This window comes from Streptomyces sp. NPDC030799, from assembly GCF_055572255.1.
This window is the reverse complement of sequence record NZ_JBVIDS010000005.1, coordinates 1-56,464: the sequence shown is the minus strand read 5'-3', so window position 1 is coordinate 56,464 and position 56,464 is coordinate 1. Positions and strand designations below refer to the sequence as shown.

General features: G+C 72.0%; 51 protein-coding genes and 3 pseudogenes (1 of these 54 cut by a window edge). 30 read left to right on the top strand and 24 right to left on the bottom strand.

What is annotated here, in order from left to right; genetic code table 11:
• Window positions 1-1,127 carry the 5' portion of a glycosyltransferase family 39 protein gene (locus tag ACZ41I_RS13695; RefSeq protein WP_468514127.1) on the bottom strand. Its footprint begins 103 nt before the window's first position, so only the first 1,127 of its 1,230 coding nucleotides appear in the window; it begins with the start codon at window positions 1,125-1,127; its stop codon lies beyond the left edge, outside the window.
• A gap of 166 nt (window positions 1,128-1,293) precedes the next feature.
• Between ACZ41I_RS13695 and ACZ41I_RS13690 the strand changes: the two genes are divergently transcribed.
• The gene (locus ACZ41I_RS13690) at window positions 1,294-2,739 is read left to right on the top strand and encodes a glyceraldehyde-3-phosphate dehydrogenase (protein WP_468514126.1); all 1,446 of its coding nucleotides are present in this window, start codon (window positions 1,294-1,296) and stop codon (window positions 2,737-2,739) included.
• Window positions 2,740-2,814: 75 nt separating this feature from the next.
• On the opposite strand, the gene ACZ41I_RS13685 is transcribed toward ACZ41I_RS13690, so the two are convergent.
• Together ACZ41I_RS13685 and ACZ41I_RS13680 are read right to left on the bottom strand one after the other, a co-directional pair.
• A complete protein-coding gene (locus ACZ41I_RS13685; protein ID WP_468324026.1) occupies window positions 2,815-4,785 on the bottom strand; it encodes a collagenase in 1,971 nt (656 codons plus the stop codon).
• 232 nt (window positions 4,786-5,017) lie between these two features.
• Complete coding sequence (locus ACZ41I_RS13680; RefSeq protein ID WP_468514125.1) at window positions 5,018-6,886, bottom strand: HEAT repeat domain-containing protein; 1,869 nt, start codon at window positions 6,884-6,886, stop codon at window positions 5,018-5,020.
• 181 nt (window positions 6,887-7,067) lie between these two features.
• Here ACZ41I_RS13680 and ACZ41I_RS13675 point away from each other — a divergent pair, with 181 nt between their 5' ends.
• The gene (locus tag ACZ41I_RS13675) at window positions 7,068-7,256 is read left to right on the top strand and encodes a hypothetical protein (RefSeq protein ID WP_468514124.1); all 189 of its coding nucleotides are present in this window, start codon (window positions 7,068-7,070) and stop codon (window positions 7,254-7,256) included.
• On the opposite strand, the gene ACZ41I_RS13670 is transcribed toward ACZ41I_RS13675, so the two are convergent.
• On the bottom strand, window positions 7,243-8,196 hold the full coding sequence (locus ACZ41I_RS13670) for a LysR family transcriptional regulator (RefSeq protein WP_363220208.1): 954 nt from the start codon (window positions 8,194-8,196) through the stop codon (window positions 7,243-7,245). The two genes, ACZ41I_RS13675 and ACZ41I_RS13670, sit on opposite strands and share 14 nt — an antisense overlap.
• A gap of 184 nt (window positions 8,197-8,380) precedes the next feature.
• On the bottom strand, window positions 8,381-9,268 hold the full coding sequence (locus ACZ41I_RS13665) for an NAD(P)-dependent oxidoreductase (RefSeq protein ID WP_468514123.1): 888 nt from the start codon (window positions 9,266-9,268) through the stop codon (window positions 8,381-8,383).
• A gap of 67 nt (window positions 9,269-9,335) precedes the next feature.
• Between ACZ41I_RS13665 and ACZ41I_RS13660 the strand changes: the two genes are divergently transcribed.
• Window positions 9,336-9,686, top strand: a complete 351-nt coding sequence (locus ACZ41I_RS13660; RefSeq protein ID WP_363220206.1) for a winged helix-turn-helix transcriptional regulator — start codon at window positions 9,336-9,338, stop codon at window positions 9,684-9,686.
• A 378-nt stretch (window positions 9,687-10,064) separates the two neighbouring features.
• Here the strand turns inward: ACZ41I_RS13660 and proS are convergent, their stop codons facing one another.
• Window positions 10,065-11,477: a proline--tRNA ligase gene (proS, locus tag ACZ41I_RS13655; protein ID WP_468514122.1), complete on the bottom strand. Its 1,413-nt coding sequence runs from the start codon at window positions 11,475-11,477 to the stop codon at window positions 10,065-10,067.
• Between the two features lie 195 nt (window positions 11,478-11,672).
• Between proS and ACZ41I_RS13650 the strand changes: the two are divergent.
• Window positions 11,673-11,909: pseudogene (locus ACZ41I_RS13650) on the top strand (TetR-like C-terminal domain-containing protein); the annotation flags it as partial.
• Between the two features lie 19 nt (window positions 11,910-11,928).
• A complete protein-coding gene (locus tag ACZ41I_RS13645; protein ID WP_399768396.1) occupies window positions 11,929-13,095 on the top strand; it encodes a GDSL-type esterase/lipase family protein in 1,167 nt (388 codons plus the stop codon).
• 14 nt (window positions 13,096-13,109) lie between these two features.
• Here the strand turns inward: ACZ41I_RS13645 and ACZ41I_RS13640 are convergent, their stop codons facing one another.
• Both ACZ41I_RS13640 and ACZ41I_RS13635 read right to left on the bottom strand, forming a co-directional pair.
• A complete protein-coding gene (locus ACZ41I_RS13640; protein WP_363220203.1) occupies window positions 13,110-13,781 on the bottom strand; it encodes a class F sortase in 672 nt (223 codons plus the stop codon).
• Window positions 13,782-14,158: 377 nt separating this feature from the next.
• A complete protein-coding gene (locus ACZ41I_RS13635) occupies window positions 14,159-14,725 on the bottom strand; it encodes a hypothetical protein (RefSeq protein WP_399767352.1) in 567 nt (188 codons plus the stop codon).
• 292 nt (window positions 14,726-15,017) lie between these two features.
• On the opposite strand from ACZ41I_RS13635, the gene ACZ41I_RS13630 reads away from it, so the two are divergent.
• Window positions 15,018-15,896 carry an SCO6745 family protein gene (locus ACZ41I_RS13630; protein ID WP_468514121.1) on the top strand — a complete coding sequence of 293 codons (879 nt, stop codon included), beginning with the start codon at window positions 15,018-15,020 and terminating at the stop codon, window positions 15,894-15,896.
• Between the two features lie 216 nt (window positions 15,897-16,112).
• Here ACZ41I_RS13630 and ACZ41I_RS13625 read toward each other — a convergent pair whose 3' ends face one another.
• Both ACZ41I_RS13625 and ACZ41I_RS13620 read right to left on the bottom strand, forming a co-directional pair.
• Window positions 16,113-17,324 carry a cytochrome P450 gene (locus tag ACZ41I_RS13625; protein WP_468514120.1) on the bottom strand — a complete coding sequence of 404 codons (1,212 nt, stop codon included), beginning with the start codon at window positions 17,322-17,324 and terminating at the stop codon, window positions 16,113-16,115.
• Window positions 17,321-18,031 (bottom strand): cyclodityrosine synthase, encoded by a 711-nt coding sequence (locus tag ACZ41I_RS13620; protein ID WP_399767345.1) that lies wholly within the window; start codon window positions 18,029-18,031, stop codon window positions 17,321-17,323. The genes ACZ41I_RS13625 and ACZ41I_RS13620 overlap by 4 nt, the downstream gene beginning before the upstream one ends.
• Before the next feature lie 188 nt (window positions 18,032-18,219).
• Between ACZ41I_RS13620 and ACZ41I_RS13615 the strand changes: the two genes are divergently transcribed.
• The 4 genes from ACZ41I_RS13615 (at window position 18,220) to ACZ41I_RS13600 (ending at window position 21,351) form a co-directional block, all read left to right on the top strand.
• Window positions 18,220-19,095: a fructosamine kinase family protein gene (locus tag ACZ41I_RS13615; protein ID WP_399767343.1), complete on the top strand. Its 876-nt coding sequence runs from the start codon at window positions 18,220-18,222 to the stop codon at window positions 19,093-19,095.
• A 140-nt stretch (window positions 19,096-19,235) separates the two neighbouring features.
• Complete coding sequence (tgmA, locus tag ACZ41I_RS13610) at window positions 19,236-19,427, top strand: putative ATP-grasp-modified RiPP (RefSeq protein WP_014670659.1); 192 nt, start codon at window positions 19,236-19,238, stop codon at window positions 19,425-19,427.
• Window positions 19,428-19,444: 17 nt separating this feature from the next.
• Window positions 19,445-20,428 carry an ATP-grasp ribosomal peptide maturase gene (gene tgmB / locus ACZ41I_RS13605; protein WP_399767340.1) on the top strand — a complete coding sequence of 328 codons (984 nt, stop codon included), beginning with the start codon at window positions 19,445-19,447 and terminating at the stop codon, window positions 20,426-20,428.
• Between the two features lie 35 nt (window positions 20,429-20,463).
• Window positions 20,464-21,351 (top strand): Gfo/Idh/MocA family protein, encoded by an 888-nt coding sequence (locus tag ACZ41I_RS13600; protein WP_468514119.1) that lies wholly within the window; start codon window positions 20,464-20,466, stop codon window positions 21,349-21,351.
• A gap of 198 nt (window positions 21,352-21,549) precedes the next feature.
• On the opposite strand, the gene ACZ41I_RS13595 is transcribed toward ACZ41I_RS13600, so the two are convergent.
• Complete coding sequence (locus tag ACZ41I_RS13595; RefSeq protein WP_468514118.1) at window positions 21,550-22,458, bottom strand: GNAT family N-acetyltransferase; 909 nt, start codon at window positions 22,456-22,458, stop codon at window positions 21,550-21,552.
• A 422-nt stretch (window positions 22,459-22,880) separates the two neighbouring features.
• On the opposite strand from ACZ41I_RS13595, the gene ACZ41I_RS13590 reads away from it, so the two are divergent.
• The 4 genes from ACZ41I_RS13590 to ACZ41I_RS13575 all read left to right on the top strand — a co-directional run bounded on the left by ACZ41I_RS13590 (window position 22,881) and on the right by ACZ41I_RS13575 (window position 27,455).
• On the top strand, window positions 22,881-23,987 hold the full coding sequence (locus tag ACZ41I_RS13590) for a PP2C family protein-serine/threonine phosphatase (RefSeq protein WP_468514117.1): 1,107 nt from the start codon (window positions 22,881-22,883) through the stop codon (window positions 23,985-23,987).
• A 204-nt stretch (window positions 23,988-24,191) separates the two neighbouring features.
• Complete coding sequence (locus ACZ41I_RS13585) at window positions 24,192-24,659, top strand: hypothetical protein (protein WP_468514116.1); 468 nt, start codon at window positions 24,192-24,194, stop codon at window positions 24,657-24,659.
• Between the two features lie 199 nt (window positions 24,660-24,858).
• Complete coding sequence (locus tag ACZ41I_RS13580) at window positions 24,859-26,103, top strand: serine hydrolase domain-containing protein (RefSeq protein ID WP_468514115.1); 1,245 nt, start codon at window positions 24,859-24,861, stop codon at window positions 26,101-26,103.
• Between the two features lie 119 nt (window positions 26,104-26,222).
• Window positions 26,223-27,455, top strand: a complete 1,233-nt coding sequence (locus ACZ41I_RS13575) for a cytochrome P450 (protein ID WP_399767324.1) — start codon at window positions 26,223-26,225, stop codon at window positions 27,453-27,455.
• A 120-nt stretch (window positions 27,456-27,575) separates the two neighbouring features.
• Here the strand turns inward: ACZ41I_RS13575 and ACZ41I_RS13570 are convergent, their stop codons facing one another.
• Window positions 27,576-29,117, bottom strand: a complete 1,542-nt coding sequence (locus ACZ41I_RS13570; protein WP_468514114.1) for a helix-turn-helix domain-containing protein — start codon at window positions 29,115-29,117, stop codon at window positions 27,576-27,578.
• A gap of 338 nt (window positions 29,118-29,455) precedes the next feature.
• On the opposite strand from ACZ41I_RS13570, the gene ACZ41I_RS13565 reads away from it, so the two are divergent.
• From ACZ41I_RS13565 to ACZ41I_RS13555, 3 genes are all read left to right on the top strand, one after another.
• The gene (locus ACZ41I_RS13565; RefSeq protein WP_363220015.1) at window positions 29,456-30,076 is read left to right on the top strand and encodes an L-threonylcarbamoyladenylate synthase; all 621 of its coding nucleotides are present in this window, start codon (window positions 29,456-29,458) and stop codon (window positions 30,074-30,076) included.
• Between the two features lie 116 nt (window positions 30,077-30,192).
• Entirely contained in the window at window positions 30,193-30,948 is a 756-nt protein-coding gene (locus tag ACZ41I_RS13560) for a dienelactone hydrolase family protein (protein ID WP_468324069.1), read from the top strand.
• A gap of 185 nt (window positions 30,949-31,133) precedes the next feature.
• The gene (locus ACZ41I_RS13555; RefSeq protein WP_468514113.1) at window positions 31,134-32,333 is read left to right on the top strand and encodes a glycoside hydrolase family 64 protein; all 1,200 of its coding nucleotides are present in this window, start codon (window positions 31,134-31,136) and stop codon (window positions 32,331-32,333) included.
• 54 nt (window positions 32,334-32,387) lie between these two features.
• On the opposite strand, the gene ACZ41I_RS13550 is transcribed toward ACZ41I_RS13555, so the two are convergent.
• The 3 genes from ACZ41I_RS13550 to ACZ41I_RS13540 form a co-directional block, all read right to left on the bottom strand.
• The gene (locus ACZ41I_RS13550) at window positions 32,388-34,823 is read right to left on the bottom strand and encodes a M4 family metallopeptidase (RefSeq protein ID WP_468514112.1); all 2,436 of its coding nucleotides are present in this window, start codon (window positions 34,821-34,823) and stop codon (window positions 32,388-32,390) included.
• A 272-nt stretch (window positions 34,824-35,095) separates the two neighbouring features.
• Window positions 35,096-36,100 (bottom strand): MerR family transcriptional regulator, encoded by a 1,005-nt coding sequence (locus ACZ41I_RS13545; protein WP_399767312.1) that lies wholly within the window; start codon window positions 36,098-36,100, stop codon window positions 35,096-35,098.
• Window positions 36,101-36,103: 3 nt separating this feature from the next.
• The gene (locus tag ACZ41I_RS13540; protein ID WP_468514111.1) at window positions 36,104-36,775 is read right to left on the bottom strand and encodes a HEAT repeat domain-containing protein; all 672 of its coding nucleotides are present in this window, start codon (window positions 36,773-36,775) and stop codon (window positions 36,104-36,106) included.
• A 140-nt stretch (window positions 36,776-36,915) separates the two neighbouring features.
• Between ACZ41I_RS13540 and ACZ41I_RS13535 the strand changes: the two genes are divergently transcribed.
• Window positions 36,916-38,418 (top strand): metallophosphoesterase family protein, encoded by a 1,503-nt coding sequence (locus ACZ41I_RS13535; protein WP_468514110.1) that lies wholly within the window; start codon window positions 36,916-36,918, stop codon window positions 38,416-38,418.
• Between the two features lie 72 nt (window positions 38,419-38,490).
• Complete coding sequence (locus ACZ41I_RS13530; protein WP_399767306.1) at window positions 38,491-39,519, top strand: LLM class flavin-dependent oxidoreductase; 1,029 nt, start codon at window positions 38,491-38,493, stop codon at window positions 39,517-39,519.
• A 64-nt stretch (window positions 39,520-39,583) separates the two neighbouring features.
• On the opposite strand, the gene ACZ41I_RS13525 is transcribed toward ACZ41I_RS13530, so the two are convergent.
• The gene (locus tag ACZ41I_RS13525) at window positions 39,584-40,558 is read right to left on the bottom strand and encodes a TauD/TfdA dioxygenase family protein (RefSeq protein ID WP_468514109.1); all 975 of its coding nucleotides are present in this window, start codon (window positions 40,556-40,558) and stop codon (window positions 39,584-39,586) included.
• A 397-nt stretch (window positions 40,559-40,955) separates the two neighbouring features.
• Between ACZ41I_RS13525 and ACZ41I_RS13520 the strand changes: the two genes are divergently transcribed.
• Together ACZ41I_RS13520 and ACZ41I_RS13515 are read left to right on the top strand one after the other, a co-directional pair.
• Window positions 40,956-41,564, top strand: coding sequence for a DNA polymerase ligase N-terminal domain-containing protein (locus ACZ41I_RS13520; RefSeq protein ID WP_468514108.1), 609 nt, complete (start codon window positions 40,956-40,958; stop codon window positions 41,562-41,564).
• Window positions 41,565-41,649: 85 nt separating this feature from the next.
• A pseudogene (locus ACZ41I_RS13515) lies at window positions 41,650-41,987 on the top strand (non-homologous end-joining DNA ligase); the annotation flags it as partial.
• Window positions 41,988-42,231: 244 nt separating this feature from the next.
• Here the strand turns inward: ACZ41I_RS13515 and ACZ41I_RS13510 are convergent.
• The 3 genes and pseudogenes from ACZ41I_RS13510 to ACZ41I_RS13500 all read right to left on the bottom strand — a co-directional run.
• Window positions 42,232-42,699 (bottom strand): peroxiredoxin, encoded by a 468-nt coding sequence (locus tag ACZ41I_RS13510; RefSeq protein WP_399767291.1) that lies wholly within the window; start codon window positions 42,697-42,699, stop codon window positions 42,232-42,234.
• Window positions 42,696-43,076, bottom strand: a complete 381-nt coding sequence (locus tag ACZ41I_RS13505; RefSeq protein ID WP_399768392.1) for a DoxX family protein — start codon at window positions 43,074-43,076, stop codon at window positions 42,696-42,698. The genes ACZ41I_RS13510 and ACZ41I_RS13505 overlap by 4 nt, the downstream gene beginning before the upstream one ends.
• Before the next feature lie 81 nt (window positions 43,077-43,157).
• Window positions 43,158-43,259 (bottom strand): annotated as a pseudogene (locus ACZ41I_RS13500) (MarR family transcriptional regulator); the annotation flags it as partial.
• 141 nt (window positions 43,260-43,400) lie between these two features.
• On the opposite strand from ACZ41I_RS13500, the gene ACZ41I_RS13495 reads away from it, so the two are divergent.
• Window positions 43,401-43,988: a hypothetical protein gene (locus tag ACZ41I_RS13495; protein ID WP_468514107.1), complete on the top strand. Its 588-nt coding sequence runs from the start codon at window positions 43,401-43,403 to the stop codon at window positions 43,986-43,988.
• A gap of 185 nt (window positions 43,989-44,173) precedes the next feature.
• Window positions 44,174-44,965, top strand: a complete 792-nt coding sequence (locus tag ACZ41I_RS13490; RefSeq protein WP_468514106.1) for an XRE family transcriptional regulator — start codon at window positions 44,174-44,176, stop codon at window positions 44,963-44,965.
• 222 nt (window positions 44,966-45,187) lie between these two features.
• Here the strand turns inward: ACZ41I_RS13490 and ACZ41I_RS13485 are convergent, their stop codons facing one another.
• The gene (locus ACZ41I_RS13485) at window positions 45,188-46,045 is read right to left on the bottom strand and encodes a LysR family transcriptional regulator (RefSeq protein ID WP_468324090.1); all 858 of its coding nucleotides are present in this window, start codon (window positions 46,043-46,045) and stop codon (window positions 45,188-45,190) included.
• A gap of 152 nt (window positions 46,046-46,197) precedes the next feature.
• Between ACZ41I_RS13485 and ACZ41I_RS13480 the strand changes: the two genes are divergently transcribed.
• The 3 genes from ACZ41I_RS13480 to hemC all read left to right on the top strand — a co-directional run bounded on the left by ACZ41I_RS13480 (window position 46,198) and on the right by hemC (window position 49,172).
• Complete coding sequence (locus ACZ41I_RS13480; protein ID WP_468514404.1) at window positions 46,198-47,010, top strand: EamA family transporter; 813 nt, start codon at window positions 46,198-46,200, stop codon at window positions 47,008-47,010.
• 222 nt (window positions 47,011-47,232) lie between these two features.
• Complete coding sequence (locus ACZ41I_RS13475) at window positions 47,233-48,189, top strand: ATP-dependent DNA ligase (RefSeq protein ID WP_468514403.1); 957 nt, start codon at window positions 47,233-47,235, stop codon at window positions 48,187-48,189.
• Window positions 48,190-48,230: 41 nt separating this feature from the next.
• A complete protein-coding gene (gene hemC / locus ACZ41I_RS13470; protein ID WP_399767280.1) occupies window positions 48,231-49,172 on the top strand; it encodes a hydroxymethylbilane synthase in 942 nt (313 codons plus the stop codon).
• 81 nt (window positions 49,173-49,253) lie between these two features.
• On the opposite strand, the gene ACZ41I_RS13465 is transcribed toward hemC, so the two are convergent.
• Window positions 49,254-49,778 (bottom strand): hypothetical protein, encoded by a 525-nt coding sequence (locus ACZ41I_RS13465; protein ID WP_399767277.1) that lies wholly within the window; start codon window positions 49,776-49,778, stop codon window positions 49,254-49,256.
• Window positions 49,779-50,201: 423 nt separating this feature from the next.
• Here ACZ41I_RS13465 and ACZ41I_RS13460 point away from each other — a divergent pair, with 423 nt between their 5' ends.
• Window positions 50,202-50,993, top strand: coding sequence for an RNA polymerase sigma factor SigF (locus ACZ41I_RS13460; RefSeq protein WP_363220107.1), 792 nt, complete (start codon window positions 50,202-50,204; stop codon window positions 50,991-50,993).
• Window positions 50,994-51,051: 58 nt separating this feature from the next.
• On the opposite strand, the gene ACZ41I_RS13455 is transcribed toward ACZ41I_RS13460, so the two are convergent.
• Window positions 51,052-51,366: an ANTAR domain-containing protein gene (locus ACZ41I_RS13455; protein WP_363220108.1), complete on the bottom strand. Its 315-nt coding sequence runs from the start codon at window positions 51,364-51,366 to the stop codon at window positions 51,052-51,054.
• A gap of 129 nt (window positions 51,367-51,495) precedes the next feature.
• Here ACZ41I_RS13455 and ACZ41I_RS13450 point away from each other — a divergent pair, with 129 nt between their 5' ends.
• Window positions 51,496-52,305: a VOC family protein gene (locus ACZ41I_RS13450; RefSeq protein WP_399767271.1), complete on the top strand. Its 810-nt coding sequence runs from the start codon at window positions 51,496-51,498 to the stop codon at window positions 52,303-52,305.
• A 7-nt stretch (window positions 52,306-52,312) separates the two neighbouring features.
• Here the strand turns inward: ACZ41I_RS13450 and glgX are convergent, their stop codons facing one another.
• Window positions 52,313-54,481, bottom strand: coding sequence for a glycogen debranching protein GlgX (glgX, locus tag ACZ41I_RS13445; protein WP_468514105.1), 2,169 nt, complete (start codon window positions 54,479-54,481; stop codon window positions 52,313-52,315).
• Entirely contained in the window at window positions 54,478-54,990 is a 513-nt protein-coding gene (locus ACZ41I_RS13440) for a pep a2 (RefSeq protein WP_363220930.1), read from the bottom strand. The genes glgX and ACZ41I_RS13440 overlap by 4 nt, the downstream gene beginning before the upstream one ends.
• Window positions 54,991-55,317: 327 nt before the next feature.
• Between ACZ41I_RS13440 and ACZ41I_RS13435 the strand changes: the two genes are divergently transcribed.
• The gene (locus ACZ41I_RS13435) at window positions 55,318-55,617 is read left to right on the top strand and encodes a DUF5133 domain-containing protein (RefSeq protein WP_228622012.1); all 300 of its coding nucleotides are present in this window, start codon (window positions 55,318-55,320) and stop codon (window positions 55,615-55,617) included.
• Window positions 55,618-55,725: 108 nt separating this feature from the next.
• Window positions 55,726-56,464 (top strand): maltotransferase domain-containing protein (locus ACZ41I_RS13430; RefSeq protein ID WP_468514104.1); only part of this gene is annotated, 739 nt, incomplete at its 3' end.

Genomic DNA, 56,464 nt, shown 5'->3' with positions numbered 1-56,464 from the left:
CAACTGCGGGCCAGGGCACGGGCCATGGGGATGAGGAGCGGGAAGGCGGGCAGCAGGAACCGCGGCTTGGAGGAGAAGGAGCCGGAGCCGCCGACCACGAGCAGGACCAGGACCCCGGCGAAGACCACGAGGACCAGCGGGGCCCGTTCCAGGCACAGCAGCGCGAACAGCAGCACACCGATCACGACGATCATCAGGGCCGCCGGGTAGACGACACCCCCGCCGTACAGCAGCAGGGCTTTGAGGAAGCGCACCGATCCGGCGCCGAAGTCGAAGCGGGAGTCCCAGGCGCTCTGCACCTTGAAGTAGCCGCCGAGCATGTCTCCTATCCGGCTGCCCACCCACAGCACATAGCCGAGCCAGCCCAGCGGCGCCAGTACGGCACCGGCCCACAGGCTCACCGGTACCCGGCCGCGCTGCCGCAGCGCCTCGTACCCGGCGGCGAGGGCGACGGCCACGGCGATCGCGAAACCGCTCGGCCGCGACAGTCCCGCCAGCGCGGCCAGCGCCCCGGCCCACAGCCAGCGGCCTTTGAGCACGCAGTACAGGGACCAGATGGCGAGCGCGGCGAACAGCGACTCGGTGTAGGCGATGGTGAGTTCGACGGAGTGCGGCAGGGCGGCCCACAGCGCGACCAGTGCGGTGGCCACCCCGCGGCCGTAGAGGTGGTGGCCGATGACGTACACGCCGTACGCCGCCACACCCGCGGCGATCCAGGCGATGAGCAGCGCGGCCTGGCCGGGGGTGAACGGCAGGACCGTGGTCAACGCCCTGATGAGCCACGGATACAGCGGGAAGAACGCCCAGTCGCTCTGGACGTCGCCCTGCGGTGTGATCCAGATCTTGTGGCCGTAGCCCTGGGCCGCGATGTGCAGGTACCAGCGGGAGTCCCAGGAGTGGGCCAGGGTCTTGACGAGCGGGTGGCCCCTGACCGCGTTCATGAGGATCACCGCGAGGACCCCGGCGAACCGGACGGCCACGAACAGGGCTAGAGCCGGCAGCGCTCCCTCGGGGATGCCGCGCCGGGTGATCCGCGGCAGGCCGGGGCGGCGGAGGGGACCGGAAGGGGCGGCCGACTCGGACGGCCGGGGTACGGAAGAGGTGCTCACTCTGTTGACCTTGGGCACGCCGGGTAAGACGTGCAAATCGCGACCCGGGTTTCTTACGCACTTCCACCCCGATTCAGGAATTGGTCAAGAAATGGGTGCACATCCCTTACCTCACCACCCCCGGGAGGAGCACCTGAGAGGTGTGGTTACCATATGAGCGCTGCCTAGCTCGAAAGATGGATCCGTGACTGTCAACGACGACTCGTTCACCAACTGGAAGATCCGCGAGGAGATCGCGGAGGCGATGATCCCGCTCATCGGGAAGCTGCACCGCGAGCGGGACGTGACCGTCCTGCTGCACAGCCGCTCCTTGGTGAACAAGTCGGTGGTCAGCATCCTCAAGACGCACCGTTTCGCCCGGCAGATCGCCGGCGCGGAGCTGTCGGTCACCGAGACCATGCCGTTCCTGCAGGCCCTGACCGCGCTCGACCTCGGGCCCTCGCAGATCGACCTGGGCATGCTGGCCACCACCTACAAGGCCGACGACCGAGGCCTGAGCGTGGCGGAGTTCACGGCCGAAGCCGTCGCCGGCGCCACCGGTGGGAACAAGATCGAGCGCCGTGAGCCGCGCGATGTCGTGCTGTACGGCTTCGGCCGCATCGGCCGGCTCGTGGCCCGCCTGCTGATCGAGAAGTCCGGCTCCGGCAACGGTCTGCGCCTGCGCGCCATCGTGGTCCGCGGCGGCGGCGCCGAGGACATCGTCAAGCGCGCCTCGCTGCTGCGCCGCGACTCCATCCACGGCCAGTTCCAGGGCACCATCACCGTCGACGAGGCCAGCAGCACCATCGTGGCCAACGGCAACGCCATCAAGGTGATCTACGCCGACGACCCGTCGGCCGTGGACTACACCGAGTACGGCATCCGGGACGCCATCCTCATCGACAACACCGGCAAGTGGCGCGACCGCGAGGGCCTGTCCAAGCACCTGCGCCCCGGCATCGAGAAGGTCGTGCTGACCGCGCCGGGCAAGGGCGACGTCCCGAACATCGTGCACGGCGTCAACCACGACACCGTCAAGCCGGACGAGCAGATCCTGTCCTGCGCCTCCTGCACCACCAACGCCATCGTGCCGCCGCTGAAGGCGATGGACGACGAGTACGGCGTGCTCCGCGGCCATGTGGAGACCGTCCACTCGTTCACCAACGACCAGAACCTGCTGGACAATTACCACAAGTCCGAGCGCCGTGGCCGCTCCGCGCCGCTCAACATGGTGATCACCGAGACCGGGGCCGCCTCCGCCGTCGCCAAGGCGCTGCCGGACCTCAGGGCGAAGATCAGCGGCAGCTCGATCCGCGTCCCCGTGCCGGACGTCTCGATCGCGATCCTCAACCTGCAGCTGGCCCGCGAGACGACTCGCGAGGAGGTCCACGACTACCTCCGTGAGGTGTCGCTGACCTCGCCGCTCAAGCGCCAGATCGACTTCATCACGGCGCCCGACGCGGTCTCCAGCGACTTCATCGGCTCGCGCCACGCCTCGATCGTGGACGCCGGCGCCCTCAAGGTCGACGGCGACAACGCCATCCTCTACCTCTGGTACGACAACGAGTTCGGCTACTCCTGCCAGGTCGTCCGCGTCGTCCAGCATGTGTCGGGCGTGGAGTACCCGACGTACCCGGCGACGGCGGTGTGACGCCGAAACCCTGAGCATGTGTGCGGCCGCCGACCGGGGTTCCGGTCGGCGGCCGCCGTGTTCGGGCGGGTGCGGTCAGGCCTTCGTCGGCTTGGCGCACGCGCCCGCGGCGCACGCCGTGAGCCACTGGTCGAAGTCGGCGTCGTAGCGGGTGCCGATGCCGTCGTGGTAGACGGCGTATCCGCCGGCGAAGTCACCGGCCCGGAAGCGGGCGAGCATGCGCTGGAGGTCGTCGGGGTGGTTCTCGGCCATGTAGCGCACGGCGAGGTAACCCCACGGGTAGGTGCGGATCACATCGCTGTTCTCGTAGGTGTTCTCGAACAGCGTGCTCAGCTTGTAGGTGTGCTTGCCGGCCTCCTGGATCGCCTGGTCGTCGGCGAGGCCGCGGTAGCTGTACGAGATGTACTCGGCCACGCCCTCGATCCACCACACGTCCGGCACGGTGGTCTCCTGGGCGAAGTCACCCTTCATGTCGTCGCGGCCGTCGAGGAAGTGCGTGTACTCGTGGTTGAGGTTCCAGATCCGGGCGGTGAAACCGTCGTCGTAGTTCTTCTGGTACATGATCGACGTGACGTGGTTGGCCGGATCGGTCGGGTCGCCGTCCAGGGTCATGCCGCCGTTGTCGGTGCTGATGCCGTAGATCGGCCCGGCGTAGGTCTGGTAGTCGGCGCGGCTGGCGAAGACCACGAGCTGGATGGTGGAGACGTACTGGCCGGGTATCGCTGCGTCGGCCTTCACCACACCACGGAAGTAGGCGCTCTGGTTCAGCACGCTCGCGCAGGCGGCGTCGAGGTCGGCGGCGGTCAGCGACTGGGCGAGGACGGTGACGTTCCCGTCACAGTGGCGGCTGACCGGCAGGACTGCCCGGGTCAGCTTGCCCGCCAGGTCGCAGACGTCGTAGTAGGCGCAGTTGGCGCCGTCGTAGGAGTTGGCCTGTGTGGCGACGGCGACCCAGAGCCCGGCGGTGGGACCGGTGATCGCGGTCCGGTCCAGGACGTCCTTGGTCAAGGGCCGGACAGCGTCCTGAAGTTCGGGGTGCTCGACGTAACGGGCCAGGTTCATCCCGGCATTGGAGTCCAGGAAGGCCAGATCGGTGCCGAGCTGGTCGGTGTTGGCGAGCGCGAAGTCGTACAGGGTGTCGATGACGCGCGGGTCGGACTCGACGGCCTTCACGTACTCCGGGTTCCAGTTGCCGCGCCACAGCGGGGTGTAGACGTCGTTGACGGCCCGGATCATGCTGTCGACCGAGTCGTAGGAGCTGTCGTAGTCGTTCAGCAGCCGCCGGTAGACGTCCAGGTAGCGGCCCTGCTGGTCGGCGCTGTCGGTGAGGATGACGCTCTCGCCGAGGATGTCGCCGTTGGCCGCGCTGACGTCCCGGGAGTGGGAGCGGGCGAAGAAGGCGTCCAGGCCGGCCGTGACGGCGGAGGTGAGGCGGGGCGTGTACGACCCCACGTCGCCGGAGTGGTTGAACTGCACGTAGTAGCCGGCGCGCAGGAAGAGGACCAGTTGCTCGACGCTGCCGGAGTTGTCGCCGCGGTACTGTCCGGCCGCACGCGTGTACGCGTTCGCGACGGTCAGCATCTGGGCCTGGCGGAAGATGTCGTGGGCGTCCCTGCCGGTGACCGAGAACAGTGTGTTCACGCAGTCCGTGGACGAGGCCTTCACGAAGGAGACGAGAGCGGATCCGGTACGGCGGCCGAAGTCGGCCGGGGTGCACGAGGCCGCCTTGGTCACACCGCGCGGTGCGGCTTCCATGCTGCGGGTGAACGCCGGTGCCCGCGGCGGGAGCTGGGCCGGACTGAGCCGCCGGGCCTGGTTTGCGGAATGCTCGGTGACGGCGGTGGTCGCGCCCGCCGGCGACGGCACGGACGTGTGCCGGTGGGGAGCGGCGGTGGCAGCGGAGTGCGGCATCGGTGCCGCCGGTGCCGGCGTGGCCAGCAGACCGGTCACGGTGACGCAGACGGCCGCGGCGCCGGCCAGGCGTCCGCCGGTGCGGGGGTGCCTGCGGCCGGGCATGCGTCTGGGCAGCGCGAAGCGATAGCGCATCTGGATTCCTCCACGAAGGGATGCGCCTCTGTGGGGTGTTGAGGCGTGTGAGGCACTGTCTCAGCGGGCCGCCCGGCTCAACAATGCCGTGTGACATAGCACATGCCACTACCCGCTCATAACATCACGGTGCACCTTTGACACACCATTCCCGCGTCTCCGCCACGATCCGCCGGACAGGCCTGGTACTCCCGTCGGAAGTCGTTGCCCGAGCGGGCCGGCTTTGTTGTCCCTATGACCCGGCGTCCTCATCGTCGGGGCCGTCGGGCGCGGGCGCAGCCGGCCGCGGGGCCAGGGCCTGGACCGCCGCCAGCCGGACGGTGTCATCCGGGTCGTGTTCGGCGCGGTCGCGGAGCACTCCACCGGTGCGGGGATCGTGCCTCCAGCCGGCCCCCAGCGCGGTGACGGCGGCCTCCCGCACGGAGGCGGCCTCGTCGTCCGTGGCGTGCCGGACGAGGGCGGACGCGGTGGCGGGGTCGTCGGGCCAGCCCGCGGCCAGTTCGGCCAGGGCGACGTCGCGGACCATCTCGTTCCAGTGCCCGGCGTTGAGATGGTGGTGCAGGACGGCACGGGTGTCGTCCTCGCCCGGCCATCGGGCGCACAGGGCACGGACCGCTTTGAGCTGCGCGGTCTGACTCTCGTCGGTGAGGGCACGCTCGCGCAGGAACGGCGCGGTGTGCGGATCGTCTTGCCAGCCGGCGGCGAGCGCATCGAGCGCCGCCTCGCGCACGTCCAGGCTGTCATCGGATGTGGCGCGGTCACGCAGGAGCGCGGCGATCGCGGGGTCGCCGGGCCATTGGGCCCCGAGAGCCCGCATCGCGCCCTCTCGTATCCAGCTGTCCCGGCACCTCACCGCCTGGTCGCGGAGCCATTCGACCGTTTCCGGGTGGTCCCGCCAGCCCGCGGCGAGCGCCTCGACGGCCGTCATCCGCACGTCGGGGACCGGATCCTTGCGGGAGCGCCTGCGCAGCAGGCGTTGAGCCTTGGAACTCCCGGCCGCGATCACCGCCAGGGCGGTGATCGCCGCAGCCCGGACATCGTAGAAGGGGTCCTTGACGGCGATCGTGCGGATCAGGCGCTCGGTTCGGGGATCGTCGCGCCACCAGGTGACCAGCGCGTCGAGCGCCGCTTCCCGCATGGTCCGCCAGTCATCGGCGCACAGCGACGCCAGCGATTCGAAGGAGACGTCACCCGCTCCCCCGGCATGTTCGGCGCCCCTGCTGTCCCCGGCGAACAGCGCGAGCCGGGTTTGCAGCGCCACGACGCGCACACGGGCGTCGAGGGCCGGACGGATGATGAGCGAGGACAGCTCCCGACGGAGCGCCTCCCCTTCCAGGCGGACATCTGCCGCGTCAAGGGTGCGGAGATAGTGCAGGGCCTGATGTATCGCCACCTCCCTTCCAGCCTCGCCGCACCTGAGCTCCGCCAGCACCAGTGCCACCCGTTCGGCGCCGTCGAAGTCGTCGTACTGGCCCTCCATCAACGCCCAGAAGGCGTGGCTGCGCACGTCCGGGTCGGTGTCGTTGGCGGCGCGGTCACGCAGCAGTGCGCCGGTGTCCGGATCACCGGCCCAGCCCAGGCCCAGTGAAACGACGGCCGTGAGGCGCAGGTCGTAGGGCTTGGCCTCGGTGGCCAGTCGCCGCAGAAACCCCCCGATCTCCGGGTCTCCCCGCCAGGCGTCCAGCGCGGCGATGGCGGCCTTCCGCACCTTGCGCGTACGGCCCCGTACGGCCAGGCCGCGCAGCGTACCGCCGACCTGCGGGTCGCCCGGCCACCCGGTGCCGAGATCAGCGGTGGCGAGATCGTCCCCGTGTTCGGCGTGCGCCTCCAGCAGGGCACGCGCCTGAGGGTCGCCGGGCCACGCCGTCGCCAGCGCGTGGCGGGCGGCCTGCGCCTGGTGGACGCGCCGGATGTCCCGGTCGTCGGCGAGGTCGAACAGCAACTGCCGTGTCTCGGGGTCGTTCCGCCACCCCTCGGACAGCGCGGCCACCGCGGCCTGTGTCACTGCCGGATATTCGTCGCTCGTGGCCAGGGCACGCAGAATCCGGCCCGTGTCGCCGTCTCCAAGCCAGTCGGCGGCGTCCTGCACCGTCGCGGTCATCGGCCCCTCCCCTGACGACACGTTACCCCTTGGTCGCCCCAACGGGCCGTCCCGGGAGCCGCAGTTCGCAGTGATACCCACCGATCGGAGCGGTACGGTGAACCCTACTGATCAGATCATCTGTCAGGATACGCCGTGGTACGGGTGGGTCGCTGCTTCTTCCAGAACCCGGGGGTGCCAAGTGGCAGACGAATCGGACGAGTTGCACGAGCTGTTCGTGATCGCGTCCCTGGCCGCACAGGAGGGTGCCCGCCTCCTCCGGGACACCGACAAGACCGTGAGCGGTGCCGACCGGCCGACCCGAGCGGGGTCGCGTGCCAGGACCCGCGACGCCGGGATGATCCAGACGACACCCCCTAGGCGCCGGTGACGCTCCAGGTCCGCGAGGCCCAGGCCCGCAGGTGAGGTGCCTGGGCGACGAGGTCGCTGTAGGCCGCCGTCGCGGACTGGGACAGCGCCTCCACGACCTCCTCGGTGACGGTGTCGGGCCGCCAGGCCAGCACATAGCGGCACCACAGCGGGGAGCCGACCAGCGGCTTGACCACGACGTGCGGGATCGGCCGCAGCGTCGGCTGCACGAGGGACACCCCCAGGCCGTCGGCGATCATGCTCTGCAGCTGGGTCTGGTCACCGAGGAACTCATGGACCGTGACCGGGGTGAACCCGGCCGCCGCGCAGGCGTCGTAGAACACCCCGGGCCAGCCGGCGCCGTCGTCCGGGGTCACGAACCACGCGTCCTCGGCCAGATCGGCGAGCTGGACCTGGGCGCACTGACGCAGCCGGTGCCGGGAGGGCAGGGCCACGAACGTGGGTTCGGTGACGATCCCGCGATGCCGCACCGCGCCCGAGTGGCGCAGTTCCATGCCCGGATAGTCTGCGGCGATGGCCGCGTCCACCGCGCCGTCCTCCAGCAGCTCGACGATCCGCGAGGAGGCGTAGACGCTGGTGACGGCGAGGGCCAGTTCCGGCAGCCGGGCGCGGACGCGCGAGACCGTGCCGGACAGCATGGGTGAGTTGGTCGCCGCCACCCGCAGGGTACGGCGGGCTCGGGCGGCGGCCGGGCGGTGGCCGATGGCGTCGGCGCGGGCCAGTACGTCGCGGGCCTGGGCGACGACCTCGGCTCCGTAGCGGGTCGGCCGTACTCCGCTCGTACCGCGCTCGAAGAGCGGCTCGCCGAGGTGGCGCTCGATGCGCCGCAGCTGGGTGCTCACGGCGGGCTGCGAGTAGCCGAGCTGTGCCGCGGCCCGGCCCACGCTTCCTGCGTCGGCGATCGCGCACAGCACCCGCAGGTGCCGCAGCTCCAGCTCCATCGCTCCACTCCTCGTTCCGTCCACGGCCGCCCCGGAGATCCGTCCGCCTCCCGGGAAAACCACTGCTCACAGCCACCGCCGGCCGAGGTGCGGCCGGCGGACCGAAGCGTCGCACTGTGCCGCGCCCGGCACAAGTCGCAGGTCCGCCGAGCTGGGGCACCGCTTCCGAGCGGACCGGTCCGCGTCAGTGGCGGCCCAGCACCTCCGCGACCCGGATGAAGCCGTCCGCGCCGTGGCCGAGGCCGATGGTGCGCCGGGCCATGCCTTCCACGGCGCGCATCACGCCCGCGTCGATCCCGTGGTCCTCGGAAACGGCCACCACATGGGCCATGGTCGACGCGGCCGAGGTGAGGGGATTGACCGCCCCGGAGTAGGTGCCGTCGTCGGCGTCCTGCGCGAACTCGGCGAAGAGCGGTGGCAGGATCGCGCCGATGCCCTGGGCGAAGGGTGCCAGTTCCCCGGCGGTGACACCCTCCGCACGGGCGATCGCCACGGCGTGCGCGTAACCCGCCATCGCAGTCCAGAAGAGGTCGAGCAGCGCGATGTCGAACGTTGCGGCGCGCCCGATCTCCTCGCCGAGGTGGGTGTGGGTGCCGCCGAGCACCGCCAGTACGGGCCGGTGCTCCTCGTACAGGGCGCGCGGTCCGCTGTGCAGGAAGACCGCCTCGGGTGTCCCGATGCTGGGGGCCGGCGTCATGATCGCGCCGTCCAGGTAGCCGATGCCGTGGGCGGCCGCCCAGTCCGCCGTCTCCCGGGCGCGGGCCGGGGTGTCGGCGGTGAGGTTCACCACGGTACGGCCCTTGAGGGCGGTGCTGACGGGATCGGGCCGCAGGAGGGCGTCGACCGCGTCGTAGTTCACCACGCAGACGACGGTCAGGTCACCGGCGGCCACGGCCTCCTCGGCCGATCCGGCGCCGACCGCGCCCTGCTCGATCAGCTCCCGGTCCCTGCCCGGTGTGCGGTTCCAGACCGTGGTGCGCAGACCCGCCCGCAGGAACGCGCCGGCCAGCGAGCGGCCCATCGGGCCGAGACCGAGCACGGTGACGGCAGGAAGATTCGTGGACGTGGACATGTTTCAACTCCCGTATGTGTAAAGGACTGTGGCCGTACGGCCCGACGAGGAACAGAAGAGGACGCCGATGACACGCAGCCGCGCCCAGGATCCGAACGTCTGCGGGGTGACCGCTGCGATCGCCGTGATCGACGGCAAGTGGAAGACGTCCCTGCTGTGGCTGCTGGAGTCAGGCCCGCACCGGCCCGGCGAACTGCGGCGCCGGCTGCCGGGGTTGAGCGAGAAGGTGCTGACTCAGGCGCTGCGCGAGATGGAGGAGGACGGCCTGGTGCACCGTGAGGTGTACGACGTGCTGCCGCCGAAGACCGTGTACACGCTGACCGGTTTCGGCCGCGACCTGTCCGAGGCCCTGGGCCCTGTCTCCGAGTGGGGACACCGCCATGTGGAACGGCTCCGCGAACGCGGGGCGGCGTCCTGACGCACCACCGCTGTCACCTCCTCCCGTGCCGTCGCCGTGGTCCCTGACCTTGGAAAACAGCCTCTCCCGGGCGGGTCGCGCTGCCAAGTACGCACAAAAAAGTGGGTGTGCGGGCGGCGGTGCAGCACGGCAACCACCACATCGGCACGGAGCAGGCCGCCGAGCGCGTCGTTCGGACCTCGTACTCCCGCGGGGCGCGGGACACGGAACTCACCGACTGCGACCACCTGTTGCTCGGCCCGGCCGGAGTCGGGCGCGGGCCGGCGGCCACCGTGCTCGCCGAGGCGGGTTTCACCGCGGACACCTGTACTGCCGGTTCCGCGGAGCACCAGTGCGGGCGGGCGCCCCCTCCCCCGGCGGCGGAGGCGCCCGCGTCCGTCAGTACGCCCGCGCCACGACCGCCACGTTCCCCGGCTGGTCGTCGCTCTCCGGGACCGAGCCGTCCGCCGCGACCAGGCACCGCACCGACACGCCCTGCTCGGCGAGCCTCGCCTCGCCCTCCGGGCCCAGCGTGGCCCAGGGAATGCGGGCCCAGCCGGTGCTCGCGGACTCCACGGCCTCCTCCAGCGTGGTCACCTCGACCGTGCGGTCCTCGCGGCGCCGGCGGGACTGCTCCAGCAACAGCGCCTGGTCGTCCTCCAGCACCCCGGGCAGCAGCGTGGGCAGCGCCCCGATCGCGGTCGGTTCCTTGGTGCCCGGGACACGGCGGACCAGCACGGCGGTGCCGTTCTCCAGGTCGCGGGGCCCCACCTCGATCCGTACGGGCACGCCCTTCAGCTCCCAGTCGACCGCGCGCCGGCCGAACGGTACGTCCGTGTGGTCGTCGACGTGGACCCGGACACCCGCCTCCTTCAGCCGGTCGCCGATCGCATGGACCAGGTCCAGGACCGCCGCGTCGCCCTTGACGGCGAGGACCACCGCCTGCACCGGGGCCAGCCGGGGCGGGACGCGCAGCCCGTCGTCGTCCCCGTGCATCATCACCAGCGCGCCGACCATGCGTGTGGTGGAGCCCCAGGAGGTCTGCCAGACGTATTCCTGGGAGCCGTCCTTGGACAGGTAGCGGGTGTTGAACGCCCTCGCGAAGTTCTGCCCCAGCTCATGGCTGGTGACCATCTGGAGGGCCTTTCCGTCGCCCATCATGCTTTCCAGGGTGAGGGTGTTGACGGCGCCCGCGAAGCGCTCCTTGACCGTCTTGCGGCCGGAGACGTGGTCCGCCGCGAGGACGTTCTTCAGGAAGTCGCCGTAGACCTCGCTCTGGATGTGCGCCGCGAAGGCGCGCGCCTCCTCGTACGTGGCGTGCGCGGTGTGGCCCTCCTGCCACAGGAACTCCGTCGTGCGCAGGAACACGCGCGGGCGCAGCTCCCAGCGCACCACGTTCGCCCACTGGTTGATGAGGAGGGGCAGATCGCGGTAGCTGTTCACCCACTTGGAGAAGTACTCGTTGACGATCGTCTCGGAGGTGGGGCGGACCACGACGGGCTCCTCCAGCTCCTTGCCGCCCCCATGGGTGACGACGGCCAGCTCGGGAGCGAAACCCTCGACGTGCTCGGCCTCCTTGGTCAGGTAGGACTGCGGGATGAGGAGCGGGAAGTACGCGTTCTGCGCGCCCGCGTCCTTGATCCGGGCGTCCATGTCCTGCTGCATCCGCTCCCACAGAGCGTACCCGTACGGTCGGATGACCATGGTGCCGCGCACCGGGCCGTTGTCGGCCAGCTCGGCCTTGCTGATCAGGTCCTGGTACCAGCGCGGGAAGTCGTCCGCGCGGGGTGTGAGTACGGGTGCCTTCGCCATGCCCGGCAGGCTAGGCCCCGCTCACCGCCGCCTGCGAACCAATTAAGGCCCCCGCCGGCCCCTCATGCCCAAGCCTTTCAGGCAAGTCCATAATGGCTCATGACAGAAGGGGAGGCACAGAGACGTCCACCGCGACTAAGGGCCCGCGACGCCGGGATGATCCAAACGACACCCCCTAGGCCCGCGCACACCCCGGCCGCCGCGAGCGCCGGTGCACGGCACGCGCAGCTGACCCGGGCCGTCCTGCGCGGCTACGACCTGGCCGGGCCCGACCAGGCCCAGGCGGTCCGTCTCCTCGGCGGCGTCCTCCACGGCTACGTCGGCCTCGAACTGGCCGGCGGATTCGGCCACAGTGTCCCCGACCTCCAGGAGTCGTGGACGCCGATCGCGGACGCCCTGGGCCCCCTGCTGCGCAATTGGCCCGCCCCCTGACCCCCAGGACAGCCGCATGATGCACACCACGCCCCTGACCGCCGATCTCGTCCGCGGCGCCCTCGATCTGGAGCGCACGGCCATCGGCCTGCTGCCGCACCGGCTGCCGGCCCGCGCCCGCGCGCAGTGCGCCGATCCGCAGCTGGCCATGGCGGAGTCCCAGCCCTCCGGCGTACGACTGGTCTTCCGCACCCGCGCCACCACCATCGAGCTGGACACCCTGCCCACCAAGCGGGTCTTCGTCGGTGCACCGCCCCGCCCGGACGGCGTGTACGACCTGCTCGTCGACGGACGTCCGGCCGGCAGCGCCCGGGTCGCCGGCGGCAGCACGCTCACGATCGACATGGCCGCCGGGACCGCCGAACACCGGCCGGGCCCCGTCGGCACCGTGCGCTTCACCGGTCTGCCCGGTGCCACCAAGGTCGTGGAGGTCTGGCTGCCGCACAACGAGACGACCGAACTCGTCGCCCTGCGCACCGACGCGCCCGTCGAACCCGTACCGGCGCGGGGCGCCAAGGTGTGGCTGCACCACGGCAGTTCCATCAGTCATGGCTCGGACGCCGCGAGTCCGACCACCACCTGGCCCGCGCTCGCCGCGTCCCTCGGCGGAGCGGAACTGATCAATCTGGGGCTGGGCGGCAGCGCCCTGCTCGACCCGTTCACCGCACGCACCCTGCGCGACACGCCCGCCGACATGATCAGCGTCAAGCTCGGCATCAACGTCGTCAACACCGACCTGATGCGGCGGCGCGCATTCGGCCCCGCCGTCCACGGCTTCCTCGACAGCATCCGGGACGGCCACCCGGACACCCCGCTCATCGTCGTCTCGCCGATCCTGTGTCCCCTCCACGAGGACACGCCCGGTCCCACTCTTCCGGACTTCTCCGCCCTGAGCGAGGGGCGGCTGCGGTTCCGGGCGGCCGGGGACCCCGCGGAGACGGCGAGCGGGAAACTCACCCTGGGAGTCATCCGCGAGGAGCTGGCCCGGATCGTGCGCGAGCGGTCGGCCGAGGACCCGCATCTGCACTACCTCGACGGCCGTGACCTGTACGGCGAGGCCGACTTCACCGAACTCCCGCTGCCCGACGGCCTCCACCCGGACGCCGCCGCGCACCGCCGGATCGGCGAACGGTTCGCGGCGCTGGCGTTCGCGCCGGGCGGTCCCTTCGCGCACTCCGCCGTCTGACCGTCCCGGCCGGTTCACACCAGGTGGGCGAAGACGACTAGGTTGTCGGTGTAGTCCCGCACGTCGTGGTCGTAGTCCCCCGCGCAGGTGATCAGCCTGACCTCGGGGCGCCGGGCGTCGGCGTAGACCCGCTTGCTGGGGAAGGCGTCCTTGGCGAAGGTCTCGACGCTGTCCACGACGAACTCGGCGTCGCTCCCGTCGGCACGCTGCACGGTGAAACGGTCACCGCGCTCCAGCTCGTCGAGGCCGGCGAACACCGCCGCGGAGGTCGTCGTGTCGACGTGTCCCGCGATGACGGCGGTGCCCCTCTCGCCGGGCGAGACACCCTTGGCGTACCAGCCGACGAGGTTGGTGTCGCCCGCCGGCGGGGGCTCGAGCTGGCCGGAGGCGCCGATGTCCAAGGTGGTGAAGGGGGCGTCCACGGAGATCTTCGGGATGACCAGGCGGGTCGGCGCGGACCGGGGCAGCGCCTCGCCGGCCTGCCGCGGATCGGTCTGTGCGGCGGCGCTCGCGCCCGCGGCACGGGACGCATGCGAGCTGCCGTCCGAGCCGTGGTGTCCGCCGAACATGGTGACGGCGAGGATCGCGATCGCCGCGCCCCACAGCGTCAGCCGCCCGCCACGGCCCGAGCTCTGCCCGTCCGCCGGCGGTTCCGCGGGGGGTGAAGAGGAGGAATCTGCTGCCATCGGACACCACCTCACTCGGGCACGGCAGCACGGGGATCAGAACAGGAGGGCGCCGGGGCGCATGGCGCGGCGCGGGAGTGGGACGTACACGGGCGTCGGTGTGCAAGGCCCCGGGTGCGGGGCGGGACGTACCGGGTGCCGGCGCAGGGGCCGAGCGCCGGGAGGAACGCTCACGCGGCACCGGTGCGCATGGCCCGGCCGGGGGCGTACGGGGCGCGGGCGCGGCCATGCCCCGGGTGTTGGGGGGGACGTGCCTGGGCGCGGTGCACATCGCCCGGCGTGGGGCAGGGTCGCAGGGCCGGGTCGCCGCGGGTGCGGGCCGCCGACGCGGTGAGCGCGTCGGCGGCGGCCGCAGCCTCTGGTGACGAGTCGTCTGGTCAGGACGCCGGCTGGCCGGCCTTCTTACGGCGCAGCGCGTACATGCCGGCGGCTCCCACGCCCAGCACGGCCAGACCGCCCGCGGTGACACTCGGAGTGGCAAGCGCGCCGCCGCCGGTGTGCATACCGCCGCGCGGCTTCTCGTGGTCGTCGCCTCGCTCGTCGCTGTCGCGACCGCTGTCCCGGCCGCCGCCCTTGCCCCCGTCGCGGTAGCTGTCGGGGTCGAACCGGCTGTCGTCGCGCCCCGAGTCCGAGTCCGAGCCCCAGTCGTCGCCCTGCACCATGGCGAGCGCTCCGCCACCCGTGTGCATTCCGCCGCGCGGCTCGTCGTGTCCGCGGCCCTTGTCGTGGTCGTCGCCGTGATCATTGTCCTGGTCGCGCCCCGAGTCGTCGCCACGGTCACCGCCGTGGTCGTCGTCGGAGCCGTGGTCGCGCCCCTGGCTGTGGGAGGAGCTGTCGCGGCCTCCGTCGTCACCCGCGGGAACCGCGAACGCGGCGCTGGGCGCGCCGAAGGCGAGGGCTGCAGTGGCGGCAGCCGTCGCCAGAATCATGCGGGCAGAACGCATAGTGATGTCCTTCCGCCGTGGTCGGGCAGCGGATACCTCATCAGCTGAACAGACCCGGCCTCGACATGAACCACCGTCAGTGAGCCCTCCGGCTCCCACCATCCGAGCCGCCCAGCCGGGTCACTGCGCCACCCGTCTGCCTCACTTTCCCCACCCGGCGTACCCCTCGTCCGGGCGTATCCGTTCCTTCGAGGGCCGAACGGCGCTCGGGACACCCCCCTCTTGTTATGACCGTCGTCATAACGCAGGCTGGTGCCGGCAGCACGGAACGTCGACGCGGTGGGAGGAAGCGGTGGCTGACGGGATGGCGCGGCACCTGTGGGAGCGGTACGAGCCGGTGCACGATCTGGTGTACTTCGCGCCGGAGGTGCGCCGGGAGGCGGACGCGCTCGGGATGCGCGGGTTCTGGATGGGCTACTTCGCGCTGCGCGCCGCACCGCTCGGCGCCGTTCCCCCGTCCGTCGTGACGAGCTGCTTCTACGTCTTCCACCCGGCCCGGGTGACCCGGGCGCTGCCGGACGCCTGGGCGTACGCGACTCCCGCCGATGTGCTGGCCGCCCGTCAGGATGCGCTGAATGCGGCCATGACAAGCCTGTTCGGACCGGACGCCGTGGGCTCGGCCGAGTTCGCCGAGGCCGCCGACCTCGCCTGGGAGGCCGCCGCCGTGGCGGACACCACGGGCCGGGTGCTGGCCGCCGCGAATCAGGCACTGGAGCGGCCGGACCGCCCCACCGCGCGGCTGTGGCAGGGCCTGACGACCCTGCGCGAGCATCGGGGCGACTCGCATGTCGCGGTGCTGGTGAGTCGGGGGCTCGGCCCTGTCGAGGCCATGGTGCTCAAGGCGGCGGCCGGCGAGTCCGACGGGGCGCTGCTGCGGGAGACCCGCAAGTGGGAAACGTCGGACTGGGAGGCGGCCGGGACACGGCTGCGCGAGCGCGGATTGCTCGCGGCCGACGGCTCGCTCACCGCGGCCGGGGCGGCCGCACGCGCGGAGGTGGAGGCGCTCACGGACGCGGCGGCCGAAGGACCGTGGACCGCGTTCGGCACCGAGCGCACCGCACGCCTGGCCGAGCTGCTGGAGCCGTTGGCCCGCATGGTGGAGAGCTCGGGCCTGCTGCCGTCGGGCAACCCGGTGGGCCTGACCAGGGGCTCGCACCACGTCGGCCGCTGACCGGCGACCGGCGACCGGCGACCGGCGACCGGCGACCGGCGACCGGCGACCGGCGACCGGCGACCGGACAAACCCGTCGGCGCGCCTCGGGTCACCCTCCGCCTTCCAGGGAAACCCCGAGGACCGACCCGGTTGCCCGGCCGTCGGCCGGGCGCTCGGCGTCCCCGCCCCGGGTGCCGGGTCGGGGACGTCGCAGGGACGGCGGGGTGTCCCGCCTTACCAGGTCACCGGGAGCCGCTCGGGGATGCGCTTCATGAAGCCGGTGCGCCAGACCAGTTGGCCGGGCGGTACGGCGAGCGCGAGGTCCGGGAACCGTTCGAGGAGGACCTCCAGGGCGATCCGGGCGTGTGCGCGGCCGAGCGCGGTGGCGGGGCAGTAGTGGGCGCCGCCGCCGAAGGAGAGGTGGTCGGCGGTGTTGTCCCGGTGGATGTCGAAGCGGTGCGGGTCGGGGAACTTCTCCGGGTCGAGGTTGGCCCCCTCCACCAGCACCAGGACGAGTTCGCCCGCGCGGATGTCCACGTCGCCCAGCCGGACGTCCTCCAGGGCGAGGCGTGGCAGGGCGTCGCCGATGGAGAGGTTGACCCGCAGCAGCTCCTCCACACCCGGGCCGATCAGGTCCGGGCGGTCGCGGAGGAGGTCGCGGGCGATGGGGTGGGTGAGCAGGTACACCAGGGCCATGGAGAGGAAGCCCGAGGTGGAGATCACTCCCGCGCCGAACATCGTGACACCGACGGTGGCCAGCATCTCGTCGGTGAGGTGAGCGTAGTCGGGGTCCTCGCGCAGGGCGGCGAGTTCGCCCATCAGGCCGTGCGTCGCCGGGTCGTCGAGCAGGGCCGTCATACGGGTGATGTCCCGGTCCCAGTTGATCTTGGCGCCGGTGATCGGGCACGGGGAGTTCATGAAGGCGATGTCGAGGCTGCGCAGAAAGCCCGGGGCTTCGGTCTGCGGGACGCCGAGGATGCGGCAGTGCATGCCCGCCGAGTACGGCTCGCAGAACGCGCCGCGCAGATCGGCGGTCGGGCCGTCGGCCGCCATCCGGTCCACCAGCCGGTACGCCTCCTCGCGCAGCCATTCCAGCAGGCCCGGTGACTTCGGGTTGAGCGCCTTCAGCACGGCCCGGCGCAGCCCGGCGCCGGTGATGTTGCCCATGTTGTTCACGACCTCGGGCGGGATCGTGAGGGCGTACTGCCGGGGCACTCCGGGGGCGGAGGTGTCCTTCAGGGAGAACCGGTCGTCCTTCAGCACCTGCGCGCACAGGTCGTACGACGACACCAGCCAGGCCTCGTCGCCGGCGATGGTCCGCACGCGCCGTACGGGGGTGGCGGCGCGTACCTCCTCGACCTCGGCGGGGACCCGGGTGCCGTCCCAGGAGAACGGGAAGTCGAGCAGGGGCGGGTGGTCGGTGCGGGTGTCGGGGGCGGTGGTCATGCCACGGCTCCTTCCAGGGCGGTAGGGGTGACGATGGCGTGGCCCTGGTTGCGGGAGGCGCGCAGGCCGGCGCCGCGGGAGTACAACAGCTCGGCCATCGGCAGCAATTGGTGGTAGCAGTTGAGCGAGGAGGGCACCTTGAGAATCGCGGGGGTGTCCAGGAAGAGCGGGGCCTCGGCGCAGACGTACTCCAGGCACACCGCGCGCTGCCGCTCGGTCGGAGCCTCGCCCCGGGCACTGAGGAAACGATTCACCAGGGCGTCGCACACGGCCCGGAAGGCTGCGTCGGAGGCCAGGCGCGCCTGGAGTTGCCGGTGGATGTCCTGGTAGGCGGGATTGGTGCGGAACTCCGACATCGGGTGCCAGTCCAGCCGCAGGCCCTCCGGGTCGGCCGCCGACACGGCGTCACGAACCTTGGCGCGCACCCCGCGCAGGTTCTTCACCGCCTTGCGCCGGGCCTCGTCCGGCGGGTAGCCGGAGGCCTCGTACATCTCGGCGACGTACAGGTCGGTGTACACGAAGTCGACCCTGTCGAAGTGGTCCAGTCCCCAGCGGGCGAGGTCGTGCAGGCGACGGGCCGAGAAGTAGCTGTTGCCCGGGGACACACCGATCACGGCGTGCGCGCCCTCGCCGAGGATGACTTCGCAGTGGGATGTGTACGGCTGGACTTCGAAGACGTCGGCCATCAGCACGGATGCTGTGGTCAAGGGGGATTTCCTCCGCCGCGCGCTAGTCCCTGCGGAGCCCTGTGCCCCTGGTGTGGCAGCGCGGCGTGCTCACGCTAGCCGTACGGAATCAGCACGGGTAGTTACCGCCGGGGTTTGGCTGAAAACAATCGTAGTAATGGTTGAAGTCCCGCACTACTGCCCCTTGTTGCGGGCCGTAGGCTGGGGCCGTGCTCAACCGAGACGAGGATCAGGAGGATCCGCGGCGGGCCGCGTCCCGGCTCACCGGACGCCCGGTCACCGGCGCACGGCCGGCTCCCGGGTCACCGGCCCAGGTCACGCTGGACGGGGGGACTTCGGTGATGGTCAAGCGCGGCAACGCTCCCGGGGCCGTACGCGCCGAAGTGGCGGGACTGCGCTGGCTGGCCGCCGCGAACGCGGTCAGGGTGCCGGCGGTGCTCGGACACGACGAACACTGGTTGGTGACGGAGCGGGTGCCGACCGGTCGGCCGGATCCGGCGGCAGCATCGCGTTTCGGCCAGGCACTCGCCGCGCTGCACGCCGCGGGTGCTTCGGATTTCGGAGCGCCGCCGCCGGACGGCCCCGAGGACGCGTTCATCGGCCTCGCCCCCATGCGCAACACGCCGGGCACCGACTGGCCCGGCTGGTACGCCGAGCACCGGGTGCTGCCGTATGTGCGTGCCGCGGTCGACCGCGGCACGCTGCGCCCGGACGAGGCGGCCGTGTTCGAGCGGGTCTGCGCGCGGCTGCCGGAGCTGGCCGGACCCGCCGAGCCGCCCGCGCGACTGCACGGGGACCTGTGGAACGGGAACGTACTGTGGGGCGCCGACGGCGAGGTCCGGCTCATCGACCCGGCCGCGCACGGCGGCCACCGGGAGACCGACCTGGCGATGCTTCAGCTGTTCGGGTGCCCGTACCTCGACCGGGTGCTCGCCGGGTACGAGGAGAGGGCACCGCTCGCGGCCGGCCGGCGGGAGCGGGTGGGTGTGCACCAGCTGTTCCCGCTGCTGGTCCACGCGGTGCTGTTCGGACGCGGGTACGCCGAACAGGCCCTCACTGTGGCCCACAGCACACTCGCGGCCTGACGCGGACACCGGCCGTTGCCCCTGCCCTGTTGTCCGGGCGGCCCTTCCGGTGCACCCTCGACCTGCGGTTACGCAGCGTAAGGAAACCAATCACCCGTTCGATTCGTATAAGGACGTGAAAGCCGAATCAGGGAGAGACCATGCAACCGTTCACGCTCAACTACGCGCGGCCCGCTGTGCAGTTGGACGTCACCGCACCGTACGCGTACGACTCCGGACTGCAGTTGAACGTCCTCCCGGACGGGCGGATCGCCGCCACCGACCATGCGACTCTCAGGGCCCTTGGGACCACGACCTCGACGGCCGGTTCCAAGACGCACTTCGACGACTGAACCGCGGGCCCTGGAAGATGACCGTGCTCATCCTGACCAGTGAAGAAGACGTGACGGCCGACATGGTGGTCCTGCGACTGGGCGAGGCCGGCGTGCCGGTCGTCCGGCTGGACCCCGCCGACCTCACCAACGGGGTGGCGCTGTCGGGCGAGTACGTGCAGGGCGCCTGCCGTGGACACCTGTCCGCCGGCGGGCGCCTCGTGAGCATGAACGGCCTGCGCTCCATCTGGGTACGCAGACCCGGGGAGGCCGCCGCCCGCGCCGCCCAGCCGTCCGCCTGGCTGACGGAGGAGTCGTCGCAGGCGCTGTACGGCATGCTGCGCGCCACCGACGCGCGCTGGATGAACCATCCGGACGCGGCCCGGAGAGCCCGCCACAAGCCCTGGCAGCTGCGCCTGGCACAGGACAGCGGCCTGGCGGTGCCGGCCACGCTGATCACGACGTTCCCGCAGGCGGCGCGGGAGTTCGCGGAACGCTTCCCGGACCTGGTGGTCAAACCGGTGTCGGGTGCGCATCCGCAGGAGCCGCCACGTGCGGTGCCGACCAGCCGGGTCGCGCCGGACACCGACTTCTCGGCGGTGGCCTTCGGTCCGACGCTGCTGCAGCGGCGGATCGCCAAGCGCGCCGACATCCGGCTCACCGTCGTCGGCGACACGCTGCTGGCCGCGCGCAAGCCCACCGCCCCGGACGCCCACCCGGACGACGTGGACGTCCGTTTCGCCCCGTCGGTCTCTCCCTGGCTGCCCGCGGACGTGCCGCCGCGCGTCGCCGAGGGCGTACGGCGGTACATGAGGGGCGCGGAACTGGCGTACGGCGCATTCGACTTCGCGGAGGACGCGGACGGGATCTGGTGGTTCCTGGAGTGCAACCAGTCCGGCCAGTTCGGGTTCGTCGAGATGGACACAGGTCAGCCCATCTCCGCCACGATCGCCAAGTGGCTGGCCGAGGGCGGGGACCGGGACCGCAGGTGTGCGGAGGGCGAGCGGAGCGCAGCATCTTGAGGGTGCGGGGATCGGCTGGGAGGAAGGAACGCCACATGCGTATCGGACTGCTGGGGACGGGCCCTTGGGCCCGGGCGGCGTACGCCCCCGCCCTCGCCGGGCACACCGGCGTGGAGTTCGCCGGGGTGTGGGGCCGCCGGCCGGAAGCGGCCACGGCACTGGCCGAGCAGTACGACGTCGCCGCGTACGCCGACGTCGACGCACTGCTGGCCGACGTGGACGCGGTGGCCGTGGCCCTGCCGCCGTCCGCCCAGGCCGAGTTGGCGGTGCGCGCGGCTCGGGCGGGCCGTCATCTGCTGCTGGACAAGCCGCTCGGGGTGTCGGTCGCCGAGGGGCGGGCGGTCGCGGAGGCGGCGGAGCGGGCGGGGGTGGCGTCGGTGGTGTTCTTCACCGCGCGCTTCCAGAAGGAGCCGGAGGCCTGGATCGAGGAACAGGCGGGGGAGGCGGGCTGGTTCACGGCGCGTGCCCAGTGGCTGGGGGCCGTGTTCACTTCCGACAGCCCGTTCGCGGCCTCGCCGTGGCGGCGGGAGAAGGGGGCGCTGTGGGACGTCGGCCCGCACGCGCTGTCGGTCCTGCTGCCGGTCCTCGGTGACGTACGGCAAGTGGTGGCGGCGGCGCACGGTCCCGCGGACACCGTCCATCTGGTCCTCGACCACGCCACCGGCGCGTCGAGCACGCTCACGCTGAGCCTGACGGCGCCGCCGGCGGCGGCCGGGGCCGATGTGGAGCTGCGGGGCGAGGCGGGCGTGGCGCTGATGCCGGGGAGTTCCGAGGGAGCGGTCCCCGCGCTCGCCCGCGCCGCCGACGCCCTGGTGCGGGCCGCTCGCACGGGCCGCCCGCACGCCTGCGACGCCGCGTTCGGCCTCCGCGTCACCGAGATCCTGGCAACGGCGGAGTCCCGCCTCACAGCCCCCAGTGACTAGGGGGTGTCGTTCGGATCAGGCCGGCCGGCACCCCCCAGGGGGTGTCGTTTGGATCACCCCGGCGTCGCGGGCCCTGGCACCCCCTGGCCCCGGACGCCCGGACGCCACCGCCCGCGCACGGCTCCTGCTCCGCTCCGGCCACTCGGCGCGGAGCAGTGGCGCGGGCGGTGCCGTCTCGATCACCGCCCCGTCAGCATGTCACCCGGCGCTGACAACTCCGTGGGCCCAGTAGTTGATCCGCTCCCGCACCACGGGGTAGCCGGCCGTGGTGAAGTGGGCGGCCATGGGGACGTTGGTCCGGTCGGTGGCGGCGGCGATGAACTCGGCCCCCTGAGCCGCCAGGAAGTGGGTGCATTCGGCCAGCAGGTCGTAGGCGTAGCCGTGGCCCCGCTGCTCGGGCACGACGCCGATGAAGCCGACGCAGGGCCCGGCCGGATTGCGCGCGGGGATGTGGACGCCGACCGTCTCGCCCTCGGGTGTGCGGGCGATCCGCCACCACGTGCGCGGGGACGGAAACCAGTGGAAGACGTCCAGCTCCTGTTGTGCCGCCCGGTCCGGTCCGCCCTGCTCGATGGCCCGGCGGGCGTGGGCGTCGAGGGTGACGGAGTGGATCCGGCGCAGCAGGCCGAAGAACACCGCATCGTCCGGCTCTCCCTCGAAGAGCAGGCGCCCGGGCCGCTCGGGCAGTCCCCGGTCCGGGGTCCAGCGGTACACGAACCGCTCCGCCAGGGGTGCGTAACCGGCTGCGCGGGCGGCAGCGGCGCACGCGTCGGCGGCGGCCCGCTGCCGGGCTTCGGCCCGCCAGCCGGCGGGCAGGTCGAGTTCGAGTTCGTCGGTCCGCCAGGGTGCCGTGCGCAGGAGTTCGGCTCCGGCCTCCTCCTCGCCCTCGGCCACGTCGAACCAGTTGATCACGAGCGGCTCGGGGTCCTCGGGGCGGCCCCACCAGGCGGCGCGGGCCACGGTACGGCCGTCGCGTACGGCGATGCGCTGCCAGTCGGGGCGGTAGCGGGTGCGCCGGTGCTTGTCCTGGAACGCCAGCGGGTCGGGCATGGTGTGGAAGAGATGCGCGGTGCTCTCGTCGAGCGTGCGGATGACCGGGGTGGTCATGGATTCCTCCGGGATGCGTGCCGCGGTGCGGCGGGGACGCGCTCCCGGTCAGGCATGGCACACCCGGGTGACGGAGTGGCGGGAGCGCGGGATGACAGTGGCCATGACGCTCGCCTCCTTCCTTCCGTCTCGGGCGTGCCGGCCACAGGCTATGCGGCCCACCTCCGGGGCGTCCACCGCTTATCGCCGCCGGCTCATCAGTGCCGGCGGCGGCCGCGCGACTCCGGGTCCGGGCCCGGACCACGACGCGGCTCGGCTCGGCTCGGCTCGGCTCGGCAACAACCGAACGCCGCGAGCAGACGGTCCAGGCGCGCCGAACTGGGCAGGAGGCGTCGGTGCCGTCCCAGGCGGGCGGCGGCAGAAGGCCTCCGTGCCGTTCCAGGCGGCAGGCCCGGGTGCGGTGGGCGGCGTAGGTTGGGGGTGTGCGATGGGTGCGCGGCGGGTCGTCGCGTGGGGACCTGGAGGATCGCGGCTGGCTGCGGGGCGCCCCGCCGCCGTGGTGGGTGCGGGTGCTGCCCGTGTTGCTGCTCGTGGCCGTCAGCACGGCCACGATGGTCACTGTCCACGCGCGCGATCTGGGCTTCCTGCTCGGGGCGATCCCGCCGCTGGCCGTCCTGTCGTACGGCCCGCTGGCCACCGCGCTCCTCGGCCTCGGGGTGGTCGTGGTGCTGAACGTGCCGGCCACCCATCTCGACCGTCCCGGCGACACCGATCTGCTGACCATCGTGTTCGTGGCCGCGCTGAGCGTGTTCGTGTCGTTCGTGCGCAGTCACCGGGACGCCCAGCTGGACACGGAGCGGGCGATCGGCGAGGCCGTGCAGCGGGCGGTGATGCCGCTGCTGCCGCAGCGGGTCGGGGGCGTGGGGTGCACGGGCTTCTACCGGGCCGCGCAGAACGGGACGCTGGTGGGCGGGGACTTCTTCGACGTGCGCGACGGACCGTACGGGGTGCGCGCGGTGATGGGCGACGTTCAGGGGCACGGACTGTCGGCGGTCGCCACGGTGGTGTCGCTGCTGGGCGCTTTCCGGGAGGCGGTGCTGGACCAGCCGGACCTGGAGTCGGTCGCCGCGCGGATGGACCGCAGGCTGACGGTGGACTCGGCGGGTGTGCGGCACACGGAGCTCTTCGCCACCGGGGTGCTGCTGGAGTTCGCCCCCGACGGGCGTGTGGTTCGGGTGGTGGCCTGTGGTCATCCGGCCCCCGTGCTGCTGCACGAGGAGCACGCCCGGGAGCTGACAGTCGTGCCGGGACCGCCGCTGGGGCTCGGGCTGGTCGGCGTCGACCCGCCGAAGGAGGTCACGGTGACGCTCGGGCCGGGCGACCGGCTGTTCCTGGCCTCGGACGGGGTGTGGGAGGCACGGGACGCCGGCGACGCCTTCTATCCGCTGCCCGCCCGCCTCGCCGCCCTGGCCCGTACACCGCCCGTCGAGCTGCCGGGGGTGGTGTGGGCGGACCTCATGCAGTTGCGTTACGAGGTCCGGGACGACGTCACGATGCTGGTGCTGGCACCCGAGCCGCCGGCTGCCTGATCGCCCCGTCTCCTCCCCCGACCGGCGAACTCCTGGCCGTGGTTCGAACGTTCCGTCTCAAACGCCACGGTTCGCCACCCCTTCCGCCCCGTAGAAATATCTACGAGCATGCATATGCCGGGTCGGTGTGCAGGCGCACGAAGTGCCCGGTCACGGTCGTTCCCTGCGCCGGGCGTGGGCGAGCGAGGACACCCGGAGCAGTGCATGACGAACACGATGTGGATGCGGGGCGTGGAGTGGCTGGCCGCGGCGGCGGCCGACCCGCGGTCCTGCAAACGGGAGTGGGATCACGGAGAGGGCATCGCGCTGCTGGAGGCCGGCCGCTTCTGGGACGTGCTGACAGTCCCCGACAAGCTGGGACTGCTCACCCTGGACCTGTTGTGGCGCCCAGGGAGGCCGGCGCCGGGACCCACGCTGGTCGACACGGCGGCGGGCCGGGTCGGGTTCTTCCTGCCGCCGGACCCGTCCGGGGGCTGGGTGGGAGCAGGTCTGCGATACGCGACCAAGGGGGCCTGGCTCGCCGTACCGCCGCCGTACCGGCCCGCCCGCTTCCTGGAATGGCTCGTGCCACCCGACGGCACCGGCACGCTCCACTCACCCGGCGCCCTCGAGGACGCGCTGCGCCAGGCCAACGGCACCCTCGCCGTCCTCGCGCCGGTGTACGGTCAGTGAAGGCTCAGTCACCCTCCGACGCGGACGGCACACCGGAAGCGAGCCCGGGGCGAACGGGCAACTGCGGGGGTGGGGGGCCGCTCCGGTACGACCGTCCGGTCGGCGGGCGGGGCCGGATGGGCGCTCCTATGCTGGGGAGGTCCGGGCTCCGACGTCCCGCTCACCGCACGTTCGGCTCTCCCGTGCTTGGAGTCAGACCATGTCGCCATCCCGCCGTCTGCTGAGGGGGGCCGCAGTCGCCGTCACGGTGGGGACGCTGATGGCACCACTGGCCGCCGTACCCGTCTGGGCCGCACCGGTCTCCGTGCCGGCCACCGTCGCCGCCGAGCAGCCCAGCCCGACGCCCTCCGGACCGGCCGTCCGTGACCTCACCCCCCGCGTGGCACGCCAACTCGACGCAGCCGTACGGAAGGTGATGCGCGAGGCGAACGTGCCCGGCGTGACCGTCGGCGTCTGGACGCCGGGACAGCCGGACTACGTCCGCTCGTTCGGGGTCGCCGACAAGCGCACGGGGCAGAGGATGGCGCCGGACATGTACATCCGCATCGGCAGCGAGACCAAGACGTTCACCGTGACCGCGCTGCTGCAGCTGGTGGACCGGAAGAAGGCCGGTCTGGACGACCCGATCGGCAGGTACGTCGACGGCGTACCCAACGGGAACAGGATCACGTTGCGCCAGCTCGCCGAGATGCGCAGCGGGCTGTTCAACTACTCCGAGGACCCGGGCTTCTTCGAGGCGCTCACCTCGGACCCGCAACGGCCCTTCACGCCCCAGCAGTTGCTCGCCTACTCCTTCAAGCACCCGGTGATGTTCCAGCCGGGGCAGAAGTTCGACTACTGCAACACCAATCTCATCCTGCTCGGTCTGGTGGTGGAGAAGCAGAGCGGGCAGCACCTCGGGGACTACATCGCGCGGCACATCCTCGCCCCGGCCGGCATGAAGCACACGCTCTTCCCGTCCGGCAACGAGTTCCCCGCCCCGCACGCGCAGGGCTACACCCGGCAGACCGCGAACGGCAAGGAGGCCGACTCGGCCGACTGGAACCCGTCCTGGGGCTGGGCGGCCGGCGCGATGATCTCGACGCTCGGGGATCTGCACACCTGGGCGCGCACCGTCGCCACGGGCCAGTTCCCGGACGGCAGGCGGATGGTCGCCGCCGCCACCCAGAAGGAGCGGCTGATCATGCCTCCGACCGGCTTCAAGGGCGCCGGATACGGTCTGGGCATTTTCGACGTGCAGGGCTGGATCGGCCACAACGGCTCGCTCCCGGGCTACGAGACGGTGACCATCCATCTGCCGCCGTCGCGGACGACGCTCGTGGCCCTCCTCAACACCGACACCGGCTACCGGTCCCAGGAGCCGAGCACCGTGCTGGGCGAGGCCATCACGCGGATCATCTCTCCGGCGCACATCTACAACTTGCCAGTCACGCGGACCGGATGACGCACAGACGCGGCCGGTTTCCGACCCCCGCAGGGCCCGCGCGGTGTGCCGGGCGGCGATGACGGCGTCTACTGAGGGCGACCGCCTCGCAAGAGGGCCGCTCGGCCAGGAGAGCAGACGTGACCGTCACCGACCGCATCGCCCTCGATCCCTTCGGCTCGGACATCGTCGCGCAGAGCGCCCGGCTGCGCGCGCTCGGTCCCGTCGTACCGGTCGAACTGCCCGGCGGCATCCCTGCCTGGGCGCCCACCGGCCACGGCTGCCTGAAGGAGCTGATCCTCGATCCCCGGGTCAGCAAGGACGCGCGCCGCCACTGGCGACTGTGGCCGGAGCTGGCCCAGCACCCGTCCTGGAGCTGGATCGCGACCTGGGTGGGGGTGGTCAACATGCTCTCCACCTACGGCGCCGACCACGCCCGGCTGCGCAAGCTGGTCGCGCCGAGTTTCACGCACCGGCGTACCGAGGCGATGCGGCCGAGAGTGGCGGCCCTGACCGCCGAGCTGCTGGACACACTGGCGGCCGACGGGGCCGACGGCCGCGTGGTCGACCTGCGGGCCGGGCTGGCGCATCCGCTGCCGATGCGCATGATCTGCGAACTGCTCGGGGTACCCGAGGAGCTGCGGCCCGCCGCGGCACGGCTCATCGCCGACATCATGGACACCTCCGACTCCAGCCCCGAGTTCGCCGCGTCCGTGCACGAGCGGATCGGCTCGGTGTTCGGCGCGCTGATCGCGCACCGGCGGACGCATCCCGGCGACGACGTCACCACGGAGCTGATCCGGGTCCGCGACGAGGACGGAGACCGGCTCTCGGACGAGGAGTTGCTGCACACGCTGCTGCTGGTGGTGGGAGCCGGGTTCGAGACCACCGTCAATCTCATCGGCAACGCGGTGGTCGCGCTGCTGACCGGCCCGGCGCAGCTGGCGGCGGTGCGCTCCGGGGTGGTGGGCTGGGGCGCGGTGGTCGACGAGACCCTGCGGGTCCATCCGTCCATCGCGGCGCTGCCGCTGCGGTTCGCGATCGAGGATCTGAAGGTGGGGGACGTGATGATCCCGGCCGGTGACGCGATCATCACGACCTATGCGTCCGCGGGCCTGGACCCCGCGCACTACGGCCCCGACGCGGCCGTCTTCGACGCGGCCCGGGACGCCGAGGACCATCTGGCGTTCGGGATCGGTGCGCACCGCTGCATCGGTGCTCCGCTGGCCCGGCTGGAGGCGCTCACGGCGCTGCCCGCGCTGTTCGCCCGGTTCCCGGGCCTGCGCCTGGCCGTGGACGCCGGTGAGCTGCGGCATGTGCCGTCGTTCATCGCACACGGCTGGGAGGAGATCCCGGTCCTGCTGGGGTCCTGAGCCGGAGCGCGGGGCCGCGACCGGTCCCCCGTGCCGGTCGTGCCCCGCGGCCTGCCGAACCTATGTCCCGCTGCCGTACCCGGGACAGTGCACCGGTGCCCGGTGCGGCCCGCCCGGCACTCACCGGTGCACAGACGCGTCCGGTTGGTCCTGGTCCGGCGCACCGAGGCCGGGTACGGGCAGTTCGCCGGTGACGAGCTGGGCGAGGACGACCTCGTACAGGTCGGTGCCGCCGGCCGTCAGCCGGCGCTCCAGCACGGGTTCGGCCGCACGGACGCGTTCGCGCACGGTCTGGGCGTGTACGCCGAGTGCCTGGGCGGCGCGTTCGGCGTGCGCGTCGGCGGCGGTCCAGGCGCGCAGGGTGCCGCGCAGGTCGCGGCCGTCCGTGTCGAGGCGGCCGAGGAGCCCCTCGGCCCAGGAACGCAGCGCGCTCGTGTCGAGCAGCTCGGCGAGCCGGGTCCGGGCCGGCGGACCGGGGGCGCCGCCGCGTGGGTCGTACGTGCCGTGGGCGGCCTCGGTGTTGAGGGCGGCGTGGACGATGGCACGGGCGGTCGCCCGGGAGAGGTCGGCGCCGAGCAGCGCGGCCACCCGGTCCATCCGGGCGCGGACCGTGTTGCGGCTGACGCCCAGCACCTTGGCCGCGTTCACGGCGGTGAACTCCAGGCCCAGCCGGGTGGTGGCGAGCAGTTCCGCGCGCACATGGTGCGGCAGCGCGTCGAGCGGGCGCAGCACGGCGGCGGCCCAGGCCCGTAGCGCGGCGGTGTCCATGAGCTGTGCGGGGCGGGTGCGGGCGGCGTAGACGGCGGCCCGGTCGGGATGGAAGCGGGCCACGGCGAGCGCGGTGACGGCCTGCCCGTAGGCGGTGGCGGTCAGCGCGAGGCGCTGGCGGGGGCTGCCGCCGAGGAAGGTGCCGGGCCGGTCGGCGACGAGGGACCGCAGCCGCTGCCCCACCTCGGCGGACGGGCCGACGACGATGACGTGTTCGTCCACCGCGGGACAGCGCACGACCAGCGCCCGGCCGTCGGTGGCGGCCACGCACGCGTCGGCGAGCCGGTCCCGTTCGACGGCGGTGCCTTCGAGGACGTACACGCGGGCGGTGTCCTCCTCCAGCAGGCCCGGCCACAGCCCGGCGGCGACCCGGCGGGCGGAGACGGTGTCCTCCACCATGAGCAGCTGCAGGATCGCCAGCCGCAGATCGGCCGTGGCCCGCCGCAGCCGCCGCCCGGATTCGGCCAGCTCCCGTTCCCTGAGCAGCAGTTCCAGTACGCCCGCGGTGTGACCGAGGATGTCTGCGGTGCGCCGGTCGAAGGGCGCCGGGCGGGCCACGGCGAGGACGGCCCGGGCCGCCGGTCCGGGCCCCGGATGCCGTATCCCGAGCAGGCGCAGGTGCCGTTCGCCGTCCTGCAGGGCCGCGGCGGAGACCCGGCCGGAGGTGACGTCGGCGACGACGGCGTCGTCGAGCGGCAGGCGCTCCCCGGCGAGCAGGCCACCGCCGGCGTCCTGGAGACACACCGACGCGCGCACGGTCCGGGCGAGCCAGGCGACGAGCCGGCGAAGATCGCGTCCGGCGGGCCGCAGATGGCCGAGCAACTCCTGGGTCCAGGCGTTGTCGCCGCCGTACGGCTGCGGGAACGCCTGGCCTTCGTCCGGTCGGCCGGCCACGTGCCCCTCTCCTCGTCACCGCGTTCACCTGGGTGTACGCGCCGCACGCTACCCCACGCGCCGGACATGGCTCCGCCGGCGGCCCGGGGGGGTGGGCCGCCGGCGGAGACGTCGCGTCCCGGGGCCGGGGGGGAGGCCCGGGACGGCTCACGGGTCCGATGCCCCGGAAACACGGGACGTACGCACGTCGATTCAAGGGTCGGCCGGCCGCAGGCGGCTCGGTCCGTCCCGACCCGCGGCCGACCCGACCGCGCCGCACCGCCACGGGCCGGCCTCGCGAGTGGGGCACGTGGGTGTGTGGGTGCGTGTGGGGTGCGGGGACGGCATAAGCTCGACACGTGGCGAAGTACTTCGACGTGCATCCCGACAACCCGCAGCCGCGCAGCATCGCGCAGATCGCCGACGCGGTGCGCTCGGAAGCGCTCATCGCATACCCGACCGACTCCTGTTACGCGCTGGGCTGCCGGCTGGGCAGCCGGGACGGCATGGACCGGATCCGCTCCATCCGTCATCTGGACGACCGGCACCACTTCACCCTGATGTGCCGGGACTTCGCGCAGCTCGGCCAGTTCGTGCGGGTGGACAACGACGTGTTCCGGGCCGTGAAGGCGTCCACGCCCGGCAGTTACACCTTCATCCTCCCGGCCACCCGCGAGGTGCCGCGCAAGCTGCTGCACCCGAAGAAGAAGACCGTGGGTGTGCGCATCCCCGATCATGTGGTGACCCAGGCGCTGCTGGCCGAACTGGGCGAGCCGCTGCTGTCCAGCACGCTTCTGCTGCCGGACGAGGAGGAGCCGCTGACGCAGGGCTGGGAGATCAAGGACCGGCTCGACCACGCAGTGGACGCGGTGGTCGACTCCGGCGACTGCGGCACCGAGCCGACGACCGTCGTGGACTTCTCCGGCGGCGAGGCGGAGATCGTGCGGCGGGGCGCGGGAGACACCAGCCGGTTCGAGTGAGCACGCGGCACACCGGGTGCGGGGTTGCGGATCTTGCATGACAGCATGGTCCGCAGTCCCGGCGCCGGGGGGTGACTGCCATCCGGCGCCCGTTCCCCCAGGGAGGCCTGCTCACCATGACCGATGTCCAGGGAACCGACCTCGACATCCAGACCGAGGACGGCGTCGCCGACGCCTACCTCGCCCATCCCGCCGACGGGCGCCCGCGTCCGGGCGTGCTGTTCTACCAGGACGCCTACGGCCTGCGCCCGCACCTGAGGTCGATGGCCGACCGGCTGGCCGCCGCCGGCTACACCGTGCTGGTGCCGAACGTGTTCTACCGCCTGGGCCGGACCCCGGTCGTCGAACTGCCCGAGTTCATCGACCCGGGCGCCGATCCGACCATCTGGGACCGGCTGGGCCCGGTCGTGGGCTCGCTGACACCGGATCTGGCCGCGCGGGACGCGGGCGCCTATCTGCGCTGGCTCGCCGACAGCCCGCTGGTCGCCGACGGACCGGTCGCGCTCACCGGTTACTGCATGGGCGCACGGCTGGCCCTGTGGACGGCGGCCGCCCACCCGGAACGGGTCGCGGCGGCGGCCGGGTTCCACGGCGGTCGGCTCGCCACCGACGATCCGCACAGCCCCCATCTGAGCGCCCCGAACATCACCGCGGAGCTGTACTTCGGGCACGCCGACAACGACCACTCGCTGCCCCCGGAGCAGATCGAGCGCTTCGAGAAGGCCCTGACCGAGGCCGGGGTCCGGCACACCTGCGAGGTCTACCCGGGCGCCCAGCACGGCTACACGCAGGCGGACACCCCGGTGTACGACAAGGAGGCCGACGAGCGGCACTGGGCGGCCCTGCTCGGCCTGCTCCAGCGCACCTTCTGACGGTACGTCGACTGCCGGGCCGGTGCCGGTCGAAGGCGTCCACCGCATGGTGGCGCCTTCGACCGGTCCCCTCTGTTTCCCGTTCAACTCATTGACACGGACGCGGCCCACGGCCACGCTGAGAGCGCTCTCAAACAGGTACGGACCAATATCCGTACGACCCCGACCCCACACGGAGGTGGAGAGTGCCTCACGCACGCACACGCCCAGCACTGGCCCTGGCGGCCACCGCGGCCCTGACCGGCGGAGTACTCGCCCTGGGCGCCCCGGACCGCGCCGGTGCGGCCGTGGCAGACACCCTCCCGCTACGGATCACCAACAACTCCGGCCGCTCCGAACCGGTCTACGTCTACGACCTCGGCACCCAGCTGTCCTCCGGGAAACAGGGCTGGGCCGATGCGAACGGCGCCTTCCACGCCTGGCCGGCGGGCGGCAACCCCCCGACGCCCGCTCCGGACGCGGCGATCGACGGCCCGGCCCCCGGACAGTCCAAGACGATCCGGATACCGAAGTTCTCCGGGCGGATCTACTTCTCCTACGGTCACAAGCTCGACTTCCGCCTGACCACCGGAGGCCTCGTGCAGCCGGCCGTGCAGAACCCCTCCGACCCCAACCGGAACATCCTGTTCAACTGGTCCGAGTACACCCTCAATGACTCCGGACTGTGGCTGAACAGCACCCAGGTGGACATGTTCTCGGCGCCGTACGCGGTCGGGGTGCGGCGTTCCGACGGCAGCGTGAGCAGCACCGGATACCTCAAGTCCGGCGGCTACAACGGATTCTTCAACACGCTGCGGGGCCGGTCGGGCGGCTGGGCCGGGCTGATCCAGACCCGCTCCGACGGCACGGTCCTGCGCGCGCTCTCGCCGCTGTACGGCGTGGAGACCGGGGCCCTGCCGGCGAGCGTGATGGACGACTACGTCAACCGGGTCTGGCAGAAGTACACGACGTCGACGCTGACCGTCACACCGTTCGCCGACCAGCCGGACACCAAGTACTACGGCCGGGTGTCGGGTGGCGTCATGAACTTCACCAATGCCTCGGGCGCGGTCGTCACCAGCTTCGCCAAGCCCGACGCGGACAGCGTCTTCGGCTGCCACAAGCTGCTCGACGCGCCCAACGACAATGTCCGGGGCCCCATCTCCCGCACCCTGTGCGCCGGTTTCAACCGTTCGACCCTGCTCGTCAACCCCAACCAGCCGGACACCTCGACGGCCGGCTTCTACCAGGACGCGGTGACGAACCAGTACGCGCGTGCGGTGCATGCACAGATGGCCGACGGCAAGGCCTACGCGTTCGCCTTCGACGACGTCGGCAACCAGGAGTCGCTGGTCCACGACGGCAGTCCGCAGCAGGCGTATCTGACGCTGGATCCGCTCGGCTGACAGGACACGTCACAGCCCCGCACCACCTCCGGGTGCGGGGCCGCGACGGGTGACTCAGCCGGTCGTCAGGGCGGTGTCGTCCACGACGAAGCTGGTCTGCAGCGAGGAGTCCTCCACGCCGTTGAACTTCAGCGTGACCGTCGAGCCCGCCAGCGAGGACAGGTCGAAGGACTTCTGGCTGTAGCCGGCGGCCTTGTTGAGGTTCGAGTAGGTCGCCAGCGTCTTCGAACCCGCGGTCACCGTCAGCTTGTCGTACTGCGTGCCGGTGGTGGTCTCCGCGGTGTCGATGTGCAGGTAGAAGGTCAGGGTCGCCTTGCAGCCCGCGGGGATCGTCACCGACTGGGACAGGGTGTCGGTGTGCGAGGAGCCGTAGCCGTCGAGCCAGGCCTTGTACGAGCCGCTGTGGGCGGCCTCACCGGTGTCGTTGGTGATGACGCCGCTGGTCGCACTCCAGCCGGAGCCTCCGGACTCGAATCCGGGGTTGCTCAGCAACTGGGTCGAGGTGCAACCGCCGCCACCGCCGGAGTTGACCGTCCAGGTGAAGGTCGCGGTACCGGTGGCGCCCGTGGAGTCGGTCACCGTCACCGTGGTGTTGTACGTGCCCGCCGTGGTCGGCGTGCCGGTGATCAGGCCGTTGGAGCTGTTGATCGACAGACCCGCGGGCAGACCGGAGGCGCTGTAGCTCAGCGCGCCGCTGTTGGTGCTGCTCGCCTGGATCTGCAGGCTCACGGCCGTACCGACGGTCGAGGTCTGGCTGCCCGGGTTGGTGACCGTCACTCCGCTGCTCGGCGGAGTGATGTGGCTGCCGACGTTGATACCCGCGAAGGCGTTGCCGACTCCCGCGTACTGCGTGGAGTTGGTGCCGTACAGGGCGGCCGCCGCGTTCAGGGCGGCGGTGCGGGCGGCGGCGTAGTTGGTGCTGGACGTCATGTACGTCGTCAGCGCCTTGTACCAGATCTGCAGCGCGGCGGCCCGGCCGATGCCGGTGACGGCGACGCCGTCGGAGGTCGGGCTGTTGTAGGTGACACCGTTGATGACCTTGGTGCCGCTGCCCTCGGACAGCAGGTAGAACATGTGGTTCGCCGGGCCCGAGGAGTAGTGCACGTCGAGGTTGCCGACGCCCGAATACCAGCTGTCCGCCGAGCCGCCGTCCTTGCTGGGCTTGTCCATGTAGCGCAGCGGGGTGCCGTCGCCGTTGATGTTGATCTTCTCGCCGATGAGGTAGTCACCGGGGTCGGTGGAGTTGTTGGCGTAGAACTCCACGCCGGTGCCCATGATGTCCGAGGTGGCCTCGTTCAGGCCGCCGGACTCACCGGTGTACTCCAGGCCCGCGGTGTTGGAGGTGACACCGTGGCTCATTTCGTGCCCGGCCACGTCCAGCGAGGTCAGCGGGTCGTTGTTGCCGGACCCGTCGCCGTAGGTCATGCAGAAGCAGCCGTCGTCCCAGAAGGCGTTGACGTAGCCGCTGCTGTAGTGGACCCGGCTGTAGGCGGCGACGCCGTCGTTCTTGATGCCGCTGCGGCCGAAGGTGTTCTTGTAGAAGTCCCAGGTCTCCTGCGCGCCGTAGTGGGCGTCCGCGCCCGCGGTCGCGGCGTTGGAGTTGGTGCCGTCGCCCCAGGTGTCGCTGGACTGCGAGAACAGGGTGCCGGTGCCCGAGGTGCCGTGGTTGAGGTTGTACGTCTTGTGGCCGCCGCGCGTCCCGTCGTTCAGCGTGTACGTCGAACCGGACTGGGTCGTGGTGAGCGTGACCTGCCCGCTGTAGTGGGTGTTGCCCGTGCCGGTCCTGATCGCCTGGTAGCGGTACAGCTCCTTGCCGGTGGTGGCGTCGGTGATGACGTGCAGCTGGCTGGGCGTGCCGTCGTCCTGGAAGCCGCCGACGACGGTCTCCCAGGCGAGCTTCGGAGTACCGGTGCCCGCCCAGATCACCTTGCGGGCGCTGTCGGTGGTGGGCTTCTTGGCGTCGAGCGCCTTGGCGGCCTTCAGGGCCTTGGTCTCGGCGGCCGACTTGGCGAAGGCCGCGGTGGTGGAGGCGACCTTGATCCTGTGCTTGTTGTTGTACGTGGTGCTCACGGTGCCCGCGGCCAGGGAGGCGGGCGGGGTGTGCACGACGAGGTCGCCGCCGAGGACGGGGAGGCCGGCGTACGTGCGCTCGTACCGCGTGTGCAGGGTGCCGTCGTTGTCCTTGACGACGTCCTTGACGACCAGCTTCTCCTTGGCGCCGAGGCCGAGGGTGCGGGCGGTCGCGGCGGTCTTCTGCCGGGCGCTCTCGATCAGCGCCTGGTGCTGGGCCGGGCTGAGCCTGGCCTCCAGGCCGCCGGCGCGCAGCGGGCTGGGGTGGGGAGCGGCGGGCTTGGCGGCCGCCGGGGTGGCCTGGAGGCCGACGGCGAGGAGAGCCGCGGTGGAGAGCAGGGCGGCTCCGACCGCGGCACGCTTGTGACCGCTGGGGGAAAGGGGTCTGTGGCGAACGGGTCTGTGGGGAAGACGTCTCACTCGTACTCCTCCTGCTGCGGTCGCCGGGTCGCGACCGGTGACAGACGGGCAGACGGGTCTGCTGCCCGGGTGAGCTGAGCTGTGCGGGACCGTGATCCGTGCACACACCGGGGATGTGCGGTGTGTGGGGGAAGGATTCCAGCCTTGACCCGCACATGTCAGCCATGGGCGGGTATTCAAGGGTTTTCCCTATGCCGGTCCCCACCGGTGCGGGGGCCGTCGTCGACGCCCGACTCCCGCGGCCGCGTACGCGGCATCCCCGGAGGGATCCGTCACCGTTCGTCGCGTAGCCGAAGAAGGTACACCGCAGTCAGTGCGACGGCACGGTCCTCGTCATGCGACAGCTCCACGAGGGCATGTGACGCCGTTGTCCCCGGGATGTCCGCCAGCGCCTGGGTCAGCCGTCCGCGTGCAGGCGCTTCAGTGGTGCTGTGAGCGAGGCGGTCGACGAGCCTGCTCGCGATCTGATCCGCTGTCGCGGTGTCGCTCGCCAGCACGCTCAGGGCATCGGCTGCATCGGTGTCGTTCCTGCCCTCCACGATCATCTCGATGAGCGTGGGGACCGCATCGGCCATTCCCCGTGTCCCGAGTGCCACAGCCGCACACCCGCGGACCGCGGCGTCGGGGTTCGCGAGAGCCTCCTGCAGCCGCGCGGTGGCCTCACCCCCCGGCAGCTCGGCGAGGGACCGGACGGCACGTTCACGCACCGCGGCCACCGGGGAGCCGAGGCCCTCCGCCAGCAGTGCCGGTACGCCGTCGCCCGATCGCGCCAGCGCCCATCGCAGGGCTCCGGCCACGTTCGGCTCCGTCTCGCTCAGTGCCGCCTCGACCAGGGCCTCCACCGGCACCGGAACCTCGTCGACCGAGCAAAGGGCCGCGCGCTGGCGCGCGTCGGCGCTCTTCGAACCCAGTGCCTGGAGGAGCGCGACGATCTGGAGGACGTCCTCCCAGCCGGCGGGGTCCGCGGCATCGATCCGGCGGAGCCGTGTGAGCAGTTCGGTCTCGGCTGCGATGCGGTCGCGTGTCTGGCGGATGAGGCCGTCGACGAGCCCCGAGGGGGTGAAGCCGGGATCGTCGAGCGCGCGCCCGATCTCACGCAGTGACAGCCCCAGCGATCGCAGGCTCTCGACATGGAAGATCCGCCGGATGTCGTCCTCGGAGTACTCCCGATAACCGGAGCCCGTACGCCCCGTAGGCCGCACCAGACCCAGCGACTCGTAATGCCGGAGCATGCGAGCACTGACCCCGGACCGTCGCGCCACCTCACCGATCAACACGCCCTATCGTCCCTCCTGGCCGGACCCGCCGAGGGCCACGACGCGCTTCGCCTCCTCGATCGCGAACTCGAATCCGGTGTCCGGCTCGCGCAGCAGCCGTTGTGTGGCGAGCGCGTGCGCGCGCACATGCGGGTCAGGGGCCGTCGTCGCAGCATGCAGAGTCGGCAGAACCACTTCACCCAGCGCGACCAGCGCCCGGCTGAGACTCAGCTGCGTCTCCCGCTCACCGCGCCCGAGCTGCGTGGCCAGCACCGCGGCCAGCGCGGACTCCTCGCCTTCCGGCACGAGCACGACCGCGGCCCGCCAGGCGCTCCGTGCCACCTCGTCGTCCGCGTCGGACAACAACGCCCGTGTGATCGCCGGCCACGCCTGCCGGTCCCCGATCTTGGACAGCGTGTGCAGCGCCTGGCTCCGCGCCTGCGCACGTTCCGAGCGCACCTCACGCAGCAGTCCGGGAAGCGTCATGGACACCGGGTGGCGGGTGAGCGCCCAGGTCAGCATGTCGCGGACGAAGAACTCGGGCTCGATCGCGCATCGTTCGACGAGCTTGTCGACGAAGCGCGGGTCGGGCGTCGTGCCGACCGCCAGGGCAGCCCGCAGTCGCACGGACGAACGGCCGTCCTCCAACCCCTGCAGCGCCCCTGTCGCATCCGGGTCCTGTCTTGTGATCGTCATCGAGACCACCTCCTCGGCAAGCAGTGAAGACCCTGTCACCGTGTCAAGGTCAAACAGGCGTGGACGGCGTCCTCTCCGGAGGCGCACGACGCCGGGCCCCGCCAACCGGCGCTGACCGGCGCGTTGTTACCGTGCGGTGCGTGTCTGACTCCTCGCGCGATACCGCACAGGGCGCCGGCTGGGGCTCGGCCGAGCCCGGTGCCTACCAGCAGCTGATGCCGGACCACGTCGAGAAACTGTCGTGGCTGAATCCGCGGACTCTGTGGGCCGCCCGCAACGGCGTGCTGGCGTCCTGGTTCGGTGATCCGACCGGCCGCACCCGCAGTCGCTGGGTGGCGCGCCGGGAGGCGGCCGGGGCGCCCGCCGACAAGGTGATCCGGCGGGAGGTCTCCGACTCGTTCTCGTTCATGGTCATCGGAGACACCGGCGAGGGCGACGACTCCCAGTACGCCGTCGTGCCAGGGTTTCTGAAAGCAAGTCGGGGCACCGACTTCGCGGTGATCGCGAGCGACGTGATCTACCCGGTGGGCAGCGCCGACGACTACGACAGCAAGTTCTTCCGTCCCTACCAGGACTATCCGGCGCCCATCTTCGCGATACCGGGCAATCACGACTGGTACGAGGACCTGGGCGCCTTCATGCGCGTCTTCTGTGCCGACACCCCGCCGCTCGCCCCCGAGCCCCGGCCGCGCCCGCTCACCCGCGCCTGGTGGCGCGCCCTGCTGTGGCACCGGCCCGGCCCGGCCGACGAGCAACGGCTGGCCGCCGCACGGGCCTTGCGGTCGGCCCCGGGCCAACAGGCCGCGCAGCCCGGGCCGTACTGGGCGATCGACGCGGGCCCGGTACGGATCGTCGGCATCGACACCGGTCTGCTCGGCACGCTCGACGCCGAACAGGGCGCCTGGCTGCGCGAGGTGTCGAAGGGGCCGAAGCCGAAGATCCTCATCACCGGGTCGCCGCTGTACGTCGACGGCGAGCACCACCCGTGTGCGATCGGCGGTGGTGGGACGGTGGACGACATCGTCCGGGACCCGGAGCACCACTACGTGGCCGCGATCGGCGGCGACATCCACAACTACCAGCGCTACCCGGTCGCCGTGGACGGCCGCACCATCCAGTACGTGGTCGCGGGCGGCGGCGGGGCGTTCATGCACGCCACGCACACCATCCCGCGGGTGTCGGTCGCGGGCGTCACCGAGCGGGACTTCCGCTGCTATCCGCTGCGCGGCGACTCGCTGGCCTTCTACAGCCGCCTGTACGGCCGCCGGCTGCGGCTGCGCCGCTTCTTCACCCTGACCGAGGCGGAGGCGACCGCGGTCGTCGCCGAACGCCTCGGCATCGAGCCGGGCCGCAAGGCCGACCCCGACACCCGGATCACCCGGCGCACCCGTCTCGTCGCGAGCCTGCTCGGCACCGGTGGGCGTCCGGATCGTACATCCCGGTTCCGGCTGCCCGTGCGCAAGGTCTACACCCAGTTGTTCTCGCCCGGCTCGGCCACCTACAGCCCGCCGTTCTTCAAGTGCTTCCTGCGGCTGGACGTGACCGCGGAAGCGGTCCGGCTGCGCTGCTTCGCCGCGACCGGCAACCGGGCCCAGGAAGTCGATCCGCCGGTCGAGGACGAGATCGTCATTCCGCTGAAGTGATCACACGGTTGTCACAGTCGCCTGCGAGAATCACCTGCAGCCGGAAGCGACGTACGACCGCTGGAGGAGCCCGTGCCGTCCACCGCCCGCCCGCTGCGCAAGCTGGGTTTCCTCACGATCGGCCTGTTCGACCCGGCGGACCCGGCCCGGGGCCACGCGTCCACGCTGGAGATCATCGAGCTGGGCGAGCGGCTCGGCTTCGACACCGCGTGGCTGCGCCACCGTCACCTCCAGTACGGCATCTCCTCGCCGGTCGCCGTCCTCGCCGCCGCTTCCCAGCGCACCCGCCGGATCGAGCTGGGCACCGCGGTGACCCCGCTCGGCTGGGAGAACCCGCTGCGGCTCGCCGAGGACCTGGCGACGGTGGACATCCTGTCCGGGGGCCGGCTGAACCCGGGCGTCAGTGTGGGCCCGCCGATGCACTTCGAGCAGGTCAAGGGCGCCCTGTACCCGGACACGGCCGACACCGAGGACTTCTCCTACGAGAGGGTGCGGCGGCTGCTGGACCTGGTGCGCGGCAAGCCCGCGAGCGACTTCAGCGGGGTCGAGGGCTTCGAAGTGTTCGCGGACGTGGTGCAGCCGCAGTCGCCCGGGCTCGGCCGGCGCATGTGGTACGGCGGCGGCAGCCTCGGCTCGGCGCGCTGGGCGGGCGAGCACGGCATGAACTTCCTGACCAGCAGCGTGGTCAAGGCCGAACAGCCGGACGGCCCCTGGGACTTCGCCGAGATCCAGCTGTCCCTCATCCGGGAGTTCCGCGCCCGTCACCCCGACGGTGAGGCAGCCCGGGTCTCGCACGGCCTGGTCGTGATCCCCACCGACTCCGCGAGCCCCGAGCAGCGCGCCAAGTACGAGGCGTACGCGGCGAAGCGGCTGCCGCGTACGGCCTCCCCGCAAGGGCCAGCCCGGCTGCTGTTCGCCCCGGACCTGGTCGGCACCTGCGACGAGATCGCCGAACGGCTGCGCGCGCACGCCGCGTTCCGCGAGGTGGACGAGGTGGCCTTCGCCCTGCCGTTCACCTTCGAGCACGGGGACTACGTACAGATCCTGACAGACATGGCGACGAAGCTGGGCCCGGCGCTGGGGTGGCGACCGGCGGCCTGACCCGGGTGTGCCCGCTGTGGGCGCGGTCACGAGACGTCCGCTGCCGCCGGCACCGCCCAACCGCCTACCAGCGGCCCACCGCCGTACCCGTGACGGCCTCGGACCGCCGGCCGTCAACCCCCACCGGCACGTCTCCGGCGAGCATCACCCGGTGCATGATCCGGGGGAAACCGAGGTGGGCGTTGTCGCCCGGGGCGAGGTGGATGGTGGCCCGGTTGTCCCAGAAGGCGACGCTGCCCGGCTCCCAGCGGAAGCGGACGGTGTACTCGGGGCGCACGGCCTGCTCCAGGAGCATCTCCAGCAGGGCCGCGCTCTCCGGCCGGGAGACGTCGGTGATCTGTTCCACGTAGTAACCGTTGACGAACAGCACCCGCTCCCCCGTCTCCGGGTGCACTCGGACCAGCGGGTGCACCGAGGCGACCTGGTGGTCGAGCAGATGGCGCAGGTACGCGTCGTCGCCGGCACGGGGCTGGTAGCCCACGCCCAGCCGGTGCTCGGCACGCAGCCCGTCCACGAAGGCCCGCACCGGCGCCGAGAGGCCGGCGTAGGCGGCGGCCAGGTTGGCCCAGGTGGTGTCGCCCCCGTAGGGCGGTACGGTCTCGGCGCGCAGGACGGTCGCGGCCGGCGGGTCGATCCGGGCGCCGTGATCGCAGTGCCAGCCGCGCAGCAGGGTGTGCCGGCGGCGCCGCAGCCACTCCTCGTGGTCCATGCCGAAGCGGCCGCCCAGTTCCAGACGGTCGGCGGTCGTCTCGATCTCGGGGAAGTCCTCCGGTGAGGCACTGCCGCGGCGGCCCAGGACGACGGGTTCGCCGAAGCGGCGGGCGAAGGCGACATGCCGGGCATGGTCCAGTTCCTGCCCGCGGAAGAACACCACCTTCCAGCGCAGCACGGCCTGCCGGATCAGGGCCACCACGGAGTCGTCGAGCGGTCCGGCGAGGTCGACGCCGGTGATCTCGGCTCCGATGCGCCCGGCGACCGGCCTCACCGCCACCCCCTCGACCCGATCCGTCTGATCCGCGGTGGCCCTGTGCGTCGTCATGCGCGCTCCGATGCTCGTCCGAACCGGCTGCACTCCCGATCGTGTCACCCCGGGCCTCACCCGGTCGCGCGGATCGCCGTCGGGCACGGGGTGACACCGGGGCAGGTACGGCCTGACCCTGACCCGGGTCGGGTACGGCGCCATGCCGCCGGCCGGGCCGCACGTCTTCGGGCCGCCGAAGGACCGTGACCGGGCGGTGGCGGTGCTCCGCGCGGCCCCAGGACCTGAAGGCGCAGCTGTACGACAACCTGCGGAACCTCGGGGTGGAGGCGCTGGACGTCGTCACGACGCGGTCGCCGAGCTGAACGCCATCGGGGGCTGAACGTCAGCGCGGGCTGAACGACCCGGCCCGGGGTACCCGGGGCCCGTGAGGCGGACGTAGGGGAAGGAGCCGCAGGTGGCAGCGGAGGACCGGCTGCGGACGTACCGCGGCAGGCGCGACTTCGAGCGGACCCGTGAACCCTCGGGCCACGAGCCCCGGGCCGGGAGCGACGAGCCCCACTTCGTGGTGCAGATCCACGACGCGCGGCGGATGCACTTCGACTTCCGTCTCCAGGTCGACGACGTCCTGAAGTCCTGGTCCGTCCCGAAGGGACCGTCCACCGATCCCGCCGACAAGCGGCTGGCCGTGCCGACCGAGGACCATCCGCTGGACTACGAGGACTTCGAGGGCGTGATCCCGAAGGGCGAGTACGGCGGCGGCACGGTGATCGTGTGGGACCGCGGCACCTACGAGCCGCTCAGCCACGACCGCCGGGGGCGCCCGGTGGAATTCGCGGAGTCCCTGGAACGCGGGCATGCCACCTTCCGGCTGCACGGGACCAAGCTGCACGGCGAGTACGCGCTGACCCGGTTCCGCAGCGGCGAGGGCGAGGAGGAGGCCTGGCTGCTGGTGCGCAAGGGGCCGGCACGCTCGGACGGGCACGGCACGCCGGATCCCCGACGGGCCCGCTCGGTGCGCACCGGCCGCACGCTCGCGCAGGTCGCCGCCGACGGGGACGGGTGAGCCCCGGTGCCGGGGCTGCCGGCGGCACTCCCGGCCGACCGGCGGCGGCTGCGGCGGATGGGGCTGACCCGGCGGCGACATCGAGGCGTCCGGGGTCGCGGTGACGTACTACGTCTTCGGTCTGCTGCGCCGGGCACTGTCCTTCCGTGCCCCGCTGCGGCTGACCCCGCATCGCAACGCGGGCGGCGCCGAGTTGCTGGACCGGGCCTGGCCTGTGCCCGGGGCTGGGAGGGGCTGATCGCCAAGCGGGCCGACGTGCCGTACCGGACGCGCCGGTCCACGGACTGGCTGAAGCTCACGTGTGCATGGGGGCAGGAGTTCATGATCGGCGGCTTCACCGAACCGGCGGGCAGCCGGGTCGGGTCGGGTGCGCTGCTCCTCGGTCACTACGAGGGTGACCGGCCGCGGTCCAGTGATCAGGTGCCGGGCAGTGCCTGTTCGGCCCCGTGCGGACAGCGCTGCCGGCATCGGCGGCCAGGTGTCCGGGCGACGCGTCGGGGCAGGCGGTGAGGGCCACCTCATCGAGGTGGTCCTCCCGGTGGGGCAGCTGGACTGTGCCGGCCCGTGCGGCGATTGGGTCCGACGGGAGGTCCTCAAGGACGTTCCGGTTGCACGGGCGCATCAAGCGCGCGAGCGGTCCCGCTCATCCGGCGCCGCAAGGGGCGGATCAGCCCTTGTGGACGCGCAGGGCGGCGAGGGCCCGGTCGGCGTGGGTGTTCATGCGCAGTTCGCTGCGGACGATCTCCAGCACCGTGCGGTCCTGGGCGATCACGAAGGTGACGCGTTTGGTGGGGGCGAGGGAGAAGCCGCGCCGGACGCCGAACCGCTCACGGACCGTGCCCTCGGCGTCGGAGAGCAGGGGCATGCCGAGGCCGTGCCGGTCGGCGAACTCCTGCTGCTTGGCGACGCCGTCGCCGCTGATACCGACGGGCCGGGCACCGGCCGCGGCGAATTCGGCGGCGAGGTCGCGGAAGTGGCAGGCCTCGGCGGTGCAGCCGGGGGTGAGCGCGGCCGGGTAGAAGAAGAGCACGACCGGGCCGTCGGCCAGCAGCTCGGTGAGCCGGCGGATGGTGCCGGTCTCGTCGGGGAGGGCGAAGTCCTCGACCTTGTCCCCGACCTCGATGCGTTCCGTCATGACCGTCCCTTCTCGTTGCGGGCAACTCCTCGCGCCCACAGGACCAGCGGCACCTGCAGCGGCAGCCGCGCGAGAGCGGCCGTCCGCAGCGGCGCGGGCCGGTGCCGCCAGTCCGCGGCCATCTGCACGTTCGCCGGGAACACCCCGACGAAGAAGGCCGCGGCCGCCTTTGCGGCGACCGCGCGCGTCCGGGGTGCGGCGATCCCGGCGGCGAGCGCCAGCTCCACGACTCCGCTGCCGTAGGTCCATGCCCTGGGCGAGCCGGGCAGCCGACGCGGAATGGTGGCGTCGAAGGGGCGCGGGGTGGCGAAGTGGGCGACCCCCGCCGCGGCCAGCAGGCCGGCGAGCAGCAGGGGCGAGCGTTCGGACCGGGGCACGTTTCCTCCTGTGGTGGCCTGCCGCCGGATACTACTGGACGGTAGGTCCGTGGTGTCCCGCTGCAGCCCCCAACTGATCGGGTACGCGAGGAAGTCGTCGACCATGCGGTGAGAGAGGCTCGCCATCTGCCGCAGGCCCTCGGGCCGCCAGTCGGCGAGAGCGAGCTGCACACCCCGGGTTCCGTGCTGCGGCGCGCGCACCTGTCCCGGGGGACGTCCCGCCGTCCCCGGGGACGGCGGGACGGCATGGCGACGGTCCGTCACGGAAACGCTGGCTGTCGTGATCACTGCTCGTGGTCACGAGAACGACAGCCGGAGGTTTCCATGATCCGACGGACCCTCAAGAGCGGTTTGCTGGCCACGGTCGCGGCGCTCGCGCTCCTGCCCACGGCGGCCGGGGCCACCGCGGCGAGCGCCACCACCCAGCACCCGGTACCCAGCGCCGCCACCCAGCACGACCCCCACCACCGCACCCACGCCCGCGGACCCGTCACACACCGCGCCCACCACCGCGTCGCCCTCCGCGGCCACCAGACGCGCCGCGTGCACCGCCTGACGCCCCGGGGAACGGCGTACCGCTCCGCCCACCGGACGACGGCCCACCACTTCACCCCGTACGCGGCTCCGTACCGCCTGCAGTACCGACTGGTGGTGCGGTGGGTGCCGTACCGACACCTCCAGCCCGTCACCGGCCGCGTCACCACCCGGCACGCCCGGCTCAACGTCCGTTCCGGACCGGGCACCGGCTACCGGGTGATCGGCCACCGGCACACGGGCCGGCACCTGGCGCTCGTCTGCAGGACGCGCGGCTCCTCCGTGTACGGGAACCACACCTGGTACCGGCTCTCGCGCCACCGGGGCTACGTCTCGGCGCGCTACGTCCGCGCCAACCACACCCTGCCCTGGTGCTGACGGCACGTCACCGCGCACCACATGTCACCGAAGGCCCGTTCGGCAATCCCCGAACGGGCCTTCGGTACGTCCGCGCTTCTCCTTTCCTCCTACCTGCGCGTGTGTTGCGGACATCGCACTCCGGGAAGTCATTCCGACAACAGGGGCTAAAACGCCCATAGCGGAACGGGAGTCGAGGACGCACGATGCGGCACCCCCATGCAGCGACCACGCCGGACGAGGCACTGGTGACGGGACTGCGCGAGCTGAAGGACCGTACAGGGCTGAGCCTGGCGGCGCTGGCCGCGCGCACCCCGTACAGCAAGTCCGCGTGGCACCGCTATCTGTCCGGCGGTGCGCCGCCGCCCAGACCCGCCGTGGAGGCGCTCTGCCGCCTCGCCGGCGCCGATCCCGACCCCCTCCTGGCCCTCTGGGAGGCCGCGGACGTCCCCCCACCCCCGGTCGAGCCCGAACCCCCCGCGCGCAGGCGGCGATCGGGCTGGATCCGGCCGTGGCGAGCGCCCTGGCTGCCGCTGTCCGCGCTCGCGCTCCTCGGGGCGGCGACAGCGGTGACCGCCGCAGTCGCCCTGTGCGGGCGCCCGGACAGCACGCCCGCCGCGCAGCACCTGCCTCCGGCGCCGCGCTGTCACGGCCGGTCCTGCCAGGGCGCGTTGCCCGACGCGTCGACCTGCGCCCGGGACGCGCGGACCACGAGCACGGTCACCGGCCCCGCCTACACCGTGCTGCTGCGCTACTCGCCGGCCTGCGGCACCGCCTGGTCCCAGGTGCGGCTGCGGTCGGCCAGGTCCCGCGAGGTGTCGGTGCGGACCGGCCAGGACGTGCTGTCGGCCCGCTACCCGGCAGACGACCCGGCCGGGAACAGCAGCCCCATGCTCTCGGTGTCCTCGCCACGGGGCGTGGAGGCGTGCGCCGAGGTGGACGGGGAGCTGGCGTGCACGGGCCTGGACGCGGACCCGGAGCCAGACGCGCAGGAATGACAGTCACACCGCGCTTACGGCGCCGCACTCGAAGGCCACGTACGGCGCCGCGTGCCCGCCCGGGTCAGCCGGCGGTGACGAGGTGGAGGGCGTGCCGGGGCGGGCCGGTCTCGGTGAACACGCCGGTGTCGACGACGAGATCGAAGGCGCGCAGCAGGGTCACCTGCCGCAGCTGCGCCGGCGCATGCTGTGCGGTCTGCTCTCCGGTGGCCGGACGGCGCCTCAGGCGGTCCGGTACAGCTCACTGAGCAGTTCGAGGACCGCCTGCAGGGCCGGGTGCGGGTCGTCGCGCCACCAGGCGAGCCGTACGGCGACGGGCTCCGCGTCGCGCACCGGCCGGTAGACGACTCCGGGCCGCGGGTACTGGTTCGCGGTCGACTCTGCGGTGACACCGATGCCGCGTCCGGCGGCGATGACGGTCAGCCAGTCGTCGACGTCGTGCGTCTCCTCGACGGCGGGACGGGCGTCCGGCGGCCACAGCTCAGGGGTGGTGGTGCCGGTACGCCGGTCGACGAGGAGAATCCGCCCGGCGAGGTCGGCCAGCCGTACGGACCGGCGCCGGGCCAATGGGTCGTCGGCGGCCATGGCACACAGCCGCCGCTCCAGGCCCACGATGGCCGTGTCGAACCGCCGGTCCGGCAGCGGCCGGCGCACCACGGCGAGGTCGCAGGCGCCCTCGCCGAGGCCGGCGGACGCCGTGTTGACGCGGACGAGATGCAGATCGACCCCGGGATGGGCCGCGGTCCAGCGCCGCTGGAAGGCGACGGTGTGGCGGCCGACGGCCGACCAGGCGTAGCCGATCCGCAGCCGGGTGTGCCCCGAGGCGGCCTCCTCGACCAGGTCGGCGACGTCCGACAGCACCCGCCGGGCCTGCGCCACCACCCGCAGCCCGGTCGCGGTCGGGGTGACCTCGCGCGAGGTGCGCCGCAACAGCCGTACACCCAGGGCCCGTTCGAGGGCGGCGAGGGTGCGGGAGACGGCGGCCTGGGAGACACCCAGGGCGATCGCGGCGTCCGTGAAGGTGCCCTCGTCCACGATGGCCACAAGACAGCGCAGCTGCCGCAGCTCGATATCGTCCATACGCCCAGCGTATAGATCGACAAGGTCATGCATTTTGCGCAAGCGCGTGGTCGGCGCACCATCCGGCCATGCGACGCGCTCTCGAACGCCCTGCCATGGCCGTGCCCCTGGCCACGGTCCCTCCCCTGCCGAAGGCCCGGCGGCTCGCCGGTGTGGCCGCCATGGCCGGCAGCGGACTGTCCAACCAGACCGGCGCCGCGGTCGGCGCGCTGGCCTTCCCGGTCCTCGGCCCCCTCGGGGTGGTGGCGGTGCGCCAGTACGTCGCAGCGCTCGCCCTGCTCGCCGTGGGCCGGCCCCGGCTGCGGAGCTTCACCTGGCGGCAGTGGTGGCCGGTCCTGCTGCTGGCCGGGGTCTTCGGCACGATGAACCTGAGTCTGTACAGCGCTGTCGACCGGATCGGCCTGGGCCTCGCGGTGACCCTGGAGTTCCTCGGGCCGCTCGCCATCGCGCTGGCCGCGTCGAGGCGCCGGCTGGACGCGGGCTGCGCGGCGCTCGCCGCGGGCGGAGTCGTGATCCTGATGCGGCCACGTCCGTCCGCCGACTACGCGGGCATGGCCCTCGGCCTGGTCGCCGCGTGCTGCTGGGCGTCGTACATCCTGCTCAACCGCCTTGTCGGGCAGCGCATACCCGGGGCACAGGGTGCGGCGGCGGCCGCGACGGTCTCCGCGCTGGCCTTCCTGCCCGCCGGTGTCGCCGTCGCGCTGCGTCATCCGCCGACGGCCGGTGCGGTGCTGTGCGCGGTGACGGCCGGCGTCCTCTCCTCCGCCGTGCCGTATCTGGTCGACCTCCTGACACTCCGCCACATCCCCACGCAGACGTTCGGACTGTTCATGAGCGTCAACCCGGTCCTGGCCGCCGTGGTCGGCTGGGTGGTGCTCGGCCAGAACCTGGGCGGTGCGGAGTGGGCGGGCGTCGGGGCGGTGGTGCTGGCCAACGCGGTGAGCATCGCGACGACGCGAGCGTGACCCATCGGCCGACGGGAGTCGCCCTGCCGGCCGAGAACGCCGTGGTGGGGAGGACGGGCAGCGGACCGCAGGTGCTTCCACCGGCCCCTCTCGGACACGCGTGGTGCCGCCTTGCCGCCTGGGGCCCGTTCAGGGGAACCGGCGGCTGAAGGGGCGTGACACCACCGGGAGCGGTCGAGACCTTCAGCCGTGACCGCCCTACCCCTGCCGCTCATCGCGCCGATGCTCGCCACGCCCGGCACCCTGCCACCGGCAGCTCAGGACCGGCGGTGGGCCTACGAGACCAAGCAGGACGGCCAGCGGGTGATGGTCTATCTGCCCGGCGACGGCAGCGTGCTGATGCGCGCCCGCTCCGGCGAGGACATCACCGCGGCCTATCCCGAACTGCGCCCGCTCGGCGGCGCGCTGGGCAGCACGCCCGCCGTTCTGGACGGCGAGGTGCTGGCCCTGGACGACCGGGGACGAGCCGACTTCCAGCTGCTGCAGAGCCGGATGGGCCTCGCGCACGCCCCCGCGCGGGCGGCCCGCCGGGCCGCCCAGGTGCCGGTGCACCTGGTGCTGTTCGACGTGCCGTACTTGGAGGAAGCCCTGGTGCGGCTGCCGTACGTACGACGGCGGGCGCGGCTGGAGGAGCTCGGGCTGGCCGGGCCGTACTGGTCGGTGCCGCGTGCGGTGACCGGGCACGGCACCGAGGCGCTCGCGGCGACCAGGGAGCACGGCCTGGAGGGCCTGGTGTGCAAGCGGCTGGATTCGGTGTACGAGCCCGGCGTGCGCTCCCGCGCCTGGATCAAGATCCGGAACATGCGCGCCGAGGACGTGATCGTCGGCGGCTGGCTGCCCGGCAAGGGGCGGCTCGCCGGGCTGCCCGGCGCGGTACTGGTCGGGCAGCGCGACGCGGGCGGCCGGCTGCGGTACGTCGGCGGGGTGGGCACCGGCTGGAGCGAGACGGAGCGGACGGAACTGGCCCGGCTGCTGGGGGATGCCACGAGCGGCCGGTGCCCCTTCGACCCGGTCCCGCGGATCCCGGACGCCCGCTGGGTGCTGCCGCTGCTGGTGGGCGAGGTCAACTACAGCACCCGTACCCGCGCCGGACTGCTGCGCCAGCCCTCGTGGCTGCGGCTGCGCCCCGATCTGACGCCGGAGGAGTCGGCGGCGGACCTGCCCGAGGGCTTCGGCTGAGACCGGGCGTCGAGTCCGGCTCGGGCGCGGGGGTCTATCGTGTGCGCATGCCGGTTCCCGAACTGATCCGTATCGTCTCCCGCGACTCGCCCATGGCCCTGGCCCAAGTGGAACGGGTCCGGGCCGAGTTGGCCGTCCTGCACCCGGGTGTGCGCACCGAGGTGGTGCCGGTGAAGACCACCGGCGACAAGTGGCTCGGCGATCTCTCCAAGGTCGAGGGCAAGGGGGCGTTCACCAAGGAGGTGGACGCTGCACTGCTGGCCGGCGAGGCCGATCTCGCGGTGCACTGCGTCAAGGACGTGCCCGCCGACCGGCCGCTGCCCGCCGGGACCGTGTTCGCCGCCTTCCTGAAGCGGGACGACATCCGGGACGCCCTGGTGCACCCGGGCGGCCTCACCCTGGACGAGCTGCCCGCCGGCACCCGGATCGGCACCTCCTCGGTGCGCCGGGTGGCCCAGCTGGCCGCCACGCACCCGCATCTTCAGTGCGTGCCGTTCCGCGGCAACGCCAACCGCCGGCTGGAGAAACTGGCCGCGGGGGACGCGGACGCGTTGCTGCTGGCGGTGTCCGGGCTGGAGCGGATCGGCCGGACGGACGTGATCAGCGAGGTGCTGTCACCGGAGACGATGATGCCGCCGATCGGCGCGGGCATCCTGGCCCTGCAGTGCCGTCAGGACGACACCGATCTCATCGACGCCGTCAGCGGGCTCGGCGACCCGGACACCCACCGGGAGGCGACGGCCGAGCGGATGTTCCTGCATGTGCTGCAGGGCCACTGCAACAGCCCGATCGCCGGCTACGCGCGCGTGGACCGCAGCGGGGAACTGTCCCTGCGGGCCTGTGTGTTCACCCCGGACGGCAAGACCAGGCTGAACGCCCACGAATGGGCGGGCCGACTCGATCCGGCCACCCTCGGCACGTCGGTCGCGGTGGCGCTGCTGCGGCAGGGTGCCCGGGAGATCATCGACGGCATCCCGCACTGACCGCAGGAGGGCACGGCGTCGCGGCGCGAGTCCTGGGACGCCGTGCGGACCGGTCGTACGGCGGGGGCGCCACCGCCCGTGTCAGGCGGTGCCGGGCTCCGTCTGGTCCCGCAGGAAGGCGCTGACCTGGTGGGCCAGGCTGCCCTGGCCGGCGGCCATGGGGGCGGCCGCCGGGGTGGCCTCCAGGACGCCGATGCCGCCGGTCCACAGCCGGCGGTCGGCCCACTCGTCGTCCACGCGAAGCTGCACCTGTACGTCCACCTGGGTGAGGCTGGCCTCGGGGGCGGCGGCGTAGAGCACGGCGGTGACGCGGCGCAGGGGGTAGACGTCGAAGCCCTCGATGAACTGTGAGTTGCGCCAGTCGATGAAGGCACCCTCCCCGTCGGCGCCGACCCGGACGTCGAGCTGGCCGTCCTCCAAGTGGATGCCCAGGGGCCGCGCGCCGCGGTTCTCGACCGTCACCCGGACGCTGAAGTACGTCAGCCCGGCAGCGGCGTCGTCGCGTCCGCGTGGCGGCTCGGCCGCCTCCAGGCGGTGGACGCGGACCCGCAGACCGGCATGCTCGTCGTACTCGTGCCAGTCCCCGACCACGTTCGGCTCGTACACAGTGCCCCTCTCGCCCTTCGAGAGCTGCTGTCTATCTGTGCGTCGAGTGCACTGTCAAATGAGCAGAATGCGCTGTGGCCAGGGGATTCGCCCGCTTTGATCGGCGATCAAGCGCTGCCCAGGAAGAATCCGTTCGCGGCACCTCCGAAGGGGGTACACGCGCGTGCCGCACATCACGTCCACGTCAAGATCACCGAGCCGCCCGACCGAGCGGTCGGCTACAGACGGGCGGCACGCTCAGTCGTATCCTGTTTGCACCTATTTGTTTGATGATGTCCCCGCGCGGGAAAATCAACGGCAGTGCTTCGGACAGGAGGCACGTCCGTGGGAGCCGGCATCGCCGGACGCCCCGGTGTCCTTTCCATGGTCCGAGCGCACCTCCCACGGTGTCTGTTCATCCGGCACCTGAGAGAGGTGCGCACGATGCGTGTCACCGGTAGCACGTCCCCCCATCCCCACGATGACGCCCCCGACACGGCGGAGTCCTTCGAGCGGCTCGCGGAGCTGCCCGACGGCCCCGAGCGGCAGGCGCTGCGTGACGAGCTGGTCCGACTGTGGCTGCCCATGGCCGAGCGGATCGCCGTACGGTTCCGCGGTCGTGGGGAGTCGCTGGAGGACCTGTACCAGGTGGCTGCTCTCGGCCTGGTGAAAGCGGTCGACCACTACGACCCGGAGCGTGGTCGCGCCTTCGAGGCGTACGCGGTGCCCACCATCACCGGCGAGATCAAGCGCCACTTCCGCGACCACATGTGGACGCTGCACGTGCCACGCCGGGTACAGGACCTGCGCAACCGGGTCCGCACCGCCACGAAGGAGCTCTCCCAGAGCACCTCCGGTCGCCCGCCCTCCGTGGCGGAGATCGCCGCCCACACGCGGCTCAGCGAGGACGAGGTGCGCACCGGCATGGAGGCGCTGGAGTGCTTCTCCGCGCTGTCCCTGGACGCCGAGGTGGCCGGCACCGACGGCTTCGCCCTGGGGGACTCGCTCGGCGCAACCGACCCCGGATACGACCTCGTGGTCGACCGGGCGGCCGTGAAACCGTGCCTGGAGGCGCTGCCGGAGCGCGAGCGCACCATCCTCTATCTGCGGTTCTTCCGCGGGATGACGCAGAGCCGGATCGCCGAGCAGCTCGGCATCTCGCAGATGCACGTCTCGCGACTGCTCAGCGCCTGCTTCGACCGGATGCGGGAGGAGCTGCTCGCCGAGGCCCGCTGAGCCGGCGCCGGGCCCACAAGATCCCCGGTCCCACGGGCCGCAGTGGCTCCGCGGGGACTCACTCCTGCGCGGTTCCGGGCACCTGCGTGGGCCCGTATCGGTCCAGGGCATCCTCCAGCGCGGCACCGACCTCGGGGGGAATGTCACCGCGGCGGCCCCAGATGAGGATCAGTTCCGCGATGTTGCGCAGCTTGATGTTGGTGTGCTGGGAGACCTCCTTGAGGATCTCCCAGCCCTCGTCCGGGGTCACTCTGCCCAGCGCCACCATCATTCCGATGGCCTGGTCCACGACCGCATGGGATGCGACGGCCTCCTTCAGCTGGTTGACCCGCGCCTGCAGCTCGGCGATCTGTTCCGGCTCGCTCGCTCCCATACTCCCCATCGTCCTCGGCGGCCTGGGGCGGTGCCACCGGGGGTACTCGACAGGCACGTCACCCCCTTCCGGTTGGACACTGGTCCCAGAGCGGTGGCCGCCGGGCCCCGAGAGCAGGACGCGACTGCCATGAACCACGACGCCCCTGTAAGCGGTGGACCGCGGAGGCGCGACATCGTCTCCACGCACTCCGTCTTCGGTGCCCCCTGCTGGGTGAGCCTGACCAGCCGTGACCTCGCGGCCACCCAGGACTTCTACTCGGCCGTCCTCGGCTGGCGCTGGCGCGGCGTAAAGCTCGGCGAGCACTTCCGCATCGCGCTCGCGGACGGGGTGCCGGTGGCGGGAATCGCCGCGGTCGCCGCCATGTGGCAGATGGCGGTGGCCTGGACCCCTTACTTCGCCGTGCCGGACGCCGACGTCGCGGTGGCCCGGGCCCGTGAGCGCGGCGGTACGACGGCCGTCGGGCCGCTGTCCTTCCCGCCGGGCCGGGCCGCGCTGCTCGCCGACCGGGACGGGGCCACATTCGGCATCTGGCAGGGGGAACTGGTCTCCAACTGGGAGGCGTGGCGGCGGGCGGCTCCCACCTTTGTGCGGCTGCACACCCGTAACGCATTCGACTCCGCGATCTTCTACGGCGAGATCCTCGACTGGGCGTCCGGGGTGCCGGGCTGCTGCGAGGTGGAGTACGAGGGCGGTGAGGTGGTGCTGCGCAGCCAGGGCGACGTCGTGGCGCGGATCGACTCGGGCGCGGTGGAGGCGGCGCCTGATCCCTCCGTACGGCCGCACTGGCAGGTCCACTTCGCCGTGGCGGACGTGCCGGGGTGTGCACGGGCGGCGGAGAAGCACGGCGGCAGCGTGCTGAGCGAGGACGAGACCGAGGCGATCCTCCGCGATGCCGACGGGGCCCAGTTCACGGTGACGTCCCGCCGGGCACGCTGACCAGGGGCTACGGCGCGGGGCTGCGGCGCTCCTGGCGCGCAACCCGGGACGGACGCGACAGCAGGATCAGACTGCGGGCCTCCAGGCGAAGCCTCGTCCCGGCCTTCCGTTCGCGTTCGTCGGGGATGCCGTCGGGGTCGGCGGTGTCGATCAGGGTCGTCCAGCGCTCCCCGAAGGAGTTGTCGGGCAGGCGGAAGTCGACCGGTTCCCAGTAGCCGTTGATCAGCAGCAGGAAGGAGTCGTCGACCATGCGGCGCCCGTAGGGATCACGCTCGGCGATGGCGTCGCCGTTGAGGAACACGCCCATCGAGTGCGCGTCCCCGCGCTGCCAGTCCCGCTCGGTCATCTCGCGGGCGTCGGGCCGCAGCCACATCAGGTCGGGCAGCGGCTGCTCGGCGTTGGTCACGGTCTCGCCGCGGAAGAAGCGGCGGCGGCGCAGGACGGGGTGTGCGGCGCGCAGGGCGATCAGGTGCCGGGTGAAGTCGGTGAGGGATTGCTGATTCTCCGTCAGCTCCCAGTCGATCCAGGAGATTTCGTTGTCCTGGCAGTAGGCGTTGTTGTTGCCCCGCTGGGTGCGGCCGAGTTCGTCGCCGTGGCACAGCATGGGGATGCCCTGGGAGAGCAGCAGCGTGGCGAGCAGGTTGCGCTGCTGGCGGGCGCGCAGTTCGAGGACGGCCGGATCCCGGGTCTCGCCCTCCACCCCGCAGTTCCAGGACCGGTTGTGGCTCTCGCCGTCCCGGTTGTCCTCGCCGTTGGCCGCGTTGTGCTTGTCGTTGTACGACACGAGGTCGCGCAGTGTGAAACCGTCGTGCGCGGTGACGAAGTTGACGCTCGCGCGCGGCCGGCGCCTGCTGTGCTGGTACAGGTCCGAGGAGCCGGTCAGCCGGGAGGCGAACTCGCCGAGGGAGCCGGGTTCGCCCCGCCAGAAGTCCCGGACGGCGTCGCGGTACTTGCCGTTCCACTCCGACCACAGCGGCGGGAAGTTGCCCACCTGATAGCCACCCTCGCCCACGTCCCACGGCTCGGCGATCAGCTTGACGCGGCTGATCACCGGGTCCTGCTGGATCAGGTCGAAGAAGGCCGAGAGCCGGTCCACCTCGTGGAACTGCCGGGCCAGCGTGGCCGCGAGGTCGAAGCGGAAGCCGTCCACGTGCATCTCGGTGACCCAGTACCGCAGCGAGTCCATGATCAGCTGCAGGACGTGCGGGTGCCGCATCAGCAGGCTGTTGCCGGTGCCGGTGGTGTCGTAGTAGTGCGCCCAGTCTCCGTCGACCAGGCGGTAGTAGGAGGCGTTGTCGATGCCGCGGAAGGACAGGGTCGGGCCCATCTCGTTGCCCTCGGCGGTGTGGTTGTAGACCACGTCGAGGATGACTTCGAGGCCGGCCGCGTGCAGCGCCTTCACCATGGCCTTGAACTCGTTGACCTGCTGGCCGCGGGTGCCGAAGGCGGCGTAGGCGTTGTGCGGGGCGAAGAAGCCGATGGTGTTGTATCCCCAGTAGTTGGACAGACCCCGGTCCTGGAGCACCCCGTCCTGGACGAACTGGTGCACCGGCATCAGCTCCACCGCGGTCACGCCGAGCGAGGTCAGGTGCTCGATCACGGCGGGGTGCGCGAGGCCGGCGTAGGTGCCGCGCAGGTGCTGGGGGACGTCGGGGTGGGTGCGGGTCAGGCCGCGTACGTGGGCCTCGTAGATCACCGAGTCCGAGTACGGCGTCCGGGGCGGGCGGTCGTCGCCCCAGTCGAAGTACGGGTCGGTGACCACACCCAGCATGGAGTGCCCGGCGCTGTCGGCGGGGGCGGGGCCGTCCGGGGCCCGCTCGTACAGCGAGGGATGGTTGTCGATCTGGCCGTCGACGGCCCGGGCGTACGGGTCCAGCAGCAGCTTCGCCGGATTGCACCGGTGGCCGAGCGAGGGCTGCCAGGGGCCGTGCACCCGGTAGCCGTAGCGCTGCCCCGGGGCGATGCCGGGCAGATAGGCGTGCCAGACGAACCCGTCGACCTCGTGCAGCCGTACGGGCGTCCCCTTGCCCGCGTCATCGACGAGGATCAGCTCGACCCGCTCGGCCACCTCGCTGAACAGGGCGAAGTTGGTGCCCTGTCCGTCGAAAGCGGCACCCAACGGATAGGGCTGCCCACTCCACACGGGCAGCCCTTTCCTTCTCCTGCGGGCGGTCACCGGCTGCCCTCCAGGGCGTCGTCACCGGCGGGCGCCGGCGCGGCCAGCACCACGACCGGCTCGGTGCGCGGCACTTGGCGGCCCGTCCGCAGCGTGGGCGCGGGGGCGGTCGGCACCAGCGGGACACGCTGGCCGGCACGGGCGCGCTGCGAGAACCAAATGATCTTGGTTCCGGTCTCGGAGGCGCAGCAGCCCCAGCCGTCGCTCATGGCGGCGATGTCGGCGAGACAGGCGCGCAGGTCCTGGTCGGGGCGCAGATCCGGGTCGTCGTCCCCGAACGCGGTGATGAGGTGCTGGCCGTTCCACCACATCTCGATCGACGTGTGTTTGTCGTTGGCGTGCTGGTCGATCGCCCGCAGCAGCAGTTCGGTGCCGCGGCAGACGGGGACCGTGAGGTTCTCGAGGTCCCAGTAGCGGAGGTGGGCGGCCAGGATGCGGCTGACCTGTCCCACCCGATCCGGGCTGACTTCCACGTCGAGGTGGTAGTAGCAGGGCACTGCGGTCTTCATCGTCGCTTGCTCCTCACCGGCGAAGCTCTCGCTCCCCTCGCCCGTCCGGGAGGGATCCCGGATGCCCGTCCGGGACACCACCCGGACACACAGCGTGAGCGCTGATCGCTTCTGAGTCACCTCTACGGTGCGGGCACTACGCCATTCGTGCAACATGAGCACCCGACACCGTGCGTTGTTGAAGGTCCAACAAGACGCTGCGTCGTCGTGCGTGCACCATAAGTGAAAGCCTCGATCGCCGTAACGGTGCCGTGCCCTTCCCGCGTGCGGACACCACCCGACCGTCGGGAACGCGCCCAGTCGAGAGCGTGGAGGGTGAAGAGGGCAATGCTGCTACCCGCCAAGGCCGAAGTGGCCCGGGCGTTGCGGCGTTACCGGGCGTGGGAGCGCGTGATGCTCGCCTCGCCCCACGACCGCACGGTCCGGGCCACCTTCGAGGACTCGGGCTACACACTGTGCGTGCTGATGGGCAAACGCTGCGCCCGCGAGGCCGCGGACGCCGCCGAGCGCTATCTGCGCACCAATCTGGTCACCTACCTGCGCGAGCAGGACGGGCGACCGCGGCCGCGCCGGTCGGCCAGAAGAGCGCCGCCACCGGAGCGGCGTTCCACGGCGCCAAGCCCCTGACCTGGCACCGTACTAGGCGTTCCCCACGGGACCGACGTCGGTCGGCCCCGTCTCGGATCGCGAAGCCGGGCCAGGTGCCCGGCTTCGCGCACGGCGGAGGTGAGATACATGCGCAGGACCCCGGCCATCGGCCGTGTACCGGTACGTGACGTCCGGCCGGCCGTGGAGTGCGGCAGGCGCCCGGCGAAAGCGGTGACCGGGGAGACGTTCCAGGTGACGGCCACCGTGTTCCGCGAAGGGCACGATGCCGTGGGCGCCAATGTGGTCCTGCGCGATCCGAAGGGCCGCCGAGGCCCGTGGACGCCGATGCACGAACTGTCCCCCGGCAGTGACCGCTGGGGCGCGGAGATCACCCCGGACGCGACGGGCCGCTGGACCTTCCGGGTGGAGGCCTGGAGCCATCCGCTGGCGACCTGGCGGCACACCGCCTCGGTGAAGGTACCGGCCGGGATCGACGTCGGGCTGGTGCTGGAGGAGGGCGCCGAGCTCTACGAGCGTGCGGCCGCCGGAGTGCCGAAGGGCCCGGAGCGAAACGTTGTCCTTGCCGCCGCACAGGCCCTCGGCGACGACTCCCTGTCGGTGCACGAGCGCCTGAAGGCGGCGCTGGCGCCGGAGGTGGAGGCGTTGCTGGCCCGTCATCCGTTGCGGGAGCTGGTGACCGCGTCCGACGCGATGCCGCTGCTGGTGGAGCGTGAACGGGCCCTGTACGGCTCGTGGTACGAGTTCTTCCCGCGTTCGGAGGGCACCGCCGGGCAGCCGCACGGCACCTTCCGCACGGCCGTGCGCCGGCTCAAGCCGATCGCGGACATGGGCTTCGACGTCGTCTATCTGCCGCCCGTCCATCCCA

Coding starts and splice junctions, on each gene's coding strand:
- ACZ41I_RS13685 (WP_468324026.1), bottom strand. CDS start 4,785: ATGCGCTATCGCTTCGCGCTGCCCAGACGCATGCCCGGCCGCAGGCAC.
- ACZ41I_RS13680 (WP_468514125.1), bottom strand. CDS start 6,886: ATGACCGCGACGGTGCAGGACGCCGCCGACTGGCTTGGAGACGGCGAC.
- ACZ41I_RS13670 (WP_363220208.1), bottom strand. CDS start 8,196: ATGGAGCTGGAGCTGCGGCACCTGCGGGTGCTGTGCGCGATCGCCGAC.
- ACZ41I_RS13665 (WP_468514123.1), bottom strand. CDS start 9,268: ATGTCCACGTCCACGAATCTTCCTGCCGTCACCGTGCTCGGTCTCGGC.
- ACZ41I_RS13660 (WP_363220206.1), top strand. CDS start 9,336: ATGACACGCAGCCGCGCCCAGGATCCGAACGTCTGCGGGGTGACCGCT.
- proS (WP_468514122.1), bottom strand. CDS start 11,477: ATGGCGAAGGCACCCGTACTCACACCCCGCGCGGACGACTTCCCGCGC.
- ACZ41I_RS13645 (WP_399768396.1), top strand. CDS start 11,929: ATGCACACCACGCCCCTGACCGCCGATCTCGTCCGCGGCGCCCTCGAT.
- ACZ41I_RS13640 (WP_363220203.1), bottom strand. CDS start 13,781: ATGGCAGCAGATTCCTCCTCTTCACCCCCCGCGGAACCGCCGGCGGAC.
- ACZ41I_RS13635 (WP_399767352.1), bottom strand. CDS start 14,725: ATGCGTTCTGCCCGCATGATTCTGGCGACGGCTGCCGCCACTGCAGCC.
- ACZ41I_RS13625 (WP_468514120.1), bottom strand. CDS start 17,324: ATGACCACCGCCCCCGACACCCGCACCGACCACCCGCCCCTGCTCGAC.
- tgmA (WP_014670659.1), top strand. CDS start 19,236: ATGCAACCGTTCACGCTCAACTACGCGCGGCCCGCTGTGCAGTTGGAC.
- tgmB (WP_399767340.1), top strand. CDS start 19,445: ATGACCGTGCTCATCCTGACCAGTGAAGAAGACGTGACGGCCGACATG.
- ACZ41I_RS13600 (WP_468514119.1), top strand. CDS start 20,464: ATGCGTATCGGACTGCTGGGGACGGGCCCTTGGGCCCGGGCGGCGTAC.
- ACZ41I_RS13595 (WP_468514118.1), bottom strand. CDS start 22,458: ATGACCACCCCGGTCATCCGCACGCTCGACGAGAGCACCGCGCATCTC.
- ACZ41I_RS13585 (WP_468514116.1), top strand. CDS start 24,192: ATGACGAACACGATGTGGATGCGGGGCGTGGAGTGGCTGGCCGCGGCG.
- ACZ41I_RS13580 (WP_468514115.1), top strand. CDS start 24,859: ATGTCGCCATCCCGCCGTCTGCTGAGGGGGGCCGCAGTCGCCGTCACG.
- ACZ41I_RS13560 (WP_468324069.1), top strand. CDS start 30,193: ATGACCGATGTCCAGGGAACCGACCTCGACATCCAGACCGAGGACGGC.
- ACZ41I_RS13540 (WP_468514111.1), bottom strand. CDS start 36,775: ATGACGATCACAAGACAGGACCCGGATGCGACAGGGGCGCTGCAGGGG.
- ACZ41I_RS13525 (WP_468514109.1), bottom strand. CDS start 40,558: ATGACGACGCACAGGGCCACCGCGGATCAGACGGATCGGGTCGAGGGG.
- ACZ41I_RS13510 (WP_399767291.1), bottom strand. CDS start 42,699: ATGACGGAACGCATCGAGGTCGGGGACAAGGTCGAGGACTTCGCCCTC.
- ACZ41I_RS13495 (WP_468514107.1), top strand. CDS start 43,401: ATGATCCGACGGACCCTCAAGAGCGGTTTGCTGGCCACGGTCGCGGCG.
- ACZ41I_RS13490 (WP_468514106.1), top strand. CDS start 44,174: ATGCGGCACCCCCATGCAGCGACCACGCCGGACGAGGCACTGGTGACG.
- ACZ41I_RS13485 (WP_468324090.1), bottom strand. CDS start 46,045: ATGGACGATATCGAGCTGCGGCAGCTGCGCTGTCTTGTGGCCATCGTG.
- ACZ41I_RS13475 (WP_468514403.1), top strand. CDS start 47,233: ATGCTCGCCACGCCCGGCACCCTGCCACCGGCAGCTCAGGACCGGCGG.
- ACZ41I_RS13460 (WP_363220107.1), top strand. CDS start 50,202: ATGCGTGTCACCGGTAGCACGTCCCCCCATCCCCACGATGACGCCCCC.
- ACZ41I_RS13455 (WP_363220108.1), bottom strand. CDS start 51,366: ATGGGAGCGAGCGAGCCGGAACAGATCGCCGAGCTGCAGGCGCGGGTC.
- ACZ41I_RS13450 (WP_399767271.1), top strand. CDS start 51,496: ATGAACCACGACGCCCCTGTAAGCGGTGGACCGCGGAGGCGCGACATC.
- ACZ41I_RS13440 (WP_363220930.1), bottom strand. CDS start 54,990: ATGAAGACCGCAGTGCCCTGCTACTACCACCTCGACGTGGAAGTCAGC.
- ACZ41I_RS13435 (WP_228622012.1), top strand. CDS start 55,318: ATGCTGCTACCCGCCAAGGCCGAAGTGGCCCGGGCGTTGCGGCGTTAC.